At 61.2% G+C, this 57,671-nt stretch carries 48 protein-coding genes (1 of these 48 running past the window's edge); 17 read left to right on the plus strand and 31 right to left on the minus strand.

Annotated features, from left to right (window positions below; translation table 11 throughout):
* Positions 1 to 80: 80 nt before the first annotated feature.
* From mraY to VGU25_11180, 8 genes are all read right to left on the minus strand, one after another.
* Entirely contained in the window at positions 81 to 1,217 is a 1,137-nt protein-coding gene (mraY, locus tag VGU25_11145; protein HEV2577754.1) for a phospho-N-acetylmuramoyl-pentapeptide-transferase, read from the minus strand.
* Positions 1,218 to 1,348: 131 nt separating this feature from the next.
* Positions 1,349 to 2,725, minus strand: coding sequence for a UDP-N-acetylmuramoyl-tripeptide--D-alanyl-D-alanine ligase (gene murF, locus VGU25_11150; protein HEV2577755.1), 1,377 nt, complete (start codon positions 2,723 to 2,725; stop codon positions 1,349 to 1,351).
* Positions 2,722 to 4,236, minus strand: a complete 1,515-nt coding sequence (locus VGU25_11155; protein HEV2577756.1) for a UDP-N-acetylmuramoyl-L-alanyl-D-glutamate--2,6-diaminopimelate ligase — start codon at positions 4,234 to 4,236, stop codon at positions 2,722 to 2,724. Before VGU25_11155 ends, murF begins: the two co-directional genes overlap by 4 nt.
* Before the next feature lie 26 nt (positions 4,237 to 4,262).
* Positions 4,263 to 6,620 (minus strand): penicillin-binding protein, encoded by a 2,358-nt coding sequence (locus VGU25_11160; GenBank protein ID HEV2577757.1) that lies wholly within the window; start codon positions 6,618 to 6,620, stop codon positions 4,263 to 4,265.
* A gap of 56 nt (positions 6,621 to 6,676) precedes the next feature.
* The gene (locus VGU25_11165) at positions 6,677 to 7,201 is read right to left on the minus strand and encodes a cell division protein FtsL (protein HEV2577758.1); all 525 of its coding nucleotides are present in this window, start codon (positions 7,199 to 7,201) and stop codon (positions 6,677 to 6,679) included.
* Between the two features lie 160 nt (positions 7,202 to 7,361).
* Positions 7,362 to 8,267 carry a 16S rRNA (cytosine(1402)-N(4))-methyltransferase RsmH gene (gene rsmH, locus VGU25_11170; protein ID HEV2577759.1) on the minus strand — a complete coding sequence of 302 codons (906 nt, stop codon included), beginning with the start codon at positions 8,265 to 8,267 and terminating at the stop codon, positions 7,362 to 7,364.
* Between the two features lie 38 nt (positions 8,268 to 8,305).
* Positions 8,306 to 8,740: a division/cell wall cluster transcriptional repressor MraZ gene (locus tag VGU25_11175; GenBank protein ID HEV2577760.1), complete on the minus strand. Its 435-nt coding sequence runs from the start codon at positions 8,738 to 8,740 to the stop codon at positions 8,306 to 8,308.
* A gap of 317 nt (positions 8,741 to 9,057) precedes the next feature.
* The gene (locus tag VGU25_11180; GenBank protein HEV2577761.1) at positions 9,058 to 9,618 is read right to left on the minus strand and encodes a DUF2127 domain-containing protein; all 561 of its coding nucleotides are present in this window, start codon (positions 9,616 to 9,618) and stop codon (positions 9,058 to 9,060) included.
* Between the two features lie 186 nt (positions 9,619 to 9,804).
* Here VGU25_11180 and VGU25_11185 point away from each other — a divergent pair, with 186 nt between their 5' ends.
* A complete protein-coding gene (locus tag VGU25_11185) occupies positions 9,805 to 10,371 on the plus strand; it encodes a fasciclin domain-containing protein (protein ID HEV2577762.1) in 567 nt (188 codons plus the stop codon).
* A 69-nt stretch (positions 10,372 to 10,440) separates the two neighbouring features.
* On the opposite strand, the gene VGU25_11190 is transcribed toward VGU25_11185, so the two are convergent.
* Complete coding sequence (locus tag VGU25_11190; GenBank protein HEV2577763.1) at positions 10,441 to 11,136, minus strand: Fe2+-dependent dioxygenase; 696 nt, start codon at positions 11,134 to 11,136, stop codon at positions 10,441 to 10,443.
* Positions 11,137 to 11,151: 15 nt separating this feature from the next.
* Positions 11,152 to 13,716, minus strand: coding sequence for a TonB-dependent receptor (locus tag VGU25_11195; GenBank protein HEV2577764.1), 2,565 nt, complete (start codon positions 13,714 to 13,716; stop codon positions 11,152 to 11,154).
* A gap of 171 nt (positions 13,717 to 13,887) precedes the next feature.
* Between VGU25_11195 and VGU25_11200 the strand changes: the two genes are divergently transcribed.
* The gene (locus tag VGU25_11200; GenBank protein HEV2577765.1) at positions 13,888 to 14,436 is read left to right on the plus strand and encodes an SRPBCC family protein; all 549 of its coding nucleotides are present in this window, start codon (positions 13,888 to 13,890) and stop codon (positions 14,434 to 14,436) included.
* Here VGU25_11200 and VGU25_11205 read toward each other — a convergent pair.
* From VGU25_11205 to VGU25_11230, 6 genes are all read right to left on the minus strand, one after another.
* Positions 14,408 to 16,180, minus strand: a complete 1,773-nt coding sequence (locus VGU25_11205) for a GMC family oxidoreductase (GenBank protein HEV2577766.1) — start codon at positions 16,178 to 16,180, stop codon at positions 14,408 to 14,410. The two genes, VGU25_11200 and VGU25_11205, sit on opposite strands and share 29 nt — an antisense overlap.
* Positions 16,177 to 16,953: a gluconate 2-dehydrogenase subunit 3 family protein gene (locus VGU25_11210; protein ID HEV2577767.1), complete on the minus strand. Its 777-nt coding sequence runs from the start codon at positions 16,951 to 16,953 to the stop codon at positions 16,177 to 16,179. Before VGU25_11210 ends, VGU25_11205 begins: the two co-directional genes overlap by 4 nt.
* 2 nt (positions 16,954 to 16,955) lie before the next feature.
* Positions 16,956 to 17,906, minus strand: coding sequence for a hypothetical protein (locus VGU25_11215; GenBank protein HEV2577768.1), 951 nt, complete (start codon positions 17,904 to 17,906; stop codon positions 16,956 to 16,958).
* A gap of 21 nt (positions 17,907 to 17,927) precedes the next feature.
* Positions 17,928 to 19,034, minus strand: a complete 1,107-nt coding sequence (locus VGU25_11220; protein ID HEV2577769.1) for an enolase C-terminal domain-like protein — start codon at positions 19,032 to 19,034, stop codon at positions 17,928 to 17,930.
* Positions 19,035 to 19,088: 54 nt separating this feature from the next.
* Positions 19,089 to 20,837 carry a thiamine pyrophosphate-dependent enzyme gene (locus VGU25_11225; GenBank protein HEV2577770.1) on the minus strand — a complete coding sequence of 583 codons (1,749 nt, stop codon included), beginning with the start codon at positions 20,835 to 20,837 and terminating at the stop codon, positions 19,089 to 19,091.
* 144 nt (positions 20,838 to 20,981) lie between these two features.
* Positions 20,982 to 21,893, minus strand: a complete 912-nt coding sequence (locus tag VGU25_11230) for a LysR family transcriptional regulator (GenBank protein ID HEV2577771.1) — start codon at positions 21,891 to 21,893, stop codon at positions 20,982 to 20,984.
* 112 nt (positions 21,894 to 22,005) lie between these two features.
* Here VGU25_11230 and VGU25_11235 point away from each other — a divergent pair, with 112 nt between their 5' ends.
* The 4 genes from VGU25_11235 (at position 22,006) to VGU25_11250 (ending at position 29,255) form a co-directional block, all read left to right on the plus strand.
* Entirely contained in the window at positions 22,006 to 25,185 is a 3,180-nt protein-coding gene (locus VGU25_11235) for an efflux RND transporter permease subunit (protein ID HEV2577772.1), read from the plus strand.
* Positions 25,186 to 25,216: 31 nt separating this feature from the next.
* The gene (locus VGU25_11240) at positions 25,217 to 26,479 is read left to right on the plus strand and encodes an efflux RND transporter periplasmic adaptor subunit (protein ID HEV2577773.1); all 1,263 of its coding nucleotides are present in this window, start codon (positions 25,217 to 25,219) and stop codon (positions 26,477 to 26,479) included.
* The gene (locus VGU25_11245) at positions 26,476 to 27,948 is read left to right on the plus strand and encodes an efflux transporter outer membrane subunit (protein HEV2577774.1); all 1,473 of its coding nucleotides are present in this window, start codon (positions 26,476 to 26,478) and stop codon (positions 27,946 to 27,948) included. The genes VGU25_11240 and VGU25_11245 overlap by 4 nt, the downstream gene beginning before the upstream one ends.
* Before the next feature lie 137 nt (positions 27,949 to 28,085).
* Entirely contained in the window at positions 28,086 to 29,255 is a 1,170-nt protein-coding gene (locus tag VGU25_11250) for an alginate lyase family protein (GenBank protein ID HEV2577775.1), read from the plus strand.
* Here VGU25_11250 and VGU25_11255 read toward each other — a convergent pair.
* From VGU25_11255 to VGU25_11270, 4 genes are all read right to left on the minus strand, one after another.
* On the minus strand, positions 29,252 to 29,542 hold the full coding sequence (locus tag VGU25_11255; GenBank protein HEV2577776.1) for a barstar family protein: 291 nt from the start codon (positions 29,540 to 29,542) through the stop codon (positions 29,252 to 29,254). The genes VGU25_11250 and VGU25_11255 overlap by 4 nt on opposite strands.
* 15 nt (positions 29,543 to 29,557) lie before the next feature.
* Entirely contained in the window at positions 29,558 to 30,205 is a 648-nt protein-coding gene (locus VGU25_11260) for a bifunctional 2-keto-4-hydroxyglutarate aldolase/2-keto-3-deoxy-6-phosphogluconate aldolase (GenBank protein ID HEV2577777.1), read from the minus strand.
* 42 nt (positions 30,206 to 30,247) lie between these two features.
* A complete protein-coding gene (locus VGU25_11265) occupies positions 30,248 to 31,369 on the minus strand; it encodes a sugar kinase (protein ID HEV2577778.1) in 1,122 nt (373 codons plus the stop codon).
* A 177-nt stretch (positions 31,370 to 31,546) separates the two neighbouring features.
* A complete protein-coding gene (locus tag VGU25_11270) occupies positions 31,547 to 32,611 on the minus strand; it encodes a rod shape-determining protein (GenBank protein HEV2577779.1) in 1,065 nt (354 codons plus the stop codon).
* Between the two features lie 184 nt (positions 32,612 to 32,795).
* On the opposite strand from VGU25_11270, the gene ald reads away from it, so the two are divergent.
* Together ald and VGU25_11280 are read left to right on the plus strand one after the other, a co-directional pair.
* Positions 32,796 to 33,911, plus strand: coding sequence for an alanine dehydrogenase (gene ald / locus VGU25_11275; protein HEV2577780.1), 1,116 nt, complete (start codon positions 32,796 to 32,798; stop codon positions 33,909 to 33,911).
* Positions 33,912 to 34,052: 141 nt separating this feature from the next.
* Positions 34,053 to 34,511 (plus strand): DinB family protein, encoded by a 459-nt coding sequence (locus VGU25_11280; protein HEV2577781.1) that lies wholly within the window; start codon positions 34,053 to 34,055, stop codon positions 34,509 to 34,511.
* Between the two features lie 156 nt (positions 34,512 to 34,667).
* On the opposite strand, the gene VGU25_11285 is transcribed toward VGU25_11280, so the two are convergent.
* Complete coding sequence (locus tag VGU25_11285) at positions 34,668 to 35,519, minus strand: hypothetical protein (GenBank protein HEV2577782.1); 852 nt, start codon at positions 35,517 to 35,519, stop codon at positions 34,668 to 34,670.
* Positions 35,520 to 35,739: 220 nt separating this feature from the next.
* Between VGU25_11285 and VGU25_11290 the strand changes: the two genes are divergently transcribed.
* From VGU25_11290 to VGU25_11300, 3 genes are read left to right on the plus strand one after another with little or no spacing between them, the layout of a single operon-like run.
* On the plus strand, positions 35,740 to 36,057 hold the full coding sequence (locus VGU25_11290) for a hypothetical protein (protein HEV2577783.1): 318 nt from the start codon (positions 35,740 to 35,742) through the stop codon (positions 36,055 to 36,057).
* Between the two features lie 44 nt (positions 36,058 to 36,101).
* Entirely contained in the window at positions 36,102 to 38,459 is a 2,358-nt protein-coding gene (locus VGU25_11295; protein HEV2577784.1) for an ATP-binding protein, read from the plus strand.
* A gap of 48 nt (positions 38,460 to 38,507) precedes the next feature.
* Positions 38,508 to 39,941, plus strand: coding sequence for a sigma-54 dependent transcriptional regulator (locus VGU25_11300; GenBank protein HEV2577785.1), 1,434 nt, complete (start codon positions 38,508 to 38,510; stop codon positions 39,939 to 39,941).
* Positions 39,942 to 40,035: 94 nt separating this feature from the next.
* Here VGU25_11300 and VGU25_11305 read toward each other — a convergent pair whose 3' ends face one another.
* Both VGU25_11305 and VGU25_11310 read right to left on the minus strand, forming a co-directional pair.
* Positions 40,036 to 40,266 carry a hypothetical protein gene (locus tag VGU25_11305; protein ID HEV2577786.1) on the minus strand — a complete coding sequence of 77 codons (231 nt, stop codon included), beginning with the start codon at positions 40,264 to 40,266 and terminating at the stop codon, positions 40,036 to 40,038.
* 37 nt (positions 40,267 to 40,303) lie between these two features.
* Positions 40,304 to 41,071 (minus strand): DpnI domain-containing protein, encoded by a 768-nt coding sequence (locus VGU25_11310; GenBank protein ID HEV2577787.1) that lies wholly within the window; start codon positions 41,069 to 41,071, stop codon positions 40,304 to 40,306.
* A gap of 610 nt (positions 41,072 to 41,681) precedes the next feature.
* On the opposite strand from VGU25_11310, the gene VGU25_11315 reads away from it, so the two are divergent.
* Together VGU25_11315 and VGU25_11320 are read left to right on the plus strand one after the other, a co-directional pair.
* On the plus strand, positions 41,682 to 42,512 hold the full coding sequence (locus VGU25_11315) for a response regulator (protein HEV2577788.1): 831 nt from the start codon (positions 41,682 to 41,684) through the stop codon (positions 42,510 to 42,512).
* A gap of 283 nt (positions 42,513 to 42,795) precedes the next feature.
* The gene (locus VGU25_11320) at positions 42,796 to 43,623 is read left to right on the plus strand and encodes a fatty acid desaturase (protein HEV2577789.1); all 828 of its coding nucleotides are present in this window, start codon (positions 42,796 to 42,798) and stop codon (positions 43,621 to 43,623) included.
* A 195-nt stretch (positions 43,624 to 43,818) separates the two neighbouring features.
* Here the strand turns inward: VGU25_11320 and VGU25_11325 are convergent, their stop codons facing one another.
* Entirely contained in the window at positions 43,819 to 45,123 is a 1,305-nt protein-coding gene (locus tag VGU25_11325; protein HEV2577790.1) for an energy transducer TonB, read from the minus strand.
* A gap of 188 nt (positions 45,124 to 45,311) precedes the next feature.
* On the minus strand, positions 45,312 to 48,137 hold the full coding sequence (locus VGU25_11330; GenBank protein HEV2577791.1) for a hypothetical protein: 2,826 nt from the start codon (positions 48,135 to 48,137) through the stop codon (positions 45,312 to 45,314).
* 266 nt (positions 48,138 to 48,403) lie between these two features.
* On the opposite strand from VGU25_11330, the gene VGU25_11335 reads away from it, so the two are divergent.
* Positions 48,404 to 48,844 carry a thioredoxin domain-containing protein gene (locus tag VGU25_11335; GenBank protein HEV2577792.1) on the plus strand — a complete coding sequence of 147 codons (441 nt, stop codon included), beginning with the start codon at positions 48,404 to 48,406 and terminating at the stop codon, positions 48,842 to 48,844.
* Between the two features lie 4 nt (positions 48,845 to 48,848).
* Here VGU25_11335 and VGU25_11340 read toward each other — a convergent pair whose 3' ends face one another.
* The 4 genes from VGU25_11340 to ybeY form a co-directional block, all read right to left on the minus strand.
* Positions 48,849 to 49,394 (minus strand): GNAT family N-acetyltransferase, encoded by a 546-nt coding sequence (locus VGU25_11340; GenBank protein HEV2577793.1) that lies wholly within the window; start codon positions 49,392 to 49,394, stop codon positions 48,849 to 48,851.
* A complete protein-coding gene (era, locus tag VGU25_11345; protein HEV2577794.1) occupies positions 49,391 to 50,473 on the minus strand; it encodes a GTPase Era in 1,083 nt (360 codons plus the stop codon). Before era ends, VGU25_11340 begins: the two co-directional genes overlap by 4 nt.
* 105 nt (positions 50,474 to 50,578) lie before the next feature.
* Positions 50,579 to 51,922 (minus strand): hemolysin family protein, encoded by a 1,344-nt coding sequence (locus VGU25_11350; protein HEV2577795.1) that lies wholly within the window; start codon positions 51,920 to 51,922, stop codon positions 50,579 to 50,581.
* A complete protein-coding gene (ybeY, locus tag VGU25_11355; protein HEV2577796.1) occupies positions 51,919 to 52,488 on the minus strand; it encodes an rRNA maturation RNase YbeY in 570 nt (189 codons plus the stop codon). Before ybeY ends, VGU25_11350 begins: the two co-directional genes overlap by 4 nt.
* A gap of 220 nt (positions 52,489 to 52,708) precedes the next feature.
* On the opposite strand from ybeY, the gene VGU25_11360 reads away from it, so the two are divergent.
* The 3 genes from VGU25_11360 to VGU25_11370 all read left to right on the plus strand — a co-directional run bounded on the left by VGU25_11360 (position 52,709) and on the right by VGU25_11370 (position 56,056).
* The gene (locus VGU25_11360; protein HEV2577797.1) at positions 52,709 to 53,590 is read left to right on the plus strand and encodes a YihY/virulence factor BrkB family protein; all 882 of its coding nucleotides are present in this window, start codon (positions 52,709 to 52,711) and stop codon (positions 53,588 to 53,590) included.
* A 120-nt stretch (positions 53,591 to 53,710) separates the two neighbouring features.
* Positions 53,711 to 55,000 (plus strand): MFS transporter, encoded by a 1,290-nt coding sequence (locus VGU25_11365; GenBank protein HEV2577798.1) that lies wholly within the window; start codon positions 53,711 to 53,713, stop codon positions 54,998 to 55,000.
* Positions 55,001 to 55,033: 33 nt separating this feature from the next.
* Positions 55,034 to 56,056, plus strand: coding sequence for a methyltransferase (locus VGU25_11370; protein ID HEV2577799.1), 1,023 nt, complete (start codon positions 55,034 to 55,036; stop codon positions 56,054 to 56,056).
* Between the two features lie 15 nt (positions 56,057 to 56,071).
* On the opposite strand, the gene VGU25_11375 is transcribed toward VGU25_11370, so the two are convergent.
* Positions 56,072 to 56,575, minus strand: a complete 504-nt coding sequence (locus tag VGU25_11375) for a DUF2062 domain-containing protein (GenBank protein ID HEV2577800.1) — start codon at positions 56,573 to 56,575, stop codon at positions 56,072 to 56,074.
* 270 nt (positions 56,576 to 56,845) lie between these two features.
* On the minus strand, positions 56,846 to 57,671 hold the 3' portion of the coding sequence (locus VGU25_11380) for a PhoH family protein (GenBank protein HEV2577801.1). The gene runs 200 nt beyond the window's last position; the window shows 826 of its 1,026 coding nt (coding positions 201–1,026); its start codon lies off the right edge, out of view — the gene reads right to left on this strand; it ends in the stop codon at positions 56,846 to 56,848.

The raw sequence follows: 57,671 nt of genomic DNA on the forward strand, positions 1-57,671 counted from the left end.
GCGATGCCGCTCTTGCCGAGGCCAACTACGAGTACACGCTTGTTCTTGAGTTCCATATTGTTCTTGAAGCTGCCTCTCGTTTATCGCAGCTTCAGCGTCGTGAGTGCAAACAGGGCAAAGACGAGCGCCATGATCCAGAAGCGCGCGATCACTTTGGACTCCGACCAGCCGCCGAGCTCGAAGTGATGGTGCAGCGGGGCCATGCGGAAGATGCGCTTGCCGCCGCGCAGCTTGTAGCTGCCGACCTGCAGCATGACACTGAGGGCCTCCATGATGAAGACGCCGCCGATGAAGGGCAACAGGAGCTCCTGCTTGATGCAGACCGCGACCGTGGCAATCGCGCCGCCCAGCGCGAGTGAGCCGACGTCGCCCATGAAGACCTCGGCCGGGTGCGCGTTGTACCAGAGGAAGCCGATGCTGGCGCCGACCATTGCGCCGCAGAAGACGGTGAGCTCGCTGACGGCGGGCATGCGCTGGAGTTCGAGGTAGTCCGCAAAGACGACGTGGCCGCTGACGTAGGTGAGCACGGTGAGCGCGCCGGCGGCGATGATGGTGCAGCCGATAGCGAGGCCGTCGAGCCCGTCGGTGAGGTTGACGGCGTTGCTCGAGAAGGTGATGACGAGCATCACGAAGATGACGAATGGGATGAACGCCAAGCCCCACAGGTGCGGAACGCGCAGCCAGGAGTCGATCATCAGGTTCGGGCGGAAGTGCTTGACGAACGGAACGATCAGCCGCGTGGAGTAGAAGCCCTGGCCTTGAAGAACGATCAGCGCAACCGCGATGGTGCCGCTGACGATGAATTGCAGCAGGAGCTTCTGAATCGACGTGAGGCCGAGATTGCGCTTCTTCGCGACCTTTGTGTAATCGTCGGCGAAGCCGATGGCGGCGAAGGCGATGGTGGCGAACATCACGAGCCAGACGAATGGGTTGGAGAGATCGCTCCAGAGCAGCGTGGGAACGAGGATGGAGATGCAGATGAGCACGCCGCCCATGGTGGGCGTGCCGCCTTTTTTCTGGTGGCTCTGCGGACCTTCTTCGCGGATGTACTGGCCGATCTGGAACTGGCGGAGGCGGTCAATGACGAACGGGCCGATAAGGAGGCCGATGAGCAGCGCGGTCAGGCTCGCGAACACGCAGCGAAACGTGACGTAGCGAAAGATCCGGAAGTACCGGAAGTATGGGAAGAGCTTTTGGTAGAGCAGCCAATAGAGCAACGAAAGCCGCCTCGCGCGCGTTCGATCTGACCGTCCGACAAATCGCGGTTCTTCGATATCTTACGCTGGGAGCCTGCGCAAAACCGGGGTTTGACGCGCAGCGAACCAAGCTCGCTCCCTGCGCGAAAGCGCTATTCCTGCAAGGCTTCGATGGCGTGTTCGAGATGCACGCCGCGCGAGCCCTTGAGGAGAACAACGTCGCCTTTGCGGAGGTTCTGCTCCAGCCAGACGCCGGCTTCGCCCGGGCTTTCCACGAACTCTGCGGTCACCCCGCTGGCACGGGCGCCTTCGACGATCTCCGACGCGAGTCCGCGCACGCCGATGACGCCGTCGAGACCGGCCATCTGCTCGCCCGCGGTGCGATGCAGCGCGGCGCCTTCAGGGCCGAGCTCGAGCATCTCGCCGGCGACGACGAAGCGGCGCGAGGCAGGCGTCTGGCGGAGAGCTTCGACCATGGACGCGAGCGCCTTCGGGTTGGAGTTATAGGTGTCGTCGATGAGGCGGGCGCCGTGGAATTCGAGCACGCGGCCGCGCTTCTCGGTGGGACGCATCTCTTCGACGGCGGTGATGCAGGTGTCGATGTCGATGTCACTGAGCAGGCCAACGCTGATGGCGGCGAGTGCGTTGAGCACGTTGTGACGGCCGATGAGGCGGAGGTGGACCTCGCGGCGGAGCTCTTCGACGACGAGAGCGAAGCGCGTGCCGTCGAGGCCGGCGTCGCGGATGTCGTCGGCGCGGACGTAGGAGCGCGAGTCCGTGCCGTAGAGCAGCGCGCGCTCGCCCATACCGCGGGCGAAGGCGGCAACGCGCTCATCGTCAGCGTTGAGGATGGCATAGCCTTCGGGCGGGAGGGCGGCGACGAGCTCGTACTTGGCGCGGGCGATGCCGGCGATGCCATCGGGAAAGAACTCGAGATGCACGGGCGCAACATTGGAGACGACGGCCCAGTCGGGCTCAGCGATCTTTGCAAGCGCGGTGAGTTCGCCCGCGTGGTTCATGCCCATTTCGAGCACGGCGACCTCATGGTGCGGCTCAAGGCGGAGTAGTTGCAGCGGGACGCCGAAGTGGTTGTTGAGGTTGCCGGTGGTCTTGAGGACTTCAAACTTTTTGGCGAGAACGGCGGCGACGCACTCTTTTGTCGTGGTCTTGCCGGCTGAGCCGGTGACGCCGATCACGCGGCCTCCCCAGACGCGGCGCACGCGATGAGCGAGGCGCTGCATGGAGAGCAAAACGCAGTCCGATTCCTCGTCAGGAACGCGCAGGAGTTTGGCGGGATCAATGTTGGGTGGCGTGAGCCACCGCATGCTGACGACTGCGGCGATGGCACCGTTCGCGAGCGCGTCCTCGACGTAATCGTGTCCATCCATGCGCTCGCCGCGGACGGCGAAGAAGAGCTCGCCGGCGTTGAGGGTGCGCGAGTCGATGGAGTAACCGACGGCAGTGAGGGTGGAGTCGAAGTCGCCCTCGGCGTGAATCCAGTCGGCAATCTGTCCCAGGGTCAGGTTCACGCGCGCACCTCGCGGAGTTGTTGGAGGACTCGTGAGGCCTCGGCTACATCATCGAACGGAATCGCTCCGTCAGCGAAGACCTGTACCTTTTCATGTCCCTTTCCGGCGAGAAGGACGATGTCGCCCGGCGTAGCGGAGCGGATGGCGCGCTCGATCGCCGCGTGGCGGTCCGGCTCGACGATGAAGGGCGTGGCGGTGGCGCGGACACCGGGGAGGATCTCGTCGATGATGGCGGAGGGCTGCTCGCTGCGCGGGTTGTCGCTGGTGACGATGACGAGGTCGCTGGCCTCTGCGGCTGCGCGACCCATCTTGGGGCGCTTGGTGCGGTCGCGGTCGCCGCCGCAGCCGAAGAGCGTGATGACGCGGCCGCTGTGTGCGCCGACGCTTTCGCGGGCGAGGCTGATGAGGTTGCGCAGCGCATCGTCGGTGTGGGCGTAGTCGACGACGACGCTGAAGCCGATGCGTTCGGAGCCGGAGACGACCTCGAAACGGCCGGGGACCTGCTTGAGCGTGGGAGTGGCGCGGGCGATTTGCTCAAGCGTGAGACCACGAGCGAGTGCCGCGCACATGGCGGCAAGCAGGTTGTAGACGTTCACGCGACCGCTGAGCGGGGATTGGATTGCTATTGTGCCGCTGGGCGTGACGAAGTCGAAGCGAGTTTTGCCGACGGCGAGCTGCAAGTTTGCGGCGCGATGTGTTCCGCGCGATGTGTCGACGCTGTAGGTCATCAGCTCGGCGCCGCGGAATGCTTGTTTCATCTGCGGGGCGTACGCGTCGTCCTCATTGAGGACGGCTACTCGTGGCGGCGGAGCGCCGACTCCAGCAAAGAGTTTAGCTTTCGCGCGGGCGTAGGCGTCCATGGTGCCGTGGAAGTCGAGATGGTCCTGAGTGAGGTTGGTGTAGATGGCGACGTCGACGGGAAGGCCCCACACGCGCTCCTGCTCGAGTGCGTGCGAGCTCATCTCCATCACGGCTTCGGTGCAGCCAGCGAGCACGCCTTCGGCGAATGTGGCGTAGATGTCGCGGCTCTCGGGTGTGGTGTGCTCGGTGGGGCGGACATCGCCGGCGATGTGCGTCTCGATGGTGCCGAGGAGAACGCTCTTGCGGCCAACGCTTGTGAGAAGTTGTTCGAGGAGAAAAGTTGTTGTCGTCTTTCCATTGGTACCGGTGACCGCGCTGAGCTTGAGTTTGCCCTCGGGGTGATCGAAGACAGCGGCGCTGACTTCGGCGAGTGCGCGGCGGCCATGCTCGACGAGCGCGAGTGGGAGTTCTGGATGCGAGGTGTGGAGTTGCTCGAAGATTTCAGCGGAGTCGGTGACTAGAGCTGCCGCGCCCTGCTGCAGAGCGGTGGCGACGAAGCGATTGCCATCGGTTGATCCACCGCGCATTGCGACGAAGACATCGCCCGGACCGACGCGGCGCGAGTCGTACTGAACACCGCTGATTTCGATGTCTGCAGGTCCGGCGACCTTCTTCGAATGCAGTTCCGCGGTGATGTCGCTCCATCTCATCCTGCCCACCTCAGATAAAGACGAACTCAACGCGCGAAGCGCACAACGATCTCGGTCCCGGGAGGAACCATCGTGCCGGCGGTGGGCATCTGGTCGTGGGCAACACCGCTTCCGAGTGTTTCCACGCGTAGGCCGAGGTCGGTTGCGCTCTCCACGACCGAGCGCAATGCGGAGCCACGGAATTCAGGCACGGCGACACGCTTGCCCGCGTCAACGATAACGGCGCCGTTGCCTCGTGGCTGAACCGCAGGGTCAACGTGCGGCAGAGTGAGGGGCTGGTTGTTGGCCGTGTTCGCGTCAGGCATCACGGACGTGGTATCGCCGTTTGCGTGAAAGGCAGAGAGAACCTTATTCGGCAGCCCGAGAATGCCTTTCCTTGGAGGCGGTGCGTCCGCGGCTTTTTCAGCAGCCGCTGCAGTTGCGCGTTCGTCCGCGATCTCGTTCTGCTGCATCGCGGCTGCGGTTGCGGGCTGGCGCAACGGATCGTCGGCGGGCAGGCTGTTGATGTCGTCGAACATCGCGGTCAAATCGGCGTTCTCATCAGGAACGTCGTCCGGTGGCACATTCGCTGCTAACTGCTGCATCTGCTGTTTCGTCTTGAGCGGCTGATCGTGCGGCACGCCCAGATACTCGAGGACCTGCTGCGCGACCTCGGCGAAGACCGGGGCGCTGGCCGCGCCGCCATAGTGCATATCTTCACCGCCTGCTGTGGGTGTGTCGATGACGACGGCGATTGCGATTGCGGGATCGCTGACGGGAGCAAATCCGGCGAAGCTGGCGACGAGCTTTGTGTGCGAGTAGGTGTGTGTCGCAGGGTCGATCTTTTCCGCAGTGCCCGTCTTGCCAGCGGAGCTGTAGCCGTTGAGTGCGGCGAGTTTGCCGGTGCCCTCGATGACGATGCCCTGCATCATCGCGCGCATCTTGGCGGAGGTCATCTCCGAGATGACGCGGTGCGAGCCGTCGGGAAGATTTGCGGGAAGCTGGAACTCGGGACGGAAGGGCTCCGCCTTCAAGTTTTGGCTTCCTTTCGTGTCGTCGGTAGATGCAAGAAGGATGTGAGGTGGGATGTATTCGCCGCCGTCAGCGATGGTCGAGACCATGGTTACGAGCTGAATGGGAGTCACGCCGATCTCCTGGCCGATGGCGAGCGAGAGGATGCTGGTCGATCCCCACTTGCGCGGCGGACGGAGCAGGCCGCGCGTCTCACTCGGCAGTTCGATGCCCGTGCGGTCGCCGAAGCCGAAGGCGCGCATGTACTTGTAAAACTTGTCGGGGCCGAGCCTGAGCGCCATCTTGGCGGCACCAACGTCGGAGGAGTGCTCGAGCGCCTGCCGGACGGTGACGACGCCCAGGTGATCCGACTTGTCGTCATGCAAGGTGCGGCCGTACATCGTCATCTGGCCGCCCTGGCAATCGACCATGTCAGTGGGCTGCACGCCCGCTCCGTCGAGCGCGGCAGAGTAGGTGACGAGCTTGAAGGTCGAACCGGGCTCGTAGATGTCGCTGACGGCGAGATCGGTCAGGTCCTGCGGATCGATGTGGCGCGAGTCGTTGGGATTGAACCGGGGCGATACAGCGAGTGCGAGGATCTGGCCGGTGTGCGGGTCCTGCACGACGACGGTGCCGTGCAACGCTTTGAGTTTTTGCACCTGCTCATCCAGCGCGCGCTCAGCCATGTATTGGATATTGGCGTCAATGGAGAGAACCAGATTTTCGCCGGGCATCGGCTCGCTCTCTTCGGAGCCCATCACGTGGCGCTTCGCATCGACCGCGGTGAGCATGTGGCCGGGGACGCCGTGCAGTTCGTCGTCGAACTCGCGCTCCAGACCGCCGAGACCGTTGTCGTCAGTACCGACGTAGCCGAGGACGTGCGCGGCCAGGTCGGCATCGGGGTAGAAGCGCTTGAACTCTTTCTGAAAGTAGACGCCCTTGAGGTTGAGCTCGCGAACGCGGTCAGCGACATCGGGTGTGACCTTGCGCGCGACCCAGGCGAAGTTGCGCGAGTCGTTGAAGCGCGCGAGCATCTGCTGATCCGTGGTGTAGTGGTCGAGCGGATCGGTGTGGACGATCTTCGAGAGGAGCGCGGCGTCCTCAGGACGGTTCTCGCCGAGCTCGCTGGGAACCGCGTAGATACTGTCGACGAGCACGGTCATGGCGAGCTCGCGCAGGTTGCGGTCGTAGAGAACGCCGCGACGGGGAGCGACCTCAAAGGTGCGCTGCTGCTGCATTACGGCGCGCTTGACGAAGTCGCCGTGACGGATGACCTGCAGCCAGAAGAGACGCAGACCGATCGCCGCGGCCCAGAAGCAGAAGAACATCGCCACGTAGACGAAACGTACCCGCCGGATCGGCGCGGTCATCGTCTGACGTGGCGAGGACTTCATCTGTCGGGTTCCTGTTGTGTGGGAGCGAACTCCAGGGGTGACTTGCTAAATCGACGTTATTGAACTGCAGAGAAAATCGGCTTATGCGCCTGTGCAAGAACGGGTGTGACACCGCCCGAGCCATCCGGACGAACGACCTGTCCGGGGAGCGGCGTATTGAGTCCAAGCTGCTTGGCAATCTGATCGATGCGGCCGGGGTCGCTGAGCTGCGCTTCAGAGAGACGGAGCTGGCGGTTCTGCTCGCGAAGCTGCTCAACCTGCTGTTTTTGCGCCTCGACCTTGTAACCGACCTCGATCGCGGAGAAGTGCTGCCACACGTAGACCATCGTGAGCGCGAAGAGCAGCGTCATCACCATGGTGAAGGTGCGCATCTCGCGGTGACGCTCGGGGTCGTCCGCCTTCACCAGGCGGGTGTTGTCGAGGTGCTTGGTGAAGAACATCTCGGGAGTGGGGCCGCGGCGACGAGCGAGCTGCGCCTCAAAGAGCTCACGATTGCGCTCAGAGATGCTGACGGTGCGCGCGTGCGCGCGCCGCGCCTGCATCTGCTCCATCCCCTGACCTGCTATTGCCATCGTCGCCATCGCCCGCCTCCTTTCAGAGTAACGTTACTTTTGCACTACAATTCCACCGCATTTTCCACATCCGCAAAGTTTCCCGGGCCGGGGTTGCTGATGAGGAAGGGACTGTTTGTTACGGGTTGTCTTTCGCCTGAAAGCACGGCAGGACAACCCCGGCCCGATCTCAATTTTTTTGTGCAGCGCGGAGTTTTGCACTGCGTGATCGCGGGTTCCGGAGCGATTCTTCCTCCGTTGCCACGACCGGTTTCTTCGTCAGCAGCTCATACTGGCCTGCCTTTGCGCCGTCTCGCAGCGCGTCCTTCACCAGCCGGTCCTCCAGGGAGTGAAAGCTGATCAACACCAGCCTTCCGCCCGGCTTGAGCAGTGATCCCGCGCTTTTGAGCAGCGATTGGATCTCCTGCAATTCGTCGTTCACTCGAATTCGGAGCGCCTGAAAGGTTCGGGTCGCCGGATGAATCGGGCTTCTGCCACGCTCAGCCTTTATTGGCGGGGCGACGGCCGAAACGACTCGAGCAAGCTCTGCTGTTGTCGATATCGGCCGCGCCCGCACAATAGCTCTGGCGATTCTCCGCGACCTCCTTTCCTCTCCGAATTCGTAAATCAGGTTGGCGAGCTCTTCTTCGTCCGCCTGATTTACCACTTGTTCGGCCGTCAGGGGGCTGCGCGGATCCATCCGCATGTCCAGCGGCCCTTCGGCCCGAAAACTGAATCCTCTGTGCGCCTCATCGAGCTGCAGGCTGCTGACGCCGAAGTCGGCAAGCAGACCGTCGAGCGTGCCCGGTGCGATCACTTCCGCGATCTCTGAGAACGGCCGGCTGATGTACTCAACCGTAGGCATTTCAGGACCAAGCTCTTCGGCCACCGTCGCAAGTCGCGCTTGCGCTTTGCCCATCGCTTCGGGGTCGCGATCGAAGGCGATCAGCTTGCCCTTGGCTCCGAGCCTCCGCGCAATCTCCGCGGAGTGTCCGCCGAGCCCGAGCGTCGCGTCTGCGTAGACGCCGCCTGGATGCACAGCGAGGAATTCGAGACTCTCTTCTAAAAGAACCGGTACATGCTGCGGTCTTTCCATCTATTCCCGCCTCATGCGCCCCCTGAGGGGCCTGAAACTTACAACCCAACCACTCCCAGCGACTCGATGTCTTCGTCCGTGGCCGGGTTCTCGGTGATCTGAGCCCTGAGCCTTGCATCGTTCGCCACAACCAACTTCTTCTCGATGCCCATCACCGCGACATCTCCGACCAGGCTTGCCGCTTCGCGCAGCAGCTGCGGAATCAGCAGCCGCCCCTGGTCGTCCATCCGTACTGCCTGGCCGTAGTAATTCGTCGCATCGAGAAACCGTCTCTTTGCGGCGCTGGCGGGCAGCTTGGCCAGCGACTCTTCAATCTGCTCCCAGTCCTTCATGGAGTGAATCTCGGCCCGCTGTCCGTCCCGGCTGGTGATGAAGCACTCCCGGCCCTGGGCCTCCAACGCGGCCTTGAACTCCGACGGGACCTTTAACCGGCCCTTCTCGTCGACCCGCGCTGGATGATTGCCCCGAAACATGCCAGAACCTCAACTGGTACTCCGTACAGAAGCTGGGAAAAGTAGACTTGAGGAGGTCGAAATCGTTCTTCTTGCCCTCTTTTTTCTACTTTTGACCACTCAACTCCACTCATCCTCCAGTTTCCAGTGCGCCGTGTAAAGAACTAAATTGCGAGTTAGGACGCAGTTTTCCTCGCGTTTTGTGGAAAACCGGGCATATTGCGCGGCAAATTCAAAACACCACTAGATGTAGTGTTTGGATCGTGGAGTCTTTACCAGATGCTCACTTGCCCGAATGGGGCATGCTGGGATAGCGAAATTTAGGCGAAAGTCGCACTTCAGGACGCGGGAGCGGATCGCTCCGGCCATAGTTGCTTACGGAGCAGCCAAACAAGGTATGCAAGCACGGCCAGATTCACCACCAACAGCGTGATGCGCGGGATGGTGAACTCTCGATATAACTCGAAGCATTCCCAGGGCAGCGCAAGGATGGTGAGCGTAAGCGTGAAATACTCCGCCCACCGCTTTTCGAGCATGAGACCCGTGCCTTCAATCAGGCACAGCCCGGCGTAGGTGAAGGTCAGCACACTGAAGTGCTTCAGTTGCGGCGCACCGATGAGGTCGGCCTTGCTCATCACAACGCCGACCAGGCGGTTCTCGGGGTCGATCTTCAGCACCTCGCTGATGTGCAGGATGACGCTTGCGATGTCGTGATGGAGAAGCTTGAGCGCACCCACGCCCAGGGCGACGGACAGAATCGCTTTGCTGAGCTTGAAGAGGCCGATGAGTAGCAGACCGCGCCGATGCTCCGGGCTCGCGCGCCGCGGGTCGGCGGAGCGGTCGTCCGGGTGCGCGGAGCGCTCTTCCTGCTCTTGCCTGCTGACTTTGGCCTGCAACATTCGTTTCTCAGCTACCAGTTGATGAGCCCTCCTGCGGCTTTGTCAACGCGCCGGACCATCAGCGGGTTCACACGGCTGAAGAAATTTCTGCAATCCGGTTGTGCATGGCGCACGTAGAGAAGATGGACGTTCTTGATTGCGGCCGCACGAGAACGGGATTCCCAACTTTCGAATGAAGGATCAATCATGAAGAAGATCATCAGGAATTTGCTCGCATCTACGGCGGCCGTGTGCCTCGCGATCGGCTGTATCAGCGCCACGGCAGCAGACAAAAAGGATCCGGACGTGGGTGGCGCGCCCATGTACCCCAACAAGACTATCGTGCAAAATGCGGTGAATTCGCCCATTCATAAGACGCTCGTTGCAGCGGTAAAGGCAGCGGGCCTGGTGGATACACTGAACAGCCCCGGACCATTCACGGTCTTTGCGCCGACGGATGATGCCTTCGCAAAGCTGCCTGCGGGCACGGTCGACAACCTCGTGCAGCCGGAGAACAAGGCGACGCTGACCAAGGTCCTCACCTATCACGTTGTGCCGGGCACCTACAGCACGGCGAAGTTAATGAAGGGGATCAAGGCCGGCGGAGGCACGTTGAAGCTGAAGACCGTCGAAGGTGATGAGCTCGCCTTCACGATGGATGGCGGCAACATCAAGATCACCGACGACAAGGGCGGCTCAGCGATGATCACGACACCGAATGTGTATCAGTCGAATGGCGTCATCCAGGTGATCGACTCGGTGTTGATGCCCTAACCAGTTCCCTGACCCATGTTGAGGGGCGGCGAACCCAGCGCCGTCCCTCTCTTTTTATGCGCGCCCGCGTTATATCTCCGCCCATTGACGCAGCAGGTTGTGATACACGCCCGTGAGCTGCACTGAAGTTTGCTTTACGTCTGGCGCTGATGCCTGCTCGGAACGAGCAAGACGCTGGATGCTCTCGTCGAGATCAAAGAGCAGCGTGCGGTGCGCGTCCTGGCGAACCATACTTTGGATCCAGAAGAACGAGCTGATCCGGTTGCCGCGCGTCACGGGCTCAACGCGGTGCAGGCTCGTCGCAGGATAGAGAACCATGTCGCCGGCTGCCAGCTTCACGCTCTTCTCGCCGTAGCTGTCCTCCACGATCAGTTCGCCGCCGTCGTAGTCTTCCGGTGCGGTTAGAAAGAGCGTAGCGCTCAGGTCTGTGCGGATTCTCTGCCCCGTTGTCGCCAGCTGGCGAATCGCTGTGTCGACGTGCGTGCCGAAGGTCTGGCCGCCGGCGTAGCTATTGAACATCGGCGGAAAGACACGCAGCGGAAGTGCGGCCGACATGAAGCGTGGAGAACGTGCGAGTGCGCCCAGAATCAAATCGCCAAGCTCTTTAGCTACCGGGGAGTCTTCGGGGATCTGTGCGTTGCGCTTGACCTCCTGCGCCTGATAGCCAGCGGTGACTCGGCCATCCGTCCATTGTGCTGTGGCGAGCTTCACGCGCGCTATCTTCACCTGTTCCGGTGTCAGCACCTTCTCAATCGTTATCAGCATCGTTTTCCTGTTGCTTTAGAAGCGGTAGTTCGCGCCGATCAGCGCGCTGCGGCCCGCGCCTGGGATGAGATGGCTCGGGTGCGGCTGATCGATATAGAAGCGGTTGAGCAGGTTGTAGACGTTGGCCTGCAGTTCGAGCTTTTCAGTGATGGGGCGCTTCAGCAGCGCATTGAAGACCCAGTAGCCAGGAACCTCTTTCATCGCCGTTGCGAGTACGGGATAACATGCGGTCGCTCCGCACGGAGACGATGCGGCTGCGAACGCTTGTGCCGAACCAAACCCAATCGGCACGTACGGCACCGTGGAACTTGCGGTCCGGGCAGCGACGTAGTTGCCGCCAAATCCTGCATTAAAGTGCCAGAGAAGGTTGCGCGTGAGGAATGCGTTGAAGGTCTGGCGGGGCACGTTGGCCAGCGGATATCCGACGGAGGTCGGAAACAGTTTTGAGTAGGTGACGGCGCTGTCGAGGTATGCATAGCCGAGCACGAGATCTGTGCCGCCGTAGAATCGTCCGACTGCGCTCGCCTGCACGCCTTTCACAAGTTGATTGCCTGCGAGCACGATGTTGTTCGAGTTCGTCGGGTCGGTCTCGCGCGCGTTATCCTTGGTTGTGTGGAACCACGCAGCTTCAAGTTGCAGACGCTCATGCGCGAGGCTGTACTTCGCTCCCGCCTCGAAGGTTTCGTTCTCTTCCGGAGGCAAGACGCTTGTCGCGACGCTGAGACTCAGCGACTCGGCGGACGGATTGAAGCTCGTGCCGTAGTCGAAGTACACGCTGCCATGCGTATTCGGTTTGAAGACAATCGCCGCGCGGTAGCTTGGCTGGCGAACCGTTTGATCAATGTAGGGTATGGGCGCGGTTGTCTTCGCTCCGGAGATGCCCGCGGGCGGAGCGTAGAGGTTGAACAGCGTGTTGAAGTAATCCCATCTCACGCCGCCCGAGAGCTCGATGAACCGGTCAAACTTGATCGTGTCAATGAAGTAGGCGCCGGCGCTCTTCGATTTGAGGTGCGAGACCGAAGCGATGTAGCCTTCGCCACTGAAGCTATCGTGCGGATTCGGATCGATCAGGTTCGTCGACGGCACGGAGTTGATGTTGTTCTCCGTGTAGCTGTATTTAGTTGGGTTGGAAATCTCCTGTCCGCCCTCAACGCCCGCAGCGAGGTCGTTGCGAACGCCCGCGAGTTTGAACTGCGCGGTTACTTCAGTCTGGTCCCACAGCTCGCCCTCGACGCTCTGTATCTGAATCTGGTTGCGATTAACCACCATCTGCGAAGGTGGCGTTGCGAGTGTGTAGGGACAAGGCTTCGATGTGTTCACCGCGCTTGTCGGGAGCGCTGCAACGTACCCGCCCACCGGAATGCTGACGCTCGCGTTGGAGCAGATTTGTGGCTCGGTAATCTGCACATCGCGCGGGTAGTTCGCCCAGCGCGCGATCGTATGCACATCGACGTTGTTCGCGAAGCTATGGTTTGCCTTCACGGTAACGATGTCATCGCTCGTGCGCAGATGATTGGCGTCCGGGAAGCCAAAGTAGGCGTGGCGATCGACTCCGGGCGCAAGCTGGTTGAAGAACCACGGCAGACCGTAATCAGGCGTGTCGCTCTCGGTGAAGTGGAAGTAGCTGATCGTCAGGCGCGTCGGCTTGTTCATCCCGAAGCTGATGGAGGGCGCAACACCGTAGCGACGGTTCTGCGCATACGGCCGGCCGGCAACGCCGCCCTCCGTGCCCATCGCGTTCAGCCGGAACGCGGAGCCGCCGGCAACATCGCTCATCGGCTCGTTGATGTCCGCCGTGATGCGACGCGTAAGGTCGGTTCCGACCTCGCCGTCGATGTGTACGAACCTGTCTGCGGCAGGAACCTTGCTCTCCTGGTTGATCACGCCGCCAGTGGACCCGCGGCCGAACTGCACGCCTGCAGGCCCTTCAAGGACCTCCACCTGGTCGTAGTCGAAGCTGTCGCGGTAATAGCTGCCGAAGTCGCGAATGCCATCCAGAAAAATGTCATTGCGCGCAGTAAATCCGCGAATGGTGAGATTGTCGCCTTGCGCGCCGCTCTCGCCCGCAGCGATGCTGATTCCCGGCACGTTGCGAACGGCGTCGGTGAGGGTACGATTCTGTTCATCCTGCAGAACAAAGTCCGGCACAACCGCCACAGTTTGCGGAGTGTGCAGAAGATCCTCGGTGAACTTGCCGATCGAGATGGCCGCCGGCAATTGCGCGGTGACGTCGACGGTGTCGGCGCGCTGCAGACCCACTGTGGCGTGGTCGGCGCCGGTGAAGGTGCAGCTAAGACCGCTGCCCTTCAGCAACTCCCGCAGAGCCGCCTGAGGCGTGTACAACCCTTGCAGACCGGCAGTTTGGAAGGCTGCGATCTCATCCTGCGCAAGCGTAATCTTCACCGCGATGCCACTCTGCTGGCGATACGCCTCGAGCGAGGTGTCCAGCGGGCCCGCAATGATGTGGAACCGGTGCACCGGGAGCTGTGCCGGGGGGGGTAACTTCCCGGCTGGATCCGTCGTTCGTTGAGCGATTGCCGACTGCCGGTTTCCGACGGCGCAGGCCGTCATAGCAGCCATTGCCAAAAGGCTCCGCCGCTTTGGTTTACTCTTGTTCAAAGCCACCTCAGATTTCCAGGCCGATGTCAGACTCAGTTGGTCCTATATAAGACTACCCCAATATCAGACTGAATCGGACCTATATCAAAGGTCTGTGGCGATATTCGCTTAGCATTTGCTCGAGGCAGATAAATGAGGCACCGTTTCCGAACGACACAGTGGCTTCCATACACCGTGGAATTCGTGTTTGCCTTTTTCGCGAATCCGGCGAATCTGCCGAAATTACTGCCCGATTGGCAGCAGGCGCGCATCGATGAGATCGAGCTCTATCCGGCGGACCACAATCGCCCGGAGGGCTCCGATGGCCTGGTTGCTGCCGGCCGCGGCACCCGCCTGACGCTGAGTTTTCGGCCCACGCCGCTAGCTCCTGTGCGTGTCTCCTGGGTCGCGCTCATCGAGGATTTTCATTGGAATGAGCGCTTCTGCGATCGTCAACTGGAGGGTCCGTTCCGCTACTGGCGGCAGTGCCATCGGGTGCAGGAGTGGCAATCCGAGACCACAGGAGAGCACGGCACGCTGCTCATCGACACCATCGAATATGAGCTTCCCTTCCGAAGGCTCGAGCGCCTAGCCAACCGGCTTGCGGTCAAACGAATGCTGACGACCGTCTTCGCCCACCGGCATAGCCGCACCGAGCAACTGCTTCGCGAACTCAGCGAAGGTGCGGAATCCCCCGAGTGAATGTGCCCGGAGGCGCGAGCGATTTGCGGCACGGAGGCTCCGCCATATCACGGCGATCGCTCGTGAAGATTGCTTCGTGCTGCGAGATCAGATAGTCGGCCGTCCGTGCAGCGAGCGCCTGAATCGTCAGCCCGGGATTGGCGGATCCCTGCGTCGGCATCACCGAGCCGTCCATCACGAACAGGTTGGGCACATCCCAGGTGCGGCCGAACTTGTCGCACACTCCGGCGTCCGGAGTCTTACTCATCCGGCAGGCCCCCACGAGGTGCGCATAGCGAGACTCCTGCACGACCTCTACAGCACCGGCCGCCCACATGATCTCCATCACCTTGTTCTTGCCGAACTCGATCATCTTCTTGTCGTTGTCTTTAAGGCTGAAGGTGACCTGCGCAACGGGTAGACCGAAGCGGTCGCGCGCATCCTGCCGGCCGTCGCGCCCATCGGCCAACTCAATCCGGTTGTCCTCCCACGGCAGAATCTCGCCGAGCAGACCGAGCGGCGACCAGTGGTTGTAGTCCATCATGTTGCGGCGCATGCCCCATCCCCACGCGCCTTTGGCAGCCATCATCTGCTTGGCGAACGCAATGGGCAGTGGACCCACGGTCTGCACGGCAAATCCGCGCGCGAAGTCCCGCTTCGGGTCCGTCTCGTAGAACTCCTCCGTCAGCGCATGCGCCGGCGGCGCCTTGTACATCCGGACAAGATTTTCAAATCGCCCGAGGATAACGTTGCCCGCCTGCGCCATCAGGTACTTCCCTAGCGTCCCCGAGGAGTTTGCGAGTCCTCGCTCATGCCCCGGGCACGCGGAGTTGAGCAGAAGGCGTGGCGTCTCCAGGGCGTATCCGGAAACGATCACCGCACGCGCGCGCTGGAAGTGCTCTTTACCTTCGGCGTCGAAGTAGACGACGCCATCTGTCCGTCCGTCTTTGCCCATCGAGACGCGGCTGACCATGCAGCAGTCGCGGATCTCTGCGCCGTTGTTCAGAGCGTCCGGCACATGGGTCACGAGCGTCGACGCCTTCGCTCCCACCTTGCATCCCTGGATGCAGAACCCGCGATAGATGCAGTGCGGCCGATCGCCATGCGACGCGGAGAGGATTGCGACTGGGCCACCTGCACTGACCCGAATGCCCAGCTTGGTACAGCCATCGATGAGTGTGTCGCCAACGCCGCCCATCGGATGCGGAGCGTATGGATGCCCGTGCGGCTTGCCCCACGGATACCACGCCGGGCCTGCGACCGGAATCTCCTGCTCGAGCAGATCGTAATAGGGCTCGATATCGTCATAAGTTATCGGCCAGTCTGCACCGACGCCATCACGCGTGTAGACCTCGAAGTCCGATGGATGAAAGCGCGGAACAAACGCAGCCCAGTGAACTGACCCTCCGCCAACGCCCTTGCCGCTGTTGTTCGCGCCCAGCGCGAGCGGATGGTCTCCGCCTGTGATGCGCAGATCATTCCAGTAAAGCTTGTGCGATCCCGTCTCGTCCGAGACCCAATCGCGCTCCGTATCCCAGAACGGGCCCGCCTCGAATCCGACCACCTTGAAGCCTGCGCGTGCGAGCCGTTGCAGCAACACGCCGCCAGCGGAACCTACACCGACAATCGCGAAATCGATGACGTCAGTGTCTTTGAACCGCCGCGGCGGCACCTTGATCTGTTGCATCGATCCAAGACGATGCACGTCGTCCTTCGGCTTCTCGAAGGCTCCTCCCAGCGGCGCATTGTGTTCGAACAAGCTCAATGTGTACCTGCCTGTCCTGAGTGAACCTGATGCTCCCCGGCACCTTGCGCGTGCATCTCTTCTACGTTGCTGATCGAATCCGCAGGCGCATCCCACTCGTAGCGCTGTTCGTCGACCTCCCACGGCTCCGGCTCGCCTTCTTCAAGCCGCATATAGCCGCGCGGATAAGCCGGCCCACCGAAGCCGATCTCATCCCACGCCCACGGATGCGCGTAATACACGCTGACCACATCGCTCAGCAGCATCGTCCAGAAGCGCTCGATGTTCATCTGCTTCCAAAGTTCCTGCGCCGCTTGCGGTTTTGCCTGATGGATGGACTTGAGAATCTCCTCCTGCTCGCGAACCGTCAGCTCATGAAACGCGCGGCCGTGCAGCGTCTGCGCCATCTGCTCAAACGCGCGCGCTGCGATTCGATAAGCCTCCTGATCAGGCGGCATGTCTTCGAAGCGATAGCCGTCCAGCCGGTTCTCATAAAGCCGCTCGTCGATGCCGGGCAGAATGGGAATGCGGCGCTCGTCGATGCGATCCTCCTGCGGCAGCATGCGGTCGACGACCGCCTCCATCGTGCGCGCCTCCTCGGGCGTAAAGAACCGGATGGGCTTTTCGCGCGAGACTCGCTCTTCAACAACCTTGCGCGTGGCGGCATCCCAGTAACGCTTCTGTTTCAGGGTGCTGAAGCCCGGGTAGTAGCCCGGCTGCTCGCGTTTCGGCAGCGGCCGTCCACTTGCCGGATCCGTCAGCGGCATGCGTTCGTTCGGTTGATCTCGTGCCATCGTCAACGCTCCCGCCTCATCAGATAGGCCATCATGCCGAGCAAGCCGCACGCTGCGACGAGCAGCGGCGCGAAGATCGGCGGCCCATAGAGGATGTTGTAAAGCGGCTTCTTCTTGCCCCCTGACCGCTTCAAAATTCCGCGAATGTGATATCCGAAGCCGATCGTTCCGTCCAGCATCAGGAGCGCGGACACCGCAGGCAGCGCCGTATTTGCCAGGCGCTTGCTCCTCCGCGCGCCAAGCGTCGCAGCCAGCATCAACGGCGTCAGCAGGATCGGCGACCACTGCACCTTGTACTTGAAATTGTCCTTGTAGTGCGAGTACCAGCTCTCCATTCCGGAGCACACGGTCCACACCGCGGCTACGAGGCAAAGGTGCTTCTGGAATCTGCCGGTGCGGATGTCATCACGAAAGTCTCGCTTGCGCAATCGTGTTGTCGCAGCAACAACGCGGCTCCGCATGCCGTAATCTTCTTCGCGCTGAAGATACGAGGCGATCACTCCCAGGTACGCGCTGGTGCCGAAGAGTAACGGTGCGAAGAGCGGCGGTCCCATCACGACGTTCGTCACCGGCATGCGCCATCCGCCCGGTTTGCGTGCAACACCGCGAATATGGAAGCAGAATCCGACAACGCCATCGACAAGCGTGATGTAGCTCAGCCACCGCATCCACGTGTTTGCAGCGCGCTCGCTGAACACACCCGCGGTCGCCGCGATCGTGAGCGCACCGCCAAGAGTCACCGGCGTATACATCACCGGATTCGAATAGCTCCCGCGATAGTGCTCGTATCCAACTTCGATCGTGCTGACGAGACTGCTGCCTGCAACCAGCAGCGCCATCGAACGCTGGAAGCACCCACTCTGGATGTGATCCAGGGCCGCCTCCGCGAAGCGGCGTACCGGCTTTGGCACACTCTTCACCAAGGCGCGCGGAGTCGTGTCCGGCAACATCATCGCGAACTCCGTTCAGCAGGCTTACACATCATCGCGATATTGCTCCGCATCTGCACGTTTGAACTCCAGCCCAATTCCCGGCCTGGACAAGTCGGGATACATCACACCCTCTTTAGCCGGTCGAAATCCATCGAACAGCATGCTCTCGATACGAACGTGATCGTGGAAGTACTCGACATGCCGCAGCGGACGCGCTGCACATGCGAGGTGGAGATGCACCGACGGGCCGCAGTGCGCAGAGAGCGGCAGAGGATGCGCATCGGCGATTGCCGCTGCGTCCATGAAGCCGGTGACGCCGCCGCAACGCGTCGCGTCTGCCTGGATCACATCCACCGCTTCGGCTTCGATCATGTTGCGCAGATACATCGCGGTCCATCCATACTCACCGGCCGCAATGTCCATCCCCTCAGGCGCGCGATCACGCATCAGCTTCAGCCCGGCGAGATCGTCTGAGCTCACGGGCTCTTCAAACCACGTCACGTTGTAGTCGCGAACGAATCGCTCGGCGAACTCAAGCGCCTGCTTGCGCGAGTATGCACCGTTGGCGTCCACAAAAAGCTCTGCGTCTTTGCCGATGGCCTCGCGCGCCACCTTCACGCGCCGCAGATCGTCTTCCGGATGCGTACCAATCTTCATCTTCACGCGCGGAATTCCATCGCGAACCCAACCGCCGAGTTGAGCTCGAAGCTGCTCATCCGAATAAGTTGTGAATCCACCCGACCCATACACCGGCGCACCTGGGCGCATCTGCCCGAGCACCGCGCACAGCGGCGCGCCGACCAGCTTCGCCTTGAGGTCCCACAGCGCGATGTCGATCGCCGACAGTGCGGTCGCGGCAATCCCATCGCGGCCATAGTTGCGCTGGGCCTTGCGCATCGACGAAAAGAGTGCGTTCGTGTCGAACGGGGAGCGGCCGTAAACATGCTCCTTCATCAGCTCACGAGCGAGTGGTGCAGCCGTCTTATGCGAGTACGTGTACCCAACACCGGTACTCTGCTCGCACCGGATCTCCACCACGATCAACGTGGTCTTGTTCCACGCAAACGTTCCGTCCGCCTCCGGCGCATCCGTCGGAATCGTGTACGCAACCGCACTGGTTTCCGCGATCTTCGGCTCAGAAGAGGTCATCGTTCTCTCGGTAGGTTGGCAAAGTGCGTTGGCCCGTGATGACATTCCGCGGCTTCACACAACCTGGCGCACCGTGTCGCTCGCCGCTGTCAGAGCAATCCGCATCCGATGCGGCTCACCCTTAATCAGCGCTTCCGAGAACTTCACTGCCTGCTGCGGTGTGATTTTCGCGGGCAGCATCGCTGTGTACTGATCCACGACCGCCTCAATAATCACGGGTCCGGGCATCGCAAGTGCCTTTTCAAACTGAGAACCCGCCATCTTGGGATCGTCGATCTTCACGCCCTGTGCCCCAACCGCCTTCGCCAGCGCAACAAAATCAATCGGGAACAGCTCGCACTGATACTCCGGATTGCCTTCGAAGACCATCTGCTCCCACTTGATCTGTCCCAGCGTATTGTTCTTGATGATCACGAACTTGATCGGCAGTTTGTACGCGACCGCCGTAATGATCTCCCCCATCAGCATCGTGAACCCGCCATCGCCAACCACCGCGATTACCTGCCTGTCGGGAAATGCAATCTGCGCCGCAATGGCGTACGGCATCCCGCACGCCATCGTTGCAAGATTCCCGGAGCAGGAGTGCATCTGCCCCTTCTTCGCCTGCATGTAACGCGCCCAGACAGTGGTGTTGGTGCCGGAATCCGACACGATAATCGCGTTTTCCTTGGTGTACTTCGAAAGCTCCCACCCCACCACCTGCGGCTTCATGGGTGTCGCCGTGCTCGTGCCTTCCTTCTCTATCACTTCGCGCCAGGCTTTCATGCCCTTCTGCGCGCCTTCCAGGAATCGCCGGTAACTATTGCGTTTTAGCAGCGGCAGCAGCATGTTCAAAGTCTTCTTCGAGTCACCCACCAATCCAACCTCGACCGGGCAACGCAAACCGATCCGCTGCGCATTCGAATCGATCTGAATACACCGGCAATCGCCGGGTTTAGGCAGGTACTCAATGTACGGGTACGAGGTGCCGACCATAATTAACGTGTCGCATTCCTCCAACACCTCTTCAGAAGGCTTGGTGCCCAGCAACCCGATTCCGCCCGTCGTATACGGCGAATCGTCCGGCACACATCCCTTGCCCAGCAGCGGCTTCACGATCGGCGCTCCCAGCAACTCGGCAAGTTGAATCAGTTCATCGCCGGCATGCAGCGCTCCCTGGCCTGCAAGAATTGCAATGCGCTTGCCATCTTTGATCACCGCAGCCGCAGCCTTCAGATCCTCCGGCGTAGGCACGTTGCCGCTGATCGCATAGCTGCTCGACGAATGGTGCGGCCGGTTTCTCTGCGACCTGTCGTGCTTCCCCACCTCCATCATCTGCACGTCGATCGGGATTGTGATGTGCGCAACCTGCCGCTTATCGATCGCCGAACGTATCGCCAGGTCGACCGTTGGCTCCATGTGCGGGGCGCTCATCACGCGATTGTTGTAACAGGCAACATCCATAAACAGCTTGTCCAGCTCGACATCCTGCTGCTGGAAGGTGCCCGTCACGTCATTGAACTGCATGCCTGTAATCGCGAGCACAGGTTGCTGATCCAGCTTCGCGTCATACAAGCCGTTCAGCAGATGAATGCCGCCCGGGCCTGAGGTCGCCAGGCACACGCCCAGCCGCCCCGTGAACTTCGCATACGCGCACGCCATGAACGCGGCCGATTCTTCATGGCGCACGTGGATGAACCGGATCTTCTTCTGCTGCTTGCGCAGGGCCTCCATCACTCCGTTGATCCCGTCTCCGGGAAGGCCAAAGATCGTGTCCACGCCCCACTCAATCAGCTTCTCAACCAACACATCGGCCGCAGTCATTGTGCTCCTTCCGCAGGAATCGCAAGCAATCCCTTAAGCCGATAGACGCCCTGCGTGTAAAGCGGGGTTTGCTGCGGAGCACGATGAATCGTGCCGACAATCGCACGACCTCACGAATTTTGTCGGCGCTTTCACGCCATGAATTCAGTCCACCTTCTCTTCGCCGCGTCCCAGCCGGTCGCGGTGTTCTCGCACGAGCCGCAGAAATTCCAGCAGCGCCGGCCCCTCGCGGCGCGGATCCCACACCGCTGACAACCCCGCCGACAACGCGCCCGCAAACGGCCGAAAAACCAGCCCGCGAATTCGCAACGTCCGCACGCCTGACGGAACCAGCGCGATGCCTTCGCCGGCCTCCACCAGCGTCAGAACGCCGGACCATGTTCCTGAGGTGTTCACAATCTGCGGAGAGAATCCCTCGGCCGCGCAAACCGCCACGACATTGTCAAAGAACTCGATGTTGGATTGCCGTTCCACGCAAACCAATCGTTCCTCTGCCAGATCGCGAACCTCCACTGTCCGATCAGCAAGCCGGTGATCCGGCCGCATCACCACTACTGCGGGATCGCGGAACAGCAGCTCCGACCGAAAGATCCTGTCGAGCGGTGGCTGCAGCGGTCGCGTGAGTGCGACATCGATCCTGCCGGCCTCGAGCGCGCCAACCTGCTGCGTCGCATGCATATCCACCAGCGAGAGCCGTATCCCCGGACGGAGCTTGCGGAATTCCCGGATGATGCGCGGGAAGAACCCGGCAGTTCCCCATAGAAAGAACCCGATCGACAGCGTCCCGACCTCTCCGTGCGCCGCCCTCTGGGTTACATCAATGGCTCGCTGAGCTGCCTCCAGTGTCCGCCTCGCCTCAACGAGAAAAACCTGTCCCTGCGGCGTAAGCTTAATCTTGCGGCCAGACCGATCCAGCAGAGCGCAACCCAGCTCATGCTCCAGATCGCGAACCTGCTCGCTGATAGCTGACTGCGAAACGTACAGCCGTCGGGCCGCCGCCGTCACGCTGCCAAGCTCTGCAACTGCTTGAAAATACCGGAGATGTCGAAGCTCCATAAAATCATCCTATCGGTTTTTCCGATGACAAACCCCGGAAAGAACTGCGTATCCCCGGCGTAATCTGTGATGTGCTTTTAACTGGGGCGGCTTTGTCCCACGGGAGCAATAAATGTCGATCGTGCGTCTGGCTCTGGACAGACCCTATACCTTCATCGTGCTGGCAATTCTGATTCTGATTGCCGCGCCGGTGGTCATTCTGCGCACGCCGACGGACATCTTTCCCGAGATCAATATCCCAGTCGTTTCAGTCGCATGGCAGTACACCGGCCTCAGTCCCGAAGAGCTCGAGGGCCGGCTCACCACGCCATATGAGAAGGCCCTCACGAATCTTGTCGACAACGTTCAGCATATCGAGTCCACAACCCTGAACGGACAGGCCATCATCAAGATTTACCTGCAGCCGGGCGCGTCACTCGACACCGCCAACGCCCAGGTCTCCGCCGCCTCTCAGTACATGCTGCGCCAGTTGCCGCCCGGCATTCTTCCCCCGCAGATCATCAACTTCTCCGCTTCCAGTGTCCCCATCCTGCAGCTCGGAATCTCTGGTAAAGGACTCTCGGAACAGCAGCTAAACGATTACGCAACGAACTTCATCCGCCCGCAGCTCGTCACCGTGCCGGGAGCTGTTCTTCCCAACGCCTACGGCGGCAAGCAGCGCTCCATCATGGTCTATCTCGAGCCCAAGGCGTTGCAGGCCAAGGGGCTCGCACCCAGTGACGTGCTCAACGCCCTCGCCCAGCAGAACGTGGTCGAGCCCGGCGGTACGGCCAAGATCGGCTCGGCCGAGTACGACGTCCGCCTCAACAGCAGCGCCGAGACCATCAAGGAGCTCGGCGATATGCCGATTCGCCAGGTCAATGGCGCCATGGTCTACGTGCGCGACGTAGCCTCCGTCGCCGACGGATCGATCCCGCAGACCAACATCGTGCGCCAGGACGGCCATCGTGGCGTGCTGATCACTGTCTTGAAGTCCGGCACCGCCTCTACTCTCAGCGTCGTGCAGGGAGTGCTCGGCTTGTTACCGCGAGTGAAGTCCACGCTTCCTTCCAATCTGACGATCACGCCCCTCGCCAACCAGGCCACCTTTGTCCGTGGATCGATCAGCGGCGTGGTTCGCGAAGGCATTATTGCCGCGGCGCTCACCGGCCTGATGATTTTGCTGTTCCTCGGATCGTGGCGTTCGACCATCATCATCGCCGTCTCCATCCCGTTGTCGGTGCTGACGTCCATCATCATCCTCAGCCTCCTCGGCGAAACCATCAACATCATGACGCTGGGCGGTCTCTCTCTTGCCGTCGGCATCCTGGTCGATAACGCTACCGTTACGATCGAAAACGTCGAGCGCTACCTTGAGGAAGGCCACGACCTGCGCAGTGCGATCCTCGAGGGCTGCGCCCAGATCACAATCCCGATTTTGGTCGCCACTCTCTGTATCTGCATCGTGTTCGTGCCGATGTTCTTCCTGGCGGGCGTCTCGCGTTATCTGTTCGTCCCTTTCGCCGAGGCGGCCTGCTTCGCTGTCCTGGCGTCGTTTGTGCTGTCGCAGACACTCGTGCCAACCATGGCGATGTACCTGCTGAAGGCCCACGACGAGCATGCAGTGCCGTCAACCAATATCCTGGCTCGGTTCCAGCGAGGCTTCGAGCGCGGATTCGAGCGGGTGCGCGGCAGCTACAGCGTTCTGCTGGAGCGCGTCGTTGCTAGCCGCAAACTATTCATCCCTGTATTTCTCGGCTGCATCGCGCTCACGCTCCTGCTGATTCCATTCCTCGGCCAGAACTTCTTCCCTTCCTCTGACAATGGCTCGTTCATCCTGCACATCCGCGCCAAGACTGGCACACGTATCGAAGAAACTGCGCGGCTCTGCGATGAGATCGAAAACCAGATCCGCGCCACAATTCCGCCCGATCAGATGAACAACATCCTCGACAACATTGGCCTCCCCTACTCGGTCATGAACACGCAGCACGCTACCAGCGGACTCTTTGGCGCCGGCGATGCCGATATCCTGGTTTCGCTCAATGAGAAGCACTCGCCTACGGCCGACTTCGTCCGCACCCTGCGCCAGAAGCTTCCCCACGAGTTCCCCGGCACCACGTTCTACTTCCTGCCCTCCGATATCGTCACGCAAATCCTGAACTTCGGTCTGCCCGCGCCGCTGGACATTCAGATCGACGGGACCGACAACGCCGGCAACCGTCAGGTTGCCAATCACATTCTGCAGCAGCTTCGGCAGGTTCCCGGCGTGGTGGACGCCCGCCTCCAGCAGCCTGACGATTATCCGGTCATCAATCTCACCGTGGACCGCACCAAGGCCCAGAACGGCGGCTACACCGAAAAGGATGTGGGCTCTTCGGTGCTCAATATGTTGTCCGGCTCCTCGCAACTAAGCCCGATGTTCTTCCTGAACAAGCGCAACGGCGTGGTCTACCCGATCATTGCGGAAAGCCCGCAGTATCGGATTCAATCGCTGCAGGATCTCGAGAACATCCCCATGACCTCGCCCGGCGCCAAGGAACCCGAGATCCTGGCCGATGTCGCCGGCGTCTCCCGCTCCTCCGAAGTTCCCATCATCTCCCATTACGGCATTCGTCGCACCCTCGACATCTACGCCGGCGTGCAGGACCGCGACCTCGGCGCTGTCGCCAGTGATGTGCAGCGCATCATCGATCAGAACAGGCCTTCCCTCTCGCGCGGCAACTTCATCACCATGCGCGGACAGGTGGAGACCATGCGCAGCTCCTATACCGGCCTGCTGTTCGGCCTGGTCTTCTCCATCGTTCTCGTGTACCTGCTCATCGTCGTGAACTTCCAATCCTGGCTGGATCCGTTCATCATCATTACGGCGCTACCGGCCGCCATCGCCGGCATCATCCTGCTGCTCTTCCTCTCGCACACCACATTATCGGTGCCGGCGCTGATGGGAGCGATTATGTGTATGGGCGTAGCCACGGCGAACTCGATTCTTGTGGTCGCCTTTGCCAAGGACCGCCTGCAAGAGACTGGCGACGCAATCCGTTCCGCGATCGAAGCCGGAGCCACGCGCTTCCGCCCCGTACTCATGACCGCGCTCGCCATGATCATCGGTATGATTCCGATGGCGCTTGGGCTCGGCGAAGGCGGAGAGCAAAATGCTCCCCTTGGCCGCGCGGTCATCGGCGGCCTGTGCCTCGCAACTGTGGCCACGCTGATTTTTGTTCCTTCCGTGTTCGCGCTGCTTCACGGCCGCGGCCACGGCAATCAATCCACATCCGAGCCGGCTGAGGCCGACGCGCACATGCTCGCCTGATAGCCTGAGCCACCCGGAGAATCAGATACAAATGCCGATCGACATCAATACGGAAATGACCTCACCCGCTGTCAACGCTCACGGCGCTCCGTTGCCGCACACTTCGCCGCATCCCGACCCCGCTCACGCCCTTCCCCGTCCTCGCAGCTCCCGCCTCGGCTGGGTCGTGCTCGTCATCATCGCCGTCATTGTGGTCGCGGGCATCGTCTGGGGCATCCTGCTGCGTTCAGCCGATGAGCACCATCTCGCGCAAACCACTGACGCCAATGCTGCCCTTACCGTCAAGGTCATGCATCCCTCTGTCACGGGTTCAGAGGCTGAAATCGCGCTCCCCGGTAACACCCAGGCATTCGACGACACGCCTATTTACTCCCGCACCAGCGGCTACCTGAAGCAGTTCTTCGTCGACATCGGCCAGCACGTCAAGCAGGGCCAGCTCATGGCCATCATCGAAACCCCCGAGGTCGATCAGCAACTCCAGGTCGCCCAGGCCGATCTCAAAAGCTCGCAGGCGGATCTCTCGCTCGCGGAGGTGACCGCGAAGCGTTATCAGAATCTGCTCACGTCCGACTCCGTCTCTAAGCAGGAGACCGACGTCGCTGTCAGCGGCGCCGCAGCCAAGCGCGCGTCGGTGGAAGCCGCCGAGGCCAACGTTCGACGCCTGCAGCAGCTGCAGTCGTTCGAGCGAATCTACGCGCCGTTCTCCGGCGTCGTCACTGCGCGCAACACCGACATCGGCGACCTCATCAACGCCGGCACCGGCGACGCCGCACCCGACGCACACAAAGATCTCTTCCGCATCGCAGCCACCGGCAAGCTGCGTGTCTTCGTCGCCGTCCCTGAGGTCTACGCTCCCGACATCCATGACGGCGACACCGCCGCGCTCACGCTCGACGAGTACCCGGGCCAGCAGTTTTTCGGCCGCGTCGCCCGTAACTCTAACGCCATCGACATGGCGTCCCGCACACTCAACGTTGAGGTCGACGTCGACAATCCGCAGAACAAGCTGCTCCCCGGTGCTTATGTCTTCGTCCACTTCAAGCTGCCACAGCAGCAGGCCAAGCTCTCCGTGCCCGCAAACGCTCTGCTCTTCCGTTCGGAAGGTCTTCGCGTTGCCGTCGTTCGTGACGGCCATGTGCACCTCCAGCCCATCACTATCGCGAAAGACAACGGAGCTACGCTCGAGGTCGCGTCCGGCGTCAAGCCCGAGGATCAGGTCATTCTTGATCCGCCCGACTCGCTCGCTGAAGGCCAGCCGGTCCGCGTCAATCCCAACGGAGTTGCCGTACGATGACGCGTCGCACTCAGTCCCTCACGCTCTTCGCAGCTCCGTTGCTTCTCGCCGGCTGCATGGTCGGTCCCAAGTACATCGTGCCGAAAACGGGGATGGCTCCCTCCTTCAAGGAGGCTGGCCCCGTGCCGTACAAGGAGACCGCGGCCGATGGAACCACATGGCAAACCGCCACGCCGGAAGACGCAATTCCCCGCGGCTCATGGTGGACGCTGTTCAATGATGCCGAGTTGAACACGCTCGAGCCGAAGGTCGAGCAGGCCAACCAGACACTCAAGCAGGCCGACGCCAACCTCCGCGCCGCACGCGCGGAAATCAACGTCCGCAAGGCCGACCGCTTCCCAACCGTCGGCGTCAACCCCGTCTTCGGAGCGCAGCGCTACTCCGGCAACCCCTACTTCAACCCGTCTCCAGGCTTCACGCCAACACAGACCGTGCAGTATCCGTTTGAGGTCAACTATGAGGTCGACCTCTGGGGACAGGTTCGTCACAACATCGCCGCCGGCAAAGAGGAGTTCCAGGCGACTGCGGCCGAGCGAGCGAACGTGCTGCTCTCTCTCCAGGCCGAGCTCGCCTTCGACTACTTCAACCTCCGCACCGACGACACGCTGCACCAGCTCCTCAACGACACTGTCACGCAATACAAGGAAGCTGTTCGCATCACCACCAACCGCTACAACGGCGGCCTCGCCATAAAGAGCGACGTTACCCAGGCCGAGACTCAGCTCCAGACTGCCATCGTTGCTGCGTCCGACGTCACTATCGAACGCGCGCAGTACGAGCACGCCATCGCAAACCTCATCGGCGTCGCGCCCGCCTCGCTCACAATTCCATTCTCTCCGCTGCCCGAGGACACCACACCTCCCGTTGTTCCCCCCGGTCTTCCCTCAGAGCTGCTCGAGCGCCGTCCTGATGTCGCCGCCGCTGAGCGCCGCGCCAACGATGCCAACGAAGCAATCGGCATCGCCCAGGCCGCCTTCTATCCCTCCATCAATCTCAGCGGAGCCCTTGGCTTTCAGTCGAACGCCGCCGTGCAATCCATCTTCTCGCCGGCAAGCGTCGTGTACTCGCTCGGCCCCGGCCTCGCGTACACCTTCTTCGACGGCGGCCGCCGCCGCGGAATTAAAGAAGAATCTCTCGCACTGTTCGACCGCAACTCCGCGACCTATAAGCAAACCGTTCTCGACGCCGTGCAGCAGGTTGAAGACAACCTCGTCTCCCTACGCGTTCTTCAGCAGGAAGCCGCGCAGCAGCGCGCTGGCACGACGGCAGCGCAGGAGTCCGAACGCATCTTCAACAACCGCTACGTCGGCGGCGTCGATACCTACCTCCAGGTCGTCACCGCCCAGACCGCCGCTCTCAACAGCGAAGTCAACGACATCAACATCCTTCGCCGCCGCATGGACGACACCGTTCTGCTCGTCAAAGTGCTGGGCGGCGGCTGGGACCGCTCACAGCTCCCGACGCCGTAAAAGACAGTGGTTAGTAGTTATCGTTAGTGGCTAGTAGTTAGTGGTTAGTGGTTAGTTCCCCATTCATGACGACGTTTTTTCGTCATGGGTGGGGTCGCACATTTTCCAACCACGCGTCCGTGCTACCCTCACACCGAATGCCGCGCGCGCATCTCACTCGTCGCCACTTCCTCACGCTCACCGGCGCAACGCTTACCGCTCCCCTTCTCCCCGCACAAACCCCCACGGCACGCATCAACGTCGCCGACGCCGAGCGCCCACGCATTCTCGCCGAAGCTCCTCACGCGCTCGCGGCTCCCGTCACTCCGATCACCGCAACCCCTGCGCCGCACGTCGATGGCAACACCTTCGTCTCCGACATCGAGCCGGAGCGCGGAGTCAGCGACCCGCACACCAGCAGCAAGCTCTTCCGCGCGCACGCCATCGCGCTTCGCAATGCATCCGTAAACATCGCCTGTCTCTCTGCGGCGTTCGTTCTCACGCACGACGAGCAATACGCTCGCCGCGCCGGCGCACACCTCCGCGCCTGGTTCGTCACTCCCAACACTCGCATGCTTCCCAACGCCGATCTCGCCGGTCGCGAGTATGGCTCCGACACGGGAACGCCCGGCGGAATTGTCGACCTCACTCCACTCGCCGAACTTGTCCGCTCCACCAGCTTCCTCGTCGATTCCAAAGCACTCGAAGAGGATGAGCTCGATACCATGAACCAGTGGTTCCTCGACTTCGCCGAATGGCAGGACAACAACCGGAACGCACGCATCGCGCGCGATACGAAAGATCATCGCGCTTCCGCGTGGCTGCTCATTCGCTCGGCCATCGCGCGCGCCACGCGCAAAGATGAGGACATCGATGCCTGCCGCAAACGGTTCCGCGCACCGACTCTGCGCAATCAAATCAACGAACTCGGCGTCTTCCCGCAGGAGGTCGCCACACCCAACCCCTACCGCAACACGCTCTTCAACTTCGATCTCCTCGCCGGCGCCTGCCAGCTTCTGGCCTCACCGTTCGATCTCCTCTGGGACTACGAGCTCCAGGACGGCCCCGGCATGCGCTCCGTCGCCGCGCATCTCTATCCCATGATCCTCCACCCCGAAAAATGGAACTACATGGCCGACGCCGACCACTTTACGGAACTCCCCGGCCCGCGCCCCGCGCTGCTCTTCGCTGGCCGCGCGTACGAACGCCCCGAGTACGTCGATCTCTGGCGCAAGCTCGATGCCCAACCCGTCCCCGCCGACCTCGCCGAGTTCTTCCCCATCCGCCAGCCACTCCTCTGGACCGAACGCGCGCTACACGGCTACTAGTTACGCTCGACGGTTATTTCGACAGGACACCCGTTCTCGGCGAGTCGGTTAACGAGATGCTCGAACTTCATCGCAATGGTCCGAGCGTCCGCCGATGCCCCCGATAGCCCGCGGATCGCAATACGGTAAGGAACTTCGATCTGATTGATATCGCCAGTACCGATGCTGTCGTTCAGAGCATCGAAATTCCGCCCGTGCCAGGAAGGCGCACCCACAGCACGAAAGAAGGAATCGTAAAAGTCGTCGACCGTTCGCCATTCAGTAGCAACCAGTACGATCTCCCGCATTTCTCTTCTCCGTGGTCAGCCCTTCCGAAACTCCCGCACGATCTCCAAATACTTTTTCGCGCTCTCCGTAATCTTCTCCGGCTTGCCTTCGGCCATCGCCTTCGTATCGACAAGATCCGCACCCACTCCGAGCGCAAACGACCCCGCCTCCAGGAACTCCTTCGCCGTCGCCAGCGACACACCGCCCGTCGGAATCATCTCCACCTGCGGCAGCGGCGCCTTCAGCGACTTCAGATACTTCGCCCCACCCAGCGCGCTCGCCGGAAAAACCTTGATCACATCCGCGCCCGCCTGCCACGCCGTCACAACCTCCGTCGGCGTCAGCGCACCGGGCAGCACCGGAATCGAGTAGCGGTGACACATCTCGATCGTCTGCAGATTCAGCGCCGGACTCACCACAAACTGCGCACCCTCCAGCATGCACATGCGCGCCGTCTCCGCGTCCAGCACCGTGCCCGCGCCGATCAAAATGTCGGGGCGCTCTTTCGTCAGCCGCGACATCACGCGAATCGCGCCCGGCACCGTCATCGTGATCTCCAGCACCGTCACGCCGCCATCGGCAATCGCCGACGCGATCCCCAGCGCCTGCTCCTCACTCTCCGCGCGCAACACGGGCACCAGACCAATCTCGCGCAGCTTCCCAACAATCTCTTCCTTACGCATCACTTCCCCCGATCTCTGTTCTCTAATCTCTGTTCTCTCGCCTTATCTCTGAACGCGAGCGCCGCCGCCCTTCATCAGCCGCTGCACCTCATCGAACGTCGCCATCGTCGTATCGCCCGGTGTCGTCATCGCCAGCGCTCCATGCGCGCATCCGCAGTTCACCGCCCAGTCCGCGCCCTTCTCATTCAGGAACCCATAAATCAGCCCCGAGGCAAACGAATCCCCACCACCCACACGATCGTAGATCTCCAGATCCGGCATCGGCCGCGCCTCGTGGAACGCGCCCTCGTAATAGCAGATCGCGCCCCAGTCATTCACGCTCGCCGTCTTCGCATGCCGCAGCGTTGTTCCCACCGCCTTGAAGTTGGGATACTCCTTCACTGCGGTCTCAATCATCTTGCGGAAGCTCGCACTCTCCAGCTCCGCGAGCGTGTCACTCACACCCTCCACATGAAATCCCAGCGCCGCCGTGAAGTCCTCTTCGTTGCCGATCATCACATCCACAAACTTCGCCAGCTCGCGGTTCACTTCCGTCGACTTCGCCTTTCCGCCAATCGACTTCCACAACGAGTCGCGATAGTTCAGGTCATAGCTGATGATGGTCCCGTGCTTACGCGCCGCAGCCATCGCCTCGCGCGCCACCTCCGGCGTCGTCTCGCTCAGCGCGCAGAAGATGCCGCCCGTGTGAAACCACCGCGCTCCCTCTTTGCCGAAGATCTCATCCCAATCGATATCGCCTGGCTTCAACTGACTCACTGCCGTGTTTCCGCGGTCCGAACACCCCAGTGCCGCGCGCACTCCGAATCCGCGTTCAGTGAAGTTCAGCCCATTGCGAACTGTCCGCCCCACGCCGTCATACTTCACCCACTTCACGTGCGACTGGTCCACGCCGCCCTGCAGCATCAGATCCTCAACCAGTCGCCCCACAGGATTATCCGCAAGCGCCGTCACAATCGCCGTCTTCAGCCCGAAGCACCGCCGCAGACCGCGCGCCACGTTGTACTCGCCGCCACCCTCCCACACATCGAAGCAGCGCGTCGTTGCGATCCGCACATTGCCCGGATCCAGCCGCAGCATCACCTCGCCGAGGCTCACCAAGTCCCACTTGCACTCTTCTTTCGGCCGCAGCTTCAGGCTCCTGGAATCCGTCTTCTTCGCACTCATGCGCCGCACTCCGCTGAAACAGGTTGAAATTGCAATGCTTTCTATATTGCAGCCTGAACCGCACCTCTGTCTCGCAGATCTGGTTCCCGCTCGTACCCACCCCTCAACGCGGTGCCCAAACGAAAAAGCACGGCCTCAGCCGTGCCCTTTCTACTGTCTACCCTCTACTGTCTACTCTTAGTCGATCGAAATCTTTCGCAGCAGCCGGAAGTCGCTCAGCATCTTGCCGGTGCCCAGCACCACGCTGGCCAGCGGATCATCCGCAATCGAAACCGGCAGCCCCGTCTCCTCACGAATGCGCTTGTCAAGATTCTTGATCAGCGCACCGCCGCCCGTCAGCACAATGCCACGATCGGAAATGTCCGCCGACAACTCCGGCGGCGTCCTCTCGAGTGCCACGCGAATCGCGTTCATGATCGTCGCAATGGATTCGCCCAGCGCCTCACGAATCTCCGAGTCCTCAATCGTGATCGTCTTCGGCACGCCCTCAATCAGGTTGCGGCCCTTGATCTCCATCGTCAGCGGCTTGTCCAGCGGGTACGCCGACCCCAACTCCATCTTGATCTGTTCAGCCGTGCGCTCGCCCACCAGCAGGTTGTACTTCCGCTTCAGGTACGTCATCACGGCCTCGTCCATCTGGTTGCCGGCCATCCGAACCGAACGCGAGTACACAATGCCCGCCAGCGAGATCACCGCGATATCCGTCGTCCCGCCGCCAATGTCGACGACCATGTTGCCGCCCGGCTCCGTGATCGGCAGCCCCGCGCCGATCGCCGCCACCATGGCCTGTTCTACAAGGTGTACTTCGCTTGCCTTGGCGCGGTACGCCGAGTCCATAACCGCGCGCTTCTCCACCTGCGTAATCTCGCTCGGCACGCCGATCACGATGCGCGGGTGAACCATCATCTTCCGGCCGTGCGCCTTCTGGATGAAGTAGTTCAGCATCTTTTCGGTCTGCTTGAAGTCGGCGATCACGCCATCCTTCATCGGCTTGATGGCGATAATGTTGCCCGGCGTACGCCCGAGCATATCCTTCGCCTCCTTGCCCACCGCCTCAACCTCGTTCGTGACGCGATTTACGGCAATAATCGAGGGCTCATTGACGATAATTCCCTTGCCGTGCGCATACACCAGCGTATTCGCCGTTCCAAGGTCGATCGCCAGATCGCTCGAAAATAGCGAGAAGATCGACCGCATATTGCTTACGCGCGAGCTACGCGACGAGTAGTTTTTTGAGGACATGAACCTGATTAATCCTGACCTGACAGTCTTTGTCACCCTTATTGTACTGGCGGGAATCTAGCGCTGCACATGCACCTTCGGTCGCATCCACCTCTACAACACTGCCCCGGCCGCAACCACGTCCACCTCCACCCGTCGCACGAATCCGCCCATTTGGGTACGATACTCAGGCGAGGTTTTGAGCATGATTATTGGTGTACCCAAAGAAGTTAAGGACCACGAGAGCCGCGTAGGCATTACTCCCGCCGGCGCCAAGGCCCTCACCGAAGCCGGCCACAAGGTGCTCGTCGAGCACAACGCCGGCCACCTCTCCAGCTTCCCCGATGACGACTACCAGGCCGTCGGCGCCGAGATTGTCGGCTCTGCGACAGACCTCTGGCGCACCTCTGAAATGGTCGTCAAGGTCAAGGAACCCGTCGAAAAGGAGTACCATAACTTCCGCGACGGCCTCGTCCTCTTCACCTACCTGCACCTGGCTCCGCTCAACGAACTCACCGACATCCTGCTCAAAAAGGGTGTCACTGGCATTGCCTACGAAACGGTCAAAGACCGCACCAACGCGCTCCCGCTGCTCACTCCCATGTCCGAGGTCGCCGGCCGTCTCTCCGTCCAGATCGGCGCCGCCTACCTCGAAAAGGAACACGGCGGCCGCGGCGTCCTGCTAGGCGGCGTCCCCGGCGTCCCTCCCGGCAACGTCTGCATCATCGGCGGAGGCATCGTCGGCACCAACGCCGCCAAAATGGCCCTCGGCCTCGGCGCCAAGGTCACCCTCGTCGACCTCAACCTCAACCGCCTCCGCGAGCTCGACGACATCTTCAACGGCCGCGTCTTCACCCTCGCCTCCAACTCCTACAACATCGAGCGCGCCGCTCGCGAGGCCGACCTCCTCATCGGCGGAGTCCTCATCCCGGGAGCCGCCGCGCCCAAGATCGTCACCCGCGCCATGGTCTCCAAAATGAAAAAAGGCGCCGTCATCGTCGACGTCGCCATCGACCAGGGCGGCTGCATCGAAACCGCCAAGCCCACCACGCACTCCAACCCCAGCTACGAAGTCGATGGCGTCGTCCACTACTGCGTCACCAACATGCCCGCCGCGGTGCCCAACACCTCCACGCTCGCCCTCACCAACGCGACCTTCCCCTACGTCCTCAAGCTCGCCAACCTCGGCGCCGAAGCCGCCCTCAAGTCCGACCCCGGCTTCGCCGAAGGCCTCAACACCTACAAAGGCAAGCTCACCTACAAAGCCGTCGCCGACAACCAGAAGCGCGAATTCACCTCCGCAAATTCGCTGCTGCAATAACGCACGTGCGCAACACGCTTGGCTTCTAGGTAGCCCGACCCTTTTAGGGTCGGGTTTCTTAGCCCCAAACATCTAGCGGCTTTAGCTCCTGAGGTATGCTTTCGCTCAATCGGCTAGCACGCCTTTTGGGACGGCGACGACATGCAAAAAGATCTCCTGCTACTCATCCTCGAGCAGAACCGCTACACCAGCCACTTCTCATTCGACAAAGTCACAGCCGAAACCGCGCCACTCCGCCTCAACGAAAAGACCGCATCCATCGGCTTCATCTATCGCCACATAGGCGAAACGATGAATCTCTTTGGCCAGTTCTTCGGCATCCCGACCGACGTGAAAAACAGCACCATGGGCCAAACCGACACCGGCCAACCCTTCGACGTCGACTACAGCCGCGAACTCATCTCACGTGGCTACGAAGCGCTAAAAACTCTCATCGAAAACAGCGCTGACGAAGATTGGCTCAAACCCATCGACACTCCCTTCTTCGGCACAGTCCCGCGCATCAGGCTCTTCGCTCACGTTCTATTTCACAACTCACATCACGCCGGCCAGATATCCCTGACCTTGTCGAAAGGAAGCGTCTGGCCCCGCCACGACTAAATCGGATCCGATGCGGCCGTCCATGCGTTTGCACGGATGCATGAGCCGATGATGTATGAGCCACCACAAGCCAAGTGCTGAAGGCGCGTCCCATACCAGCCCAGGGCGCAGCCATGGGTTTCTTGCACATAGAAAGCAGAGGGCTGAAGGCCCGACCTATCGCTCCTCACCTGCAACTCCCCACCCCGCCAGCAACACCGTCGCCGCAAACAGCAACGTATCGCCGACATAGTTCAACCCCTCCACCGCTAGCTTCGTATGCATCTCGCCCAACAAAATCGGCACATAGAAGAACACCACCAGTAGCACCAGCACCGCGCCCGCAAACGCCGTCGCAACCCTCGCTGTCCGCCGCGCAAACATCCCCACTCCGCAAACGAGCAGCACCAATCCCACAATCCACGCGATCGCCACCGCCCCTGGAATCCACCCCGGGGTCATCTTCTCCAGCGGCACGCCCGGCACATTGCGCGGATGCAAAAAGTGCTCGATCGCATAGAACACCATTACCACCCCGACGATCACCCGACCCACACGCACCAGCACGGCCCGGCCCCACACACTCCCCGCCAGCACCAGCGCTGCCGCGCCAAAGCACGTCTCCCGCACCGTCAGAATCCAGAAGAACCGGTCGTGCATCTCCTTCGACAGTCCCGGCAAATCAACCACCAGCACGATGATCCAGAAGAAAAGGACCAGCCCCACGCTTGACCACCGCACACCGCGCCACACCACCAAGCTGATCGCCGCCGCCGCCAGCGCCACGCCGAAGAAGTAAGTCCAGAACAGCGGCCCCGGCAGCCACTTCGGCACAATTCCCATCAACTCCCGCGATGCCGTAAAGTGCTCCGCGGCAAACATGCCAAGCGCGACAGCCTCAAACACCGGCCCCAGCACCAGAATCTTCCCCACGCCGGCAGCCGCCCGAAACCTTGCCCCCAGCAGCACGATGCCCACAATCAGCGCAGCCACGCCCGCCGCCATCATCGCCCAGACCTCTACAGACATACGCATCTCCTCTGGTCGATGACAAAAAACAAACTTGTTTCAAAGGGAGCAACAGACTACCACTCAAAACCCTCTTCTTTGACCACGCTCGCGATACACTTGCCCCGCTCACCGTTATGCGTCTCTTTCGCTCTCGCCGGACCTACCTCGCGTTCTTCGCCCTTTTCGCCTACACCGCTTGGCGCAGCGCTTTCCCGCGCCACCATCAACCATCCATTGAATGGCATCCAGTCTTCTTTGGCATCGAGTTCGCGGTGACCATGCGTTCGCCATCTGCCTCGCTCTCGGCGCCGCTCAACTCACCTCCGTTCTCGTCGAGAGAGCGGCGCTTGCTCTGCTGGCGATCGGGTTCCTTCTATCCATGGTTGTCGATCTCCACTCAGCAAACCTGCTCCACGTGCCCGTACCTTCTTTTCGACTCGTCTTTCTAACACTGAACAATCTGGTGGCTCTGCTCCTCGCGATCCGATTCGTCCAGGTTCTTCGCGAACCACCTTTACGAGGCATCCTCAGCCGAACTCCCACTCCGAAACACTAACGACGAACCACTAACCACTCGCATCAACGAGTAAACTTCCCCCCATGGGCACATCCAACAGCCGCCGCAACCTCCTCATCGGTCTCGGCGTGTGCCTCATACTCTTCATCGTCCTTGCGACGCTCAACGCCTTCAACGTCAGCTTCCTCAACCCAGCCTCTCCGCTCCAGACGCTGGTCTTCATCACCCTCTCGACGCTCGCCTTTGTCCTCTTCGTCGTTGTCCTCGTCCTCCTCGTCCGCAATTTCCTGCGCCTCTACGCCGACCAGCGCAGCCGCATCCTCGGCACCCGTCTCCGCACCCGCATGCTCTGGGGAGCCGTCCTCGTCTCCCTCGTCCCGCTCGGCTTCATGTTCGCCTTCAGCTATCTGCTGATGAACCGCGCCGTCGACCGCTGGTTCTCTCAGCCCGTCACCCAGATGCGCGACGACGCCAATCGCGCCACCCTCGAGCTCTTCCGCTACGCCGCCGCCAACGCCCGCTCCGAAGCCGACTCCATCGCTGTCGAACTCAACAGCCTTAACCTGAGCGCGCACCCCGACACCGCCGCCATCAACCGCGTCCTCGACCGCCACTCCCTCACGCTGCAGGGCGGCTTCGCCATCGTCTACAACGACCGCCGTCCCATCGCCACCATCCATGTCCCCGTCAGCTCCGGCCCCGCCGAGCTCCGCTCCCTCCTGCCGCCCGACATCGCCTCCGCCTCCGACGAGAGCCCGCAACCGACAGAACCGATCCAGCGCACCCCCGTCCACGGCCCGCTGCCCTCAGTCGTCCTTCAAGCCGCCCAGCAGACCGACCAGCCCTTCTACTCCATCGGCTCCACGGACTACTCACTCGCCTCCGCCGGCCTTCAGCACGGCGGGCTCGTCGTCGTCGCGCTTCCCATCCCCGCCGGCATCTCGGAAACCGCCGCACAGCTCCGCTCCGCCGCTGACACCTACTGGACACTCTTCCGCGAACGCCGCCAGGTCCGCGCGCTCTACATGCTCTACCTGCTGTTGATGACCGGCCTCGCTCTCTTCGCCTGCTGCTGGCTCGCGCTCAACCTTTCCAAGCAGGTCACGCGCCCCATCGAAACTCTTGCCGACGCAATGGAAGCCATCGCTGCCGGCGACTACGCCCGCCGCGTCTCGCCCTCCGCCACCGAGGAGCTCGGTGAACTCACCGCCAGCTTCAACGCCATGGCCACCGACCTCGAATCCTCACGCGCCCTCGCCGAGCAGTCCCGCGCCCAGCTCTCCGAACTCAACGCCGCTCTTCAGCAGCGCCGCGCCGAGCTCGAAACCATCATCGAAACCATCCCGAATGGCGTCGTCACCCTCTCGCCCACCCTCCGCATCGTCCTCGCCAACCGAGCCTTCTCCGAACTCCTCGACCCCGGTGGCCAGAAACACTTCATCGGCTCGCGCCTCCACGAGGTCTTCCCCGCCGAGATCACCGACACCCTCGACCGCCTTCTCCGCCGCTCGCATCGCATGGGCACAGCGTCCGACGAGGTCCAGATGTCCTCACCCTCCGGCCCGCTGCAAATCTCCGCCACCGTCGCGCTCCTCGAAGGCACCACAACGGATGTCCATGAACACCTCGGTTACGTGCTCGTCCTCGAAGACGTCTCCGAGCTCCTCCGCGCACAAAAGCAATCCGCCTGGAAAGAGGTCGCCCGCCGCGTCGCCCACGAGATCAAAAACCCCCTCACACCCATCTCCCTCAACGCCGAGCTCATCCAGCGCCACATCGGCCGCCTCAAGCCTCTGCTCACCGAACACAACGTCGAATCCAACTCCCCCGCCGTCATCGAACGCGCCACTGAGGTCATCTCATCGTCGGTCTCAACGATGAGATCCTTGGTAGACCAGTTCGCTACCCTCGCCGAGTTCCCCACCTCGCGCCTTCGCCCCGCGGACATCAACGGGATCGTAGAAAACTCACTCGCGCTCTTCGCCGGCCGCCTCGGCAACATCCGCGTCCGCCGCGCCCTCGCGCCCAACCTCCCACTCGTCTCCGCCGACCCCGAAGCCCTCCGCCGCGCACTTTCCAACCTCATCGACAACGCCGCCGAAGCCATGCACGACTCCCTCCACCGCGAGCTCACCCTCTCCACTCGCCTGCTCCCCTCCGGTCTCATCGAGCTCTGCGTCGCCGACACCGGCCCCGGCCTCACGGACGAGCTCCGCGAGCGCCTCTTCCTCCCCTACTTCTCCACCAAGCAGCGCGGCACCGGCCTCGGCCTCTCCATCGCCGCCAAAATCATCCAGGAGCACCAAGGCACCATCCGCGCCGAAAAAAACGTCCCCGCCGGCGCCAAATTCATCATCGAACTCCGCCCCGCCACCACCTCAACCACCGACTCCGACTCGGAAGCCACTACAATCCCAACAACCGAACGCACCCCCGCATGACCCTTAACCCCTAACTCCTCACCCCTAACCCCTCACTCGTCTCCCCCTATGCCCCACGTCCTCATCGTCGACGACGAAGCCGACATCCGCGAATCCCTCGAGGCCATCCTCCGCGAAGAGGACTACGCCATCACATCCGCCGGCACGCTCGCCGAAGCCCGCACCATCCTCCGCGACGCCGACTTCCAGGCCGTGCTCCTCGACATCTGGCTCCCCGACGGCGATGGCCTCGACCTCCTCGCTCAAATTCACAACAACCAGCTCCGCGGCACCACGGACGGCCCGCGCCCACCCGCGCCCGAAGTCATCATGATCTCCGGCCACGGCACCATCGAGTCGGCCGTCCGCGCCACCAAGCTCGGCGCCTACGACTTCCTCGAAAAGCCCCTCTCGCTCGACCGCACCCTCCTCGTCCTCCGCAACGCCATCAACGCCCACAAACTCCGCCTCGAAAACCAGGAGTTCTCCACCCAGCTCACCGCGCGCGCCTCCATCACCGGCGATTCCATCTCCATCAAGGCCCTCCGCCAGCAGATCAAGCTCATGGCCCCCACTAACGGCCGCGTGCTCGTCATCGGCGAATCCGGCACCGGCAAAGAGCTCATCGCCCGCACCATCCATGCCGAATCCCTCCGCCGCGACCGCGTCTTCGTCGAGCTCAACTGCGCCGCCATCCCCGAAGACTTCATCGAGACCGAGCTCTTCGGCTACCGCCACGGCGCCGGCCCCCAGGCCTCGCAGTCGCCCGACCGCCCCACCGAAAAGCGCGGCACCTTCGAGCGCGCCGACTCCGGCACTCTCTTCCTCGACGAAGTCGGCGACATGAGCCTCAAAACCCAGGCCAAAGTTCTCCGCGCCTTAGACGAGCAGCGCTTCTATCCCGTCGGCGCGAGCACCCCAACGCACGTCGACGTCCGCGTCATCGCCGCCACCAACAAAGATCTCGAAGAAGAGATCGCCCGCGGCAACTTCCGCGAAGACCTCTTCTACCGCCTCAACGTCATCCCCTTCTACGTCCCGCCACTGCGCGACCGCAAAGAAGACATCCCCTCGCTCGCCCGCGAGTTCCTCGCCGAGCTCGGCCAGGAGTACGGCCGCGCCCGCGTCGAAATCTCCGACACCGCCATCAATCAGCTCAAGGCCTACCACTGGCCCGGCAACGTCCGCGAGCTCCGCAACGTCATCGAGCGCGTCCTCATCCTCAACCCCAAGGCCCAGCGCATCGAAGCCAAACACCTCCCCATGCTCGTCCAGCGCACCGACGGCGCCTCGCTCACCAACCCCTCGACATCCACCACCCGCACCGGCCGCGAAGAGTTCAGCACTCTGCAAGCCGCCCGCGAAGCCTACGAGCGTGACTACATCTTGAAAGAACTCGACCGCAGCCACGGCAATATCTCCCGCGCCGCCGAATCCCTCGGCCTCGAACGCTCCCACCTCTACCGCAAAATGAAAACCCTCGGCATCCAGTTAGGCGAGTAAAGCCGACGCACCGTAGGAATGCAAGATAGCTCGCGCTTCAGGTTCGCGGCATAGCGCGTGTCGATCCGCACGGCACCGATTGCCCTCCGCTACTTCAGCCCGGGTCACTCGTGCTTTCGCCGCTGGCGGAGAGAAGCAGTTCATTCTCGGTGGGCCGATATCCGCAATCTTCGCAGTCGAAGAAGTTATCGTCATATTCGTTGGTCCGTTCGTCCGCCAGTTCAAGCTGCCCCTCGTCATTGACTACCGGCCTTCGAAGGACGTATGCATCGGTATAGTGCAGGAGAGAATCGCTTCCACAACGCGGACACGGAACTTCCTTCATCGCGGCACCTGATCGGGCATATTGTTGAGTGAGTGATTCAGAGCAGCAACCGGTAAGTTCCCGCCCCACAGAATTCCAGATATCCCAAGTCGCGCAGAACCTGCAATTGCTGTCTGACCTTAGCGCGTATATTTCGGTTATCAGGGTACACCGAAGAGAAAAGGTGTTCTCTGTTGTAAATTTCAGCAAGAGAGAACTCCGACGTGTGTAACCCACGCAGCACGGAGAGAGTTAGCGCCGTCCAGCCACGCCGCTCAATTGGAACCTCTCGCAGTCGATTGAACCTTCGAAATTGCTCGCGAACGGATTCGCGGGGACGCGAAACGCCATCCTTGATTATCTCAATTGCCGCGTCGTTTCCCATCAGATCGAGCCGTATGTTGCATCCGACCCATCCTGCGCGACGCGCGGTCGAAGACAACGGCTTGCGTTTCTCCACTATGTCGGGAGTGAGAAACATCGGATGTATTGCGGTAAGTCCGGAGATACTCCAGCCGGAACTGCGCTCGATGAGCATGAGCGTGGGCGCGGCTCCGCATTGGAGACGCGAAATGAGCGCGCCATAAGCTCCGTCGATAAGCCTTTTCGCGGGCTTCCTCCGAAAGGCCTTTAGCTCATAGCTGCCGCTACAACTTCGGCACACGAAGTCACAAGCTTTTGTGTTGTTGGCCGTCGGCTCGAGCGCCTCGCAATCGCAAGCCAGACAAAACCCATTTCGTCGAAACCAAGCCTCCGACAGAATACGGGATATTTGAAGTGGGCTGGTATATCCGATGGCCGCGGAGAGGTCACAATTCAGTTCCATGGGGCTGTCCGTGCCAATTTATTCTGTTTTGCGATATCGCCGCGATTTCCACCTGCAACCAACCAACGGGACGGATCAAGGCTGAATGAACCCAAGACAGAAACGATATCGGCCCATTCAGCCGGACATACAGAACGAAGCACTGCAGCGGCAGAACTGGTTTCAAGAAATGCCCAGCGTGCTCGAATCGCAGGATCAAGCACTAGAGGATCATCATATGTGGCTGTTTCAAACATGGCCGTAGTCTAAATGCGCCCAAAGCGGGGGCTGTGTACTCCGGACACACACCCGATGCGAAAATTCTCACATGCGCATCGACCTCAAATCTGCGCTCTCGTCTCTGCCTCTACCCCCAACCACCCACCTGGCCTGAGGGCGTCTGGAAAGACCACCTTCCTTCTCCCACGACACCATGCCCGTCCTCATCTCCACACCGCGAAAACCCTCAGCATTCACCCCGGCGAGTAGCCCACAAGACTCATCGCGTAATAGATACGTAATTCCCGACCGAATCCGCATCGAAAGCAGGACTTTGTCCGCCACAAAGCGTCTAATCTATAGATACGGGCAGCTCTCGGATAATTCGTCTGCGACCTCGTGGAGGTGTCAGATGGCGCTCGCTCGTGTGTTGGTGGTTGACGATAATGAAGCAGTCCGTGTCAGTCTTTGCGCCATTCTTGAAAAGCATGACTTTGAGGCCACCTCTGCAGCCGACGTCAGCGCAGCGCTAAAGTTCATCAGTTCCGAGAAATACGATGTCCTCTTGACTGATCTACACATGCCTGGCGCCGGGGACGGACTTACCGTCGTGAGTGCCATGCGTCACGCGAACCCCGAAGCTGTGACCTTGCTCTTGAGTTCATTTCCCGAAATGTCCGCGGCCGCCAACGCGATCTTGATGCAAACCGACGAGATCCTCGTCAAACCAATGAATATCCCCGACCTCATCGAGGCGATCACGCAACGGCTCGCCAAGGGGCCGCTCCATAAGCGCAAGGTCGAAACGCTGGCCACAATTCTCGAACGTACCACCGAGGCGGGAATAGCTGATTGGTATGAACTGGTAGAGAAAGAGGACACCTTGATGGCGATTCCTCTCAGCCGGGCGGCGCGCTGCCAGCACCTGCCCCAGCTCTTCAGCGATCTCGGAAAGCGCCTGCGAGCCCTCAAGCCGCTCGGCACCAAAGAACTGAAGTCCGAAGCGGCCTCGAATCATGGGACTGCGCGGCGCAAACAGGGTTACACCGCCGCGATGATGGTGGAAGAAAGCCGCATTCTCCAGGTCACCATCTTCCATACACTTCAGAAAAACCTGGGCACGATCGACTTCAGCGTCCTGCTTCTCGGCGTCATGACGATTGCCGATGAGGTGGATTCGCAGTTGAGTCAATCGATGAAAAGCTACCTCGCGGAGTCCATTCAAGATGCACTGCCTGCGTAAGCGCCGGGCACCCTAAGTCTCCAAAGAGACGTGAGTTCGCAGTACGCAATTCCCGTGGCCACAAGCACGATCCGCCTCGCAAAACTGTTCTTAATTGACCACTCAAGGATTACAGAAGTACGACGAACGCGAATGCTTCTTCAGTGATCGAATAAGTACGGCGATAAGGAGCCCAGTACGTATGGCCACCGTAGTTCCAGCTCTCGAAACACTTCAGGTCTCAACCATTACCAACGAGTCCATACGTCCCGCAGGCCACAAATCAACTGTCCCGCCGCCAGCCATGCTCCTCGGCCGAACCTCACAGCGTCGATCACTCAACTGGCTGGTCTTTCTCTTCATGCTGCTCTTCCACATCGGAGCCATCGCAGCCTTCTTCTTCTTCAGCTGGTCCGCTCTTACCATCGCCATCGTCTTCTACGTCCTTGCCATCAACGTCGGCATCGGCATGGGCTATCATCGCCTGCTCACCCATCGCGGTTACAAAGTCCCCAGGTGGATCGAGTACACGATGGCCGTCTGCGCGACCCTCAGCCTCGAAGGCGGACCGCTGATCTGGGTTGCTACCCATCGCGTCCATCATCAGAACACCGATGTCCTTGGCGACCCCCACTCTCCGCACGAAGGCGGCTGGTGGTCCCACGCCGGTTGGATCATCTATGGTGCCGGCGCGGCCGGTGAGCCCGCGATCCTCGCCAAGTACGCTCCCGACATCGCCAAAGACCGTTTCTACGTCTGGCTGACTCGCTTCCACTGGGTTCCGCTCGTCGCTCTCGCGCTGATTCTCCTCGCGGTCGGCGGTTGGCCATGGGTCCTCTGGGGCATCTTCCTCCGCGTCACCGTCGGTCTGCACGCCACCTGGCTCGTTAACTCCGCCACGCACATGTGGGGATCAAAGCGCTTCCCCACCAAAGACGACTCCCGCAACAACTGGTGGGTCGCCCTCCTCACCGGAGGCGAAGGCTGGCACAACAACCACCACGCGCATCCCGTCTCCGCCCGCCACGGCCTCGCCTGGTACGAGTTCGACGTCAACTACTACGGCATCTGGCTGCTCGAAAAGATCGGCCTCGCCCGCAAGGTCCACGTCGAGCACCTCGAGCACGACTAAAATCTTCGCCGGCCGCCCGGATCAATGACGACCCCGCAGCACGGTCCGAACGCCAGTCCGCCAACTTGACAAAGCCCTCCCCCAACACCCCCTGTGCGCGAGCGGGAACGTCTGCGTCGGCACATCAGGTCCAAGCCTAAATTCTTTCGATTGAAGATTTTGCGCAAAAACAGGGGGGGAGGGGGGTACCCCCTGTTACTTGGCGAACTTGAAATCCAGGATCGCCGTCGTCGTCACCGCGATCGGCTTGCCATTGTCGAGCAGAGGGCTATATCGCCAGCGCTGCACCGCCTGTTGCGCTGCGTCCCGCAGCAGAGGCGGCCCACTCACCGCACGTGCATAGATCACGTTGCCATCAGGGTCCACAACCGCGTGCACCGTCACCTGACCATGGACGCGAGCCGCTGCCGCATCAGCGGGATACTCCGGCGCCGGGCTGAAGATCACACTCGCAGGCGTGATCCCCGCCGCTCCCTGCGGCACAATGGACCGCGTCTTCGCGCTGGATTGCGTGACGTCCTGTTGCCCTCCGGAGTCCGGTGCCCCCTTCGACGAAGCCGTAACCACCTGCTTCACCACGGTCATCGGCACTGCAGAACCCTGTGCCCCCCGCGCTACAGACCCGACCTGAACAGCCGCCGGCTGAACCGCTGCCTGATCGCCCTGCGTTACAGGGGCCGTCTGCGCTGCTCCGGAACCCGCTTCACTGTCCAGCCGCTCTGGCGGCTCCATCGGCGCAATCGAGCGAACCATCTTCGGTTTGTTCGGAGAACTCGAGGCACGCACCGCCACATGCATCTCCGCTGCAGAAACAACACGGTGGAACATCAGACCCAGGCCCACCCCCACCAGCATGCACACCACCCCAACAATCCAGACCGCGTGATTCCTCCACCACGAAGCTTCCGGCTCCTGCTGCGCAGCAAACAACCCACCCGTACGGAATGGCGAAAGCACCACATCCTCTGCTTCACGGCCGTCGGCCTCAACGACAGCGACCGGAGGCTCGTCCGGCTTCAGTTCAAGTTTCTTCGAGTTCGAAAATGGCGCGGACTCGACCCCCCTCGCCAGCAGTACCGGCTCGGAGATTGCCGGCGCCGCCTCTCGACGCTCAGCTTCAACCGCGCCTGTCGTCTCCTCTAATTCTGACTCCGGCTGGAACGTCGAACGGCGTGACTGCAGGAGAAAGCGCAGCATCTCGCGGACGTCTGCCTCCTGCGAATCGCTCTTCAGATCATGCCCGCTCCCTGCAGCGGCAGTCACCAGAATGCCAAGCAGGTCCTCATAGCCGATCCCCTCGCGCTCCTCATACAGGATGGCGCGCATTAGCGATGCGACATCCGCGCGGAAGCGAACATCCGTTTCGAGACGCTTCGACAGCTGCGGAATCGCTTCCGGCGAGTCGACCGGCAGCTTTTCCTTCAGCAGGAAGCCCCGTATCTCCTGCACGTGGCCTGAGAAGCGGCTCGAAATTTCCGTAAGCTGAGAAGCCAGAAACACCCGGGTTCGACCTTCTAATTCTCCGCCGCCGACGCGACGGCCTAAGATCCCCTGTCGCACAGCGGGGCTATGACATTAAGACGGTATGAGCGGCCCGATGTTACCCCGCTATGACCTCCGGTTGTGCGCCGCGACGAAGGATCAACAACTTGCAGTCGACTCAAAAAACATTTTCCGAGCAGCCCACGTCATTTGCCCGCCACACTGCAGTGAAGATCCTGAAGCATCTCTGGTTCATATTTGCTCGGTTGATGGCTTTTCCACTGCGTCACAATATCTTCGCGTTGCGTGCGGAGCAGATGCCAGGAAAGCGGCGCTCTGTCATCCGCCGAATAATGGAAGTACACCGGCTTAATCTTGTCCTGAATCTCCGGATTAAATCCCAGGTCATCCATAGTCGCATGCAGCTCGATGTCCGCCCTCGTCTCCTGTGAGCTCGTCCGCACCGCCAGCAACGTTCCTACCGGCGCAACAATCTGCCGTTGCCAACTCCACACGCCGCCAGCGCTCTTCTCTGAGGACATCGCGTCGATAATCACCAGATATACCGGATGACCTTTCAGCTTAGGGCCCGCCCCCATCAGCCACTGCAGCGCGCTCAATAGCCCGGAGTTGTCGTAGTATCCGCCGTCACCCAGATGCAGTTGCGCGTATTTCAGATCCGTGTCCGGGCGGCTCATCGGTGAAACGAATGGAAACGTCGCGGAGACCCTCGCCGCCGTGCTCACATCCATGTCCTCTTTGGTGAACGTGGGAAAGAACTGCAATGCGGCTGGGCGGCCTTCCGCCGGCTGCTCGTACAACCCCGTGGTGGCGGCCATGAATCGATTTCCGGTCTCGGAAATCGTCGCGTTGAAAATGACCGCGGGCCGCGTGCCTCTTCCAACGTCATCGTTCCATTCACTCAACTGCGGAGGCGCGGCATGAGACTTCCAATGCGTTACCCATTCCCGCTCCAGAGCCGAACCGCGATCGAAATTTTGCGGCACCAAAAAGTTCACACCCGGAACCGTCCTGAGCAGGTCCGGATAGACAAGCCCCCAACCAACTGCGCCCAGATCCGTCCTCGCCGATTCATCGAAGATCGTTCCGCTCTGCTTCGGATCCGTGTTGCCGTTGCCGTCATACCATCCGGCAAAATACATCGCGCCCTCACTGCCGCCGGAAACTGAGCTAATCAGCACGACTGACGACGTGAACGCATTCTGTGTCCCATCGGCAGACTCGCAGTCATCCGCGAGCCCCGTAAGCACCTCCGTCGTCCATGCCGAGGCGCGAATTCCTCCTCCCGCCGTCGCAACCACCACGATCGGCGCTTGCTCGCGCTTCCGGAAGTTCGCCCATGCATCGATCACATGCGATGGATCCTGCACGGACACCACCGACTGCAGCGGATGCAATTCGAACACATGATCCGTTCGCCAACCGGCAGCCAGCACCATCGATATTCCAAGCACCGCCGTCAGCACTGGCACGCGCAGCTTGTCCAGAAAGAACGCCACGCCGGAGAAGAACCACGTCAGCAGACAAAGCAGCAGCAGGACGTAGAACATCGCTGCCGGGTTGCTGATCCTGCTGCTCGGCGAAGTGAAATAGCCGACTACGGCATAGATCAACAGCGTGGCGATCAGCGCAATCGTTCCAACCCGATGCCCCGATCGCAGCACGAGCTCCGTCTTTCCGCCAACAATTTGTTGCCGGATATACCCCGCGTCGAGATTGCCCGGTAAGACCCTGTCCATCGCTTCCGCAGTCCCGGTAGAAAGCGCATTCGGCGGTGCACCATGCGCATTGAGTCCGCGGAACGGCGGATAGATAAAGCAGACCGTATTCGATCCTGCGGTCTCCTCCAGCCACGCGTGGAACTGCGCCGTCGCATACAGAAACGCGAGCGCAGCCAATGCTGCCAGAACAACGCCCGCAACCCTCAACCATGCGGAGAAAGGGTCGGAAAGGCTTCCCCGCCATGTCATCACCACCATGGGCACAGCCAGCAGCGAAAACAGAATCGTCGGCCACCATGAACTGCGCACCCAAGGCCGCGTGTCACTCACATCATCAAACCGGTCCGGTGCGTATGCCAGCGTGATGCGCGCGGTGATCATGATGATGATCGCCAGAAGAAATGCGGCGAAGCAGATCAGAAAGAACGAAAACGGCACCATCGCATCGAACAGTCCATAGAAGATCGAAGGCGCATAGAAGTAGCCCGCCGGAAGCACCACGGCGAGCAGCAACCCATTGATGATCGGAAATCGAAGCAGGTATGCGTAGATGAGAAACGTTGCGACCACTTTTCCCTTGGGGCGCCTCCAGGGAAAGTAGCTCACCAGTGCAATCGGCATCGCGATAAAGAGTCCGATCGGAATTGGATTTTTGCATGCCAGAGTTCCGACCAGCGTCAAGAGACCTGACACCGCCAGCAATCCGCCAATTACCTTGCGAAGACGCAGCTTCTCGGCAACGAAACAATGAATGCCCAACGCCGTCGTCGCGGCCCCGAAGACGCACCACTTCACGGTCGATACCACTCCGGAAGTCACAAAATTCAGATTGCCCTCTTTGATTTGACAGAAGCCGGCCAGCATCAACTGGTTTTCACGAAGATCCAGGCCGGCTGCCACCGTGATCAAAATCGCGACCGCGGCTCCGAGCCACCTTGTCCGTGGATCGGTCTTCCCCAGCACCCAAGCAAACGCCAGGAACGTCAGCCAGTAGAGCGTGATGAACGCATAATCTTCATGAGTATTCCGAACCGCGAGCCTGAGGTTCTCAGGGCCGTCGGCCGTCGCGTCCGGTGAAGTGCTCTTCATCGGGCCGATCAGGCTCGCAAAGCACGCCGAAGTTTTGCTTAACTCGATCTGCGCGATCGGCGGCGTTTTCTTGTTCGCGCAATCGGGCGGAAGCTCCGTGCCAAAGCGGCTCGGCTGCTTCACATATCCCGCCATCTCCACTTGCATGATGGCGCCCCAAACCACTGTCGCGAGAAGCAGGAACCAAAAGATCTTTTGCATGCGCTAACCCTCCGTGAACGAACCAGGGACCGGAGAATCACAACCTTGCAATGAAGCAGGAGTTTGCCGGCGCGCATGGCGACGCGTCCGAAGAAGACTCCCCACAAACGCAGCGTCGGGAACCGCAAACCACCTGTCTGGGAAATCCACGCCACTGTACCACCGCTGCGCTTTTCGCCAGCTGCCTAAATTCCAGAGATTTTGCGTAAAAAAGACGGCGCCGGCGTGCGCCGCGCATCCATACAGTAGATTGCTGGAGGCGTCCGATGCCGCTCATCCGCTCCTGCCCGAACTGCAGCACCAAAAACCGCATCCCCGCAGCCCATCTCGCGGACACCGGCCGCTGCGGCAACTGCAAAAATCCGCTGCCGCCCATCGCAGAACCGATCGCTGCGGACACCGCGCTCTTCGATGAGATCATCGCGAGCGCGCGCGTTCCCGTGCTCGTCGACTTCTGGGCCGCATGGTGCGGGCCCTGCCGCATGGCCGCCCCGCACGTCGAGCGCACCGCTCGCGAAATCGCAGGCCACGGCATCGTCCTCAAGGTCGACACGGAAGCCAACCCGCAACTCGCCGCGCGTTACAACGTCCGCGGCATCCCGAATTTCGCCGTCTTCTCAAACGGCCGCCTGGTCCAGCAGCAGGCCGGTCTCGTCGACTCCGGACAGATGCTCCAGTGGCTGCGCGCTGCGGCCGTTTCAGCCTGAGGCTTCATCGCCTGCGCTGATAACGCACCGTGCCTTCGTCCTCGCCCGGCCCAACATACGTCATCCCGCAACGCTCCATCACCTTGATTGATTCCGGCAGCCGCGGGTACGTCTGCGCACTCACGCTCTTCACATCCCTCTGCGTCAGCAGCCAGTCCACCAACGCGCGCGCGGCCTCGGTTGCATATCCTTTGCGCTGATAGCTCGGCACCGTCGAGTAGCCGATCTCCACATCGCCTTCCAGCTTCGGAAATCCACCTACCGCACCCACTAACGTATAGCGCGTCGCTCCGCCGGCCCAATTCAGCAGCAGCACATACCTGTTCCATCCGCGCGTTCGCGGCTCTTCCTCATACTGTTTGGCGATGAACTGATAGACATGCGGCTCCCAGTGCTCCGGCGGCCACTCAGGCGTCACCTCCGCACCGAGAATTTTTCCTAATGAGCCATCTGCCTTCTGATCCGCGTCCAGCATCGCAGGCGTGATCGCCACCAGCCGCAGCCGCTGCGTCTTCAGATCGCCGATCCTCCGGCGCAGCAGCCCAATCATTCGGCCTCGTCCTCTTCCTCCTGCTTCTTTGCCGCCTGGCCCTGCTTCTCCGCGATGTGCTCAAGCTGCCTGCGCCAGTCCAGCTCTTCCACAAATCCGCGCGACGCCCGCCACTCGCTCTCCACCTTCACAAACAGCTCCAGAAACACACGCGTGCCCAGCAGCGATTCGATCTCCTTGCGCGCGGCCGTGCCAATCCGCTTCAGCATCTCGCCGCCGCGACCGATCAGAATCGCCTTTTGCCCGTTGCGCTCACAGTAGATCGCCGCTGCAATCTTCGTCACCGGTAGTTTGCCGTCCTTCGTCTTCTTCGTCGAAGCCGGCTCCTCGTATCGCTCAATCACCACCGCCGCCGCATACGGGACCTCTTCACCGGTAAGCATCAGCACCTTCTCGCGAATCAGCTCCGCCACAAGAAACCGCTCCGGCTGGTCGGTCAACTGATCCTTCGGGAAGTACCTCTGGCCCTCCGGCAGCAGGGCCACGACCTTATCCAGCAGCAGATCCAATCCCTGTTTCTTCTTCGCCGAGATCGGAATCACTTCCGCAAACGTATGTTGCTTGCTCCAGTGCGCAATCAGGGGCAGCAGCGCTGGCTTCGGCACCGCATCGATCTTGTTCAGCACCAGCACCACAGGACAATCCAGCCGCTTCACCAACTGCAGCGCAAACTCATCCTCTGCCTTCGACATCGATCTGCGCTGCTGCCCAGGCGTCTTCGGCCCGCCCTCTCGCGACTCGACCTCGTGCAATCTATGCGTCGCGTCGACAATGAACAGCACCGCATCCCGCGACTCCAGCGCGTCCTGCACCTCCTGCATCATGCGCCGGTCGAGCTGGGTCGACGGCTTATGCACGCCCGGCGTGTCCACCAGCACCACCTGCGCCGCCGGCCTTCCCGCCTCCGTCTTCGTCTTCTTGCGAAGCGGAAGCTCCAGCACCCCGAGGATCCGCGTCCTTGTCGTCTGCGGCTTATGCGTCACAATCGCGAGCTTCTGTCCCAGCAGCGCATTCAGCAGCGTACTCTTGCCCGCGTTGGGCCTTCCCACAATCGACACAAATCCTGTACGCAACGCCATCCCGCTATTGTAGAGAACAGAAATCGGGACAGTAGAGAACAGGGATCAGCGATCGATTTCATCCTGCACACCCTGACCTGTTCTCTGATCTCTGATTTCTGATCTCTAGCTGGCGACGGCCACCCTCACCCGCTCGACCTTCCTGTCGGTCGACTGCAGTACTTCGATCCGCAGCGGCCCATCTTCCACCACCTCGCCGGGCAGCGGAATATGCCCTGCGATCTCACTCACCAAGCCGCCCACCGTCGCCGCTTCATACGCCGTCAGCAATTGCGGAAGCACCTGCTCCGGCCCCTCTTCACCAAACTCCAAACCGTCTTCCGCCTCCGCCGCTTCGCTCGGCGGAGCTCTTCGCACCGGCTGCCGCTGTTCTTCAAACAGCCCGCGCAGCCGGCTCACTTCAAAGCTCCCGGGCACGACATAGCTTCCATCCGGCTCCTTCACGGGCTCATCCCCCGCCGGTGCCAGGTCGTGCTCATCCTCAATGTTTCCTACGATTGCCTCCAGCAAATCCTCGATCGTCACCAGCCCCGCCACGCCGCCATATTCATCGATCACGATGCTCATGTGCTGCTTCTCGCGCTGCATCTCGCGCAGCAGTTCATTCACCTTCTTCGTCTCCGGCACAAACATCGCTGGCCGCGCCAGATGCTTTACGGTTGTCCGCTTGACCGCGACACCTTCCACCTCCAGCAGGTCGCGCGCAAACGCAATCCCCACAATCTCGTCCACCGACGCGCCATACACCGGCACGCGGGAGAATCCATGCTCCCTCACCTCGCGCCTGAACTCCTCCAGTGACATCGTCTGCGGCACCACAAACATTCCCGGCCGTGGCGTCATCACCTCGCGCACCACCTTGTCGCCGAACTCCACAACGCTGCGCACCAGCTCGCGGTCGCTCTCCTCCAGGATTCCCTCTTCCTCACCAGCCTCGAGCAGCGCATCTACGGCCTCACTCGGATGCTCCGGCACTGCCTCTTCCTTCTCGGCCAAACCCACAATCGACAGCAGCAAGCCAATCGTCAGCGTGACGGGCAACACCACATAGAACAGACCCTGCAGCAACACGCCAATTCGCCCCACCCAGACGCCGCGCGTCCGCGTGAACAGCAACTGCGGAATCAGCCGGTCGAAGAACACAATCACCAGCAGAAGTTCGAAGATCGTGCGTGCCAGCGCAGCCGGACTGTGTTGCACACGCCACTGCAACCTGGTCACCAGCAGAAAGGTCAGTGCCACCAGCACAATCTGCCGCAGCACAGACGCCGACATCGCCGCCGACTCACGGCTCAACCGCAGCCGCGGCTCAACCGTCCGCTCCCAGGCCTCTACGTTGTCCGCATACTCCCGCGACAAAAACTTGCCCATCACGGTGTAGACCTCATCCGCATACGAGGCCAGCGCCAGCAGCAACAGCAGCACGAAGAACGCGATTCCCCAACTCATCGCTTCACCCTCTTCGCCCCTGCTTTTGTTCTTGCTCCTCCGGTTTTAATCCCCGCAGGGGATCTGCTTTTCTTTCCTGCAGCCGACAACCCCTCGACCCGCGCAATCAACCCGCTCGGCAACCGCAACCTCTTCCGCAGCTCCGCCTCTCTAGCCGCCATCTCGCCCCGGTCCGTCTCATGATCCATCCCGCTGAGATGCAGCAACCCATGCAGCAGCAGCACGCGGACCTCATCGCGCAGCGAATGACCATGCTCTCTGGCCTGCCGGGCCGCCGTCTCCAGCGAAATGGCCAGATCACCGGCAAAGCCACCCGCGTGCTCCGCCGCGAAGTCCTGCAGCGCCGGAAAGCTCAACACATCCGTAGCCTTATCCTTACCCCGAAACTCGCGGTTCAGCCGCCGCAGCGTTCTGTCGCCCGCCAGCAGAACATCCACCTCGCCCAGCAGTCCCACGGCCGCCTGCGCCGTCTTCATAAACCGGGCCAGCCCTGCGCGCGACAACCCCGCGGCGCTCCATGGATCGTCACCGACAGCCAGACCTCGCGGAGGTTCCATCGTCACCATGCGTCCCTACATGCTAACGCCTGAGGATTTTTCCTGAAGGTGTGGTCAAGGCCAACACCGTTGGTGTCGTTTTCTCTCAAGGAAAACGACCTCCACAGATTCTCCCGAAACTGGTGTGTCAGGGAGAAATGCTCTAACGAAACTTCGCTTCTGTTTTGCGCACCCGGGCAACAGCTCTCGACGCCAATTCCATCCCTAAAGGAACGACATGCAGAACCGCATGCCCAATCTGTGGACTCTCGCCGGCCTGTCCGTCCCTGAACTGCTTCGCCGTACCATCGTTGAATCCTGGCGCGACGACGTCTTCGGTCAGGGCGGGCGGATGGCGTTCTACCAGTTCCTGGCCATCTTCCCGTCCCTTCTGATCGCCTTCACGCTCGTCAGCCACATCCCTCATCTCAGCCAGCACCTTCGCAACACGCTTCACGATCTCTCCACACAGCTCTTCCCCACCCAGGTCTCTCAGCTCTTTCAGGGGATGATCACCGACTTCAAACAGCGTCCGCGCGTCGGCCTTCGCCTGCTCGGCGTCTTCGCCGCCTCGGTCTGGGCTGCACACAACGGAACATGGGCGATGATCTGGGGCCTCAACCGCGCGTACGAGGTCGAAGAGAGCCGCTCCTGGTGGAACCTCACCATCACCATCGTTCTGCTGACAATCTGCCTCATCGCAATGGTGTGCATCGCTCTTCTGCTGCTCTTCACAAGCGCCTTCCTGCAGGAGCATGTCCATGGCAACACATTTTTCCTTCGCGCCCTGGAATGGCTCACAGTCGCCGTCTGTCTCTACTTCTCCTTCGCCGTTCTCTATCGCTTCGCTCCCAACCTTCGTGACCACGCCATTCGCTGGAGCACGCCCGGGGCGCTCTGCGCGCTGATCCTGTGGCTCGCGTCCACCTTCTCCGCGCAGATCTACTTCGACCACATCAACGACTACACGCGAAGCTACGGCCCGCTGAACGGAGTCGTCATGCTCCTGCTCTGGCTCTACGCCTCAAACGGTGCCCTGCTCATCGGCGGCGAAATGAACTCTGAGATCCAAAAGTCCGAAGCCGGCCGCTCCGGCGCCCGCACCGATCGCCACGCTGCTCGCCGCTCATAACGCCCGCCCCAATTTTCCCCCCACAACTCCAATCCGCGCCGAGTATATTGCTCTCCATCACTTCAGTTGAGTCACGGCCCGCGCTAAACGCTCGAGCACAAATCCTCGCCCGGAGTCCACATGCGCCCGCAGCCTCGCGTCTTCTACGGCTGGATCATCGTCCTCATCAGCGCCCTGGGCCTGTTCCTCGGGGCTCCCGTCGCCGTCTTCTCGTTCGGTATCTTCTTCAAGCCGCTCGTCGAAGACTTCCACGCCAGCCGCGCCGCCGTCTCCCTTGTCTTCTCGATCGCCAACTTTGTCGGCGCGCTCTCGCTTCCGCTTACAGGCATTCTCATCGACCGGTTCAGTCCTAAACGCGTCATCCTCATCTCCACCGTGCTCTTCGGAGCCGTCTTGTGCTCCGCACTTCTGGTCGGCACCGGCCTGTGGCAGCTATATGTCCTGTTCTCGCTGCTCGGAGTCACCATGTCCGGCGGCCCCGCGCCCGTCCCCTACACCGCAGTCATCACTCACTGGTTCGACCGCCGCCGCGGATTCGCGCTCGCCCTGTGCATGATGGGTATCGGCATCGGCGCAATTGTCGTTCCCATGCTCTCGCAGCGCCTCATCAGCGCGTACAACTGGCGCGTGGCGCTCGCCATCTTTGGCGCAGCCGTTCTCCTGGTCCCCTCGCCTGCAATCGCCATCTTCCTCAAGAACGATCCAGCACAACTCGGTCTGCATCCCGACGGCGACATTCTCGCCACAGCGCCGCGTTCACACCGGCAGAACACGGTCGGCCTTTCCTGGCACGAGATCTGGCACAGCCCCACCTACTGGCTTCTCCTCTGCATCTTCGTTCTGGTCGGCGTCGCGATGCACGGCTCCGTCCTGCATCTTGCCGCTATCCTCACCGATCGCGGCATCACCGCGCAGCGCGCAGCGCTTGCAACCTCGGTGGTTGGAGCTGCAGTCCTGATCGGCCGAATCGGCTCCGGCTATCTCATGGACTTCTTCTTCGCTCCGCGCGTCGCCATGCTCTTCTTCGGCGCATCGACCCTTGGCATCGCCATCCTCTGCACATCCGCCGATGGAGTTCTCACACTCCCGGCATCATTTCTCATCGGCCTCGGAACCGGAGCGGAAGTCGAAACTCTCGGCTACATGATCAGCCGCTACTTCGGCCTGCGCTGCTTCGGAACGGCATACGGCATCGCATTTGGCGCCTTCATGACCGCCGGATCTGCCGGCGTCCTGCTCATGGGCGCCGGCTACGATCACTTCCATTCCTACACGGTCACTCTCATCGCACTCGCCGCAGCCATGCTCGCCGCTGTCCTCCTGCTCATGCTTCTCGGCCCATACCGTTTCGCTCCGGAATCGCGCGCCGATGCCCCACACGAGCCGCTCGAACTTCCCCACCCCGCGTGATCCCACTTGAGCCCTTCATCCAAGGAGAACTGAATGTTCCCGCAGAATCCCTTAACAGCTCCCGCAATCCTGCTCAACGCGCGCAACGGGCTCATCCTTCATCAGACCCTGTATGCCGTTGCCCGGCTGGGTGTCGCTGATTGCCTCGACAGCGGTTGGCGCACCGCCGCAGATCTCGCCCGCGAACTCCGCGTAAATGAGGACGCACTCTATCGCGTCCTGCGCCTGCTTTCCAGCCAGGGCGTCTTCGAAGAAAATGGCGACCGATCCTTCCGCAACACCGATGTCTCCTACTTTCTGCGCTCGGACGTCCCCGGTTCTCTGCGTCGCCTCTTCATCTTCTGGGGCAGCGACTACAGCTACTCCAGCCTTTCCCAAATGATGCGCACTCTCGAGACCGGACAATGTGCGCCTATGCTGCTCTCCGGCACCGACAGTTTCGAAAAACTTCGCCGCGACCCCGAGCAGGCACGCATCTTTGACGATGCCATGACCACCATGTCCCAGCTCTCCGGCCCAGCCATCGCCGCAGCCTACGACTTCGGCGCGTGGGATAGCTTGATGGACGTCGGCGGAGGCAGCGGCATCCTCCTTTCCTGCATCCTCCGCGCTCATCCGAATCTTCGCGGCGTTCTTGCCGACCAGGAACACGTCCTTGAACGTGCACGCGAGCGTGACTTCCTCGGCGGCGACCTTGCACCGCGCGCTTCGATGCAACCCTGCAACTTCTTTGAAGGCATCCCTTCAGGCTGCAGAGCTTATGTCATGAAAAACATCATCCATGACTGGGACGACGAACAATCGCGCGCGATCCTCGCCAACTGCCGCCAGGCTGTCCCTTCAAACGGCGCACTCCTCCTCGTCGAGCTTTTGGTCGGCGCCGCGAACATCCCATCCCTCGGCAAGTTCCTCGACATCGCCATGCTTTCGCTGACCGGAGGCCGCGAACGCACCGAACCCGAATACGCCACACTGCTGTCGAGTGCAGGTTTCCGGCTCAATCGTGTCGTGCCCGTCAACTCCCAGTTCTGCGTCATCGAAGCTGTCCCGGTATAACCGTCCGCTGACTCGCTAGTGCACCGCCGGTCGCGAATGCAGCAGCGTGCGATGACGTCGCATCAGCAGCACCAGAGCGCGTCGCAGATACAGCGCGATCAAGGGCATCGCAATCGACGCCACAAGGCCCCACACAATCAGTGCATGCCACTCCCACCGCCATATCTCGTGAAACAAACGCAACGGATGATGGCTCAGATGTTCAATCTGCCTCCTGCTCAGCGGAAGCCTTCCCGTGTGGAACAGATGCACGCCGAGATCGATGAACGGAATAAACAGAATCAGGTGCAGCGGCGCCACCACATGTGTCCCAACCAGCGACGCCACCTGATTCAGCCCCAGTATCCACGCCAGCATCACCACCAGCACTGTCGTAAGCCCCACTGACGGATTGATCCCGATCACCATCCCCAGCGCCAGGCTCCATGCCATTCGCTTCGGCGTCACGCCACCGCGCAGCTGACGCAGCACCGGACGCAGCAACTTGCACCGAACAAACTCGCGGACAAACTCGGGCACCAGCACAGAAACATAGGATGCTACGCCGCACCTTGAGCGCAGTGCTACAGCTCAGTTTCCAAGGGGGTTCGCAGGAGCCATTTTTCCTATGGGTCCCTGTACCTGGGAAATGTTTTCGAGCGCGGTGGTGAGTCAGCCGTCTTGTATATCCTTCAGCAAATTGATTGACGGACGCTACCGGGTGAATTCCGACTTAGAGCGCCTCTGTCTCAAAACAAAAGCCGCCGCCACTCGGGCGACGGCTCTCAACTCTAATATCTAATCTCTGCTTTACTGCTTCAACACCGGCTTTCGCTGCGGCTCGGAGAGCGGAATCGGCTCGGCGTCCATCGCCAACGGAAGCTGCTCGGCCTGCTTGTAGCTGTCGTACGCGCGCACAATCCGCTGCACCAGCGCATGCCGCACCACGTCGACATCCTCGAAATGGCAGAATCGAATCCCCTCCACTCCCTCGAGCACGTGCAGCGCCTGTAGCAGGCCGCTCCTGTTCGGGTTCGGCAAATCCGTCTGCGTTAGGTCGCCCGTAATCACAGCCTTCGACGAGTTCCCCAACCGCGTCAGGAACATCTTCATCTGTTCGATCGTCGTGTTCTGCGCCTCGTCCATGATGATGAACGCATCGTTTAGGGTGCGCCCGCGCATAAACGCCAGCGGCGCAACTTCGATCACGTTCGTCTCCAGCATCTTGTCGACCTTCGCCGGATCCAGCAGATCGTACAGCGCGTCGTACAGCGGCCGAAGATAGGGATCTACCTTTTCCTGCAAACTTCCCGGCAGGAATCCCAGCCGCTCGCCCGCCTCAACCGCCGGCCGCACCAGCACAATGCGCGAAACCTTCTTCGCCATCAGCGCGCTCACAGCCATTGCCACCGCCAGGTACGTCTTTCCCGTACCCGCCGGCCCCAGGCCAAACACCATGTCATGGACCTCGATGGCCTCAACATACTTCCGCTGATTCGGCGTCCGCGGCTGCACCACCCGCTTCGCTCCCACGGCCCGCTGCTTGCCACTCTCCACCAGCGAGCGCAGCGTCACTGTCGAGTCCGCCACCACCATCTTCAGCAGCCCGTGCAGCTCGCCATTGTGCGGATGTACG

It is taken from the genome of Acidobacteriaceae bacterium, from assembly GCA_035944135.1.
In the GTDB taxonomy this organism is placed as follows: domain Bacteria; phylum Acidobacteriota; class Terriglobia; order Terriglobales; family Acidobacteriaceae; genus Granulicella.

Excerpts from the sequence above, each read along its gene's own strand:
- VGU25_11155 (HEV2577756.1), bottom strand. The coding sequence starts at position 4,236 with ATGAGATGGAGCGACATCACCGCGGAACTGCATTCGAAGAAGGTCGCC.
- VGU25_11160 (HEV2577757.1), bottom strand. The coding sequence starts at position 6,620 with ATGAAGTCCTCGCCACGTCAGACGATGACCGCGCCGATCCGGCGGGTA.
- VGU25_11165 (HEV2577758.1), bottom strand. The coding sequence starts at position 7,201 with ATGGCGACGATGGCAATAGCAGGTCAGGGGATGGAGCAGATGCAGGCG.
- rsmH (HEV2577759.1), bottom strand. The coding sequence starts at position 8,267 with ATGGAAAGACCGCAGCATGTACCGGTTCTTTTAGAAGAGAGTCTCGAA.
- VGU25_11175 (HEV2577760.1), bottom strand. The coding sequence starts at position 8,740 with ATGTTTCGGGGCAATCATCCAGCGCGGGTCGACGAGAAGGGCCGGTTA.
- VGU25_11180 (HEV2577761.1), bottom strand. The coding sequence starts at position 9,618 with ATGTTGCAGGCCAAAGTCAGCAGGCAAGAGCAGGAAGAGCGCTCCGCG.
- VGU25_11185 (HEV2577762.1), top strand. The coding sequence starts at position 9,805 with ATGAAGAAGATCATCAGGAATTTGCTCGCATCTACGGCGGCCGTGTGC.
- VGU25_11190 (HEV2577763.1), bottom strand. The coding sequence starts at position 11,136 with ATGCTGATAACGATTGAGAAGGTGCTGACACCGGAACAGGTGAAGATA.
- VGU25_11195 (HEV2577764.1), bottom strand. The coding sequence starts at position 13,716 with ATGGCTGCTATGACGGCCTGCGCCGTCGGAAACCGGCAGTCGGCAATC.
- VGU25_11200 (HEV2577765.1), top strand. The coding sequence starts at position 13,888 with ATGAGGCACCGTTTCCGAACGACACAGTGGCTTCCATACACCGTGGAA.
- VGU25_11210 (HEV2577767.1), bottom strand. The coding sequence starts at position 16,953 with ATGGCACGAGATCAACCGAACGAACGCATGCCGCTGACGGATCCGGCA.
- VGU25_11215 (HEV2577768.1), bottom strand. The coding sequence starts at position 17,906 with ATGATGTTGCCGGACACGACTCCGCGCGCCTTGGTGAAGAGTGTGCCA.
- VGU25_11220 (HEV2577769.1), bottom strand. The coding sequence starts at position 19,034 with ATGACCTCTTCTGAGCCGAAGATCGCGGAAACCAGTGCGGTTGCGTAC.
- VGU25_11225 (HEV2577770.1), bottom strand. The coding sequence starts at position 20,837 with ATGACTGCGGCCGATGTGTTGGTTGAGAAGCTGATTGAGTGGGGCGTG.
- VGU25_11230 (HEV2577771.1), bottom strand. The coding sequence starts at position 21,893 with ATGGAGCTTCGACATCTCCGGTATTTTCAAGCAGTTGCAGAGCTTGGC.
- VGU25_11235 (HEV2577772.1), top strand. The coding sequence starts at position 22,006 with ATGTCGATCGTGCGTCTGGCTCTGGACAGACCCTATACCTTCATCGTG.
- VGU25_11240 (HEV2577773.1), top strand. The coding sequence starts at position 25,217 with ATGCCGATCGACATCAATACGGAAATGACCTCACCCGCTGTCAACGCT.
- VGU25_11245 (HEV2577774.1), top strand. The coding sequence starts at position 26,476 with ATGACGCGTCGCACTCAGTCCCTCACGCTCTTCGCAGCTCCGTTGCTT.
- VGU25_11250 (HEV2577775.1), top strand. The coding sequence starts at position 28,086 with ATGCCGCGCGCGCATCTCACTCGTCGCCACTTCCTCACGCTCACCGGC.
- VGU25_11255 (HEV2577776.1), bottom strand. The coding sequence starts at position 29,542 with ATGCGGGAGATCGTACTGGTTGCTACTGAATGGCGAACGGTCGACGAC.
- VGU25_11260 (HEV2577777.1), bottom strand. The coding sequence starts at position 30,205 with ATGCGTAAGGAAGAGATTGTTGGGAAGCTGCGCGAGATTGGTCTGGTG.
- VGU25_11265 (HEV2577778.1), bottom strand. The coding sequence starts at position 31,369 with ATGAGTGCGAAGAAGACGGATTCCAGGAGCCTGAAGCTGCGGCCGAAA.
- VGU25_11270 (HEV2577779.1), bottom strand. The coding sequence starts at position 32,611 with ATGTCCTCAAAAAACTACTCGTCGCGTAGCTCGCGCGTAAGCAATATG.
- ald (HEV2577780.1), top strand. The coding sequence starts at position 32,796 with ATGATTATTGGTGTACCCAAAGAAGTTAAGGACCACGAGAGCCGCGTA.
- VGU25_11280 (HEV2577781.1), top strand. The coding sequence starts at position 34,053 with ATGCAAAAAGATCTCCTGCTACTCATCCTCGAGCAGAACCGCTACACC.
- VGU25_11285 (HEV2577782.1), bottom strand. The coding sequence starts at position 35,519 with ATGTCTGTAGAGGTCTGGGCGATGATGGCGGCGGGCGTGGCTGCGCTG.
- VGU25_11290 (HEV2577783.1), top strand. The coding sequence starts at position 35,740 with ATGGCATCCAGTCTTCTTTGGCATCGAGTTCGCGGTGACCATGCGTTC.
- VGU25_11295 (HEV2577784.1), top strand. The coding sequence starts at position 36,102 with ATGGGCACATCCAACAGCCGCCGCAACCTCCTCATCGGTCTCGGCGTG.
- VGU25_11300 (HEV2577785.1), top strand. The coding sequence starts at position 38,508 with ATGCCCCACGTCCTCATCGTCGACGACGAAGCCGACATCCGCGAATCC.
- VGU25_11305 (HEV2577786.1), bottom strand. The coding sequence starts at position 40,266 with ATGAAGGAAGTTCCGTGTCCGCGTTGTGGAAGCGATTCTCTCCTGCAC.
- VGU25_11310 (HEV2577787.1), bottom strand. The coding sequence starts at position 41,071 with ATGGAACTGAATTGTGACCTCTCCGCGGCCATCGGATATACCAGCCCA.
- VGU25_11315 (HEV2577788.1), top strand. The coding sequence starts at position 41,682 with ATGGCGCTCGCTCGTGTGTTGGTGGTTGACGATAATGAAGCAGTCCGT.
- VGU25_11320 (HEV2577789.1), top strand. The coding sequence starts at position 42,796 with ATGCTCCTCGGCCGAACCTCACAGCGTCGATCACTCAACTGGCTGGTC.
- VGU25_11330 (HEV2577791.1), bottom strand. The coding sequence starts at position 48,137 with ATGCAAAAGATCTTTTGGTTCCTGCTTCTCGCGACAGTGGTTTGGGGC.
- VGU25_11335 (HEV2577792.1), top strand. The coding sequence starts at position 48,404 with ATGCCGCTCATCCGCTCCTGCCCGAACTGCAGCACCAAAAACCGCATC.
- VGU25_11340 (HEV2577793.1), bottom strand. The coding sequence starts at position 49,394 with ATGATTGGGCTGCTGCGCCGGAGGATCGGCGATCTGAAGACGCAGCGG.
- era (HEV2577794.1), bottom strand. The coding sequence starts at position 50,473 with ATGGCGTTGCGTACAGGATTTGTGTCGATTGTGGGAAGGCCCAACGCG.
- VGU25_11350 (HEV2577795.1), bottom strand. The coding sequence starts at position 51,922 with ATGAGTTGGGGAATCGCGTTCTTCGTGCTGCTGTTGCTGCTGGCGCTG.
- ybeY (HEV2577796.1), bottom strand. The coding sequence starts at position 52,488 with ATGGTGACGATGGAACCTCCGCGAGGTCTGGCTGTCGGTGACGATCCA.
- VGU25_11360 (HEV2577797.1), top strand. The coding sequence starts at position 52,709 with ATGCCCAATCTGTGGACTCTCGCCGGCCTGTCCGTCCCTGAACTGCTT.
- VGU25_11365 (HEV2577798.1), top strand. The coding sequence starts at position 53,711 with ATGCGCCCGCAGCCTCGCGTCTTCTACGGCTGGATCATCGTCCTCATC.
- VGU25_11370 (HEV2577799.1), top strand. The coding sequence starts at position 55,034 with ATGTTCCCGCAGAATCCCTTAACAGCTCCCGCAATCCTGCTCAACGCG.